Source organism: Acinetobacter sp. YH12128 (assembly GCF_013418655.1).
Lineage (GTDB): Bacteria > Pseudomonadota > Gammaproteobacteria > Pseudomonadales > Moraxellaceae > Acinetobacter > Acinetobacter amyesii.
Genome location: NZ_VPBO01000022.1, coordinates 1 through 57671, shown reverse-complemented (window position 1 = coordinate 57671; position 57671 = coordinate 1). Strand labels below are relative to the sequence as shown.

51 protein-coding genes and 1 pseudogene (1 of these 52 running past the window's edge) are annotated in these 57671 nt (G+C 38.8%); 34 read left to right on the top strand and 18 right to left on the bottom strand.

The window, feature by feature from the left end:
* The 7 genes from FTU64_RS12400 to FTU64_RS12370 all read left to right on the top strand — a co-directional run.
* On the top strand, window positions 1–194 hold the 3' portion of the coding sequence (locus FTU64_RS12400; RefSeq protein ID WP_168379492.1) for a hypothetical protein. 67 nt of this gene lie to the left of the window's left edge; 194 of the gene's 261 nt are visible here — the last part of the coding sequence; its start codon lies off the left edge, out of view; the stop codon is at window positions 192–194.
* A gap of 3 nt (window positions 195–197) precedes the next feature.
* Complete coding sequence (locus FTU64_RS12395) at window positions 198–953, top strand: zeta toxin (RefSeq protein WP_252725865.1); 756 nt, start codon at window positions 198–200, stop codon at window positions 951–953.
* A gap of 43 nt (window positions 954–996) precedes the next feature.
* Entirely contained in the window at window positions 997–1242 is a 246-nt protein-coding gene (locus FTU64_RS12390; protein WP_180050773.1) for a hypothetical protein, read from the top strand.
* 241 nt (window positions 1243–1483) lie between these two features.
* Window positions 1484–1897, top strand: a complete 414-nt coding sequence (locus FTU64_RS12385) for a YeeE/YedE family protein (protein ID WP_180005525.1) — start codon at window positions 1484–1486, stop codon at window positions 1895–1897.
* Between the two features lie 2 nt (window positions 1898–1899).
* Window positions 1900–2319, top strand: a complete 420-nt coding sequence (locus tag FTU64_RS12380; protein ID WP_180008166.1) for a DUF6691 family protein — start codon at window positions 1900–1902, stop codon at window positions 2317–2319.
* A complete protein-coding gene (locus FTU64_RS12375; RefSeq protein ID WP_180059885.1) occupies window positions 2319–3203 on the top strand; it encodes an MBL fold metallo-hydrolase in 885 nt (294 codons plus the stop codon). The genes FTU64_RS12380 and FTU64_RS12375 overlap by 1 nt, the downstream gene beginning before the upstream one ends.
* A 176-nt stretch (window positions 3204–3379) precedes the next feature.
* Window positions 3380–4141, top strand: coding sequence for an alpha/beta fold hydrolase (locus FTU64_RS12370; protein ID WP_180059883.1), 762 nt, complete (start codon window positions 3380–3382; stop codon window positions 4139–4141).
* A gap of 43 nt (window positions 4142–4184) precedes the next feature.
* On the opposite strand, the gene FTU64_RS12365 is transcribed toward FTU64_RS12370, so the two are convergent.
* Genes FTU64_RS12365 through tssH form a run of 6 tightly spaced genes read right to left on the bottom strand, consistent with a single transcriptional unit; the run spans window position 4185 to window position 11827 of the window.
* The gene (locus tag FTU64_RS12365) at window positions 4185–5141 is read right to left on the bottom strand and encodes a M15 family metallopeptidase (RefSeq protein WP_180059881.1); all 957 of its coding nucleotides are present in this window, start codon (window positions 5139–5141) and stop codon (window positions 4185–4187) included.
* Entirely contained in the window at window positions 5138–5809 is a 672-nt protein-coding gene (locus tag FTU64_RS12360; RefSeq protein ID WP_180059879.1) for a hypothetical protein, read from the bottom strand. Before FTU64_RS12360 ends, FTU64_RS12365 begins: the two co-directional genes overlap by 4 nt.
* Before the next feature lie 12 nt (window positions 5810–5821).
* Complete coding sequence (gene icmH / locus FTU64_RS12355) at window positions 5822–6625, bottom strand: type IVB secretion system protein IcmH/DotU (RefSeq protein WP_078190778.1); 804 nt, start codon at window positions 6623–6625, stop codon at window positions 5822–5824.
* Between the two features lie 9 nt (window positions 6626–6634).
* A complete protein-coding gene (gene tssK / locus FTU64_RS12350; RefSeq protein WP_180059877.1) occupies window positions 6635–7999 on the bottom strand; it encodes a type VI secretion system baseplate subunit TssK in 1365 nt (454 codons plus the stop codon).
* A 5-nt stretch (window positions 8000–8004) separates the two neighbouring features.
* Complete coding sequence (gene tssA, locus FTU64_RS12345; protein WP_180059875.1) at window positions 8005–9135, bottom strand: type VI secretion system protein TssA; 1131 nt, start codon at window positions 9133–9135, stop codon at window positions 8005–8007.
* Between the two features lie 19 nt (window positions 9136–9154).
* Window positions 9155–11827 carry a type VI secretion system ATPase TssH gene (gene tssH, locus FTU64_RS12340; RefSeq protein ID WP_180059873.1) on the bottom strand — a complete coding sequence of 891 codons (2673 nt, stop codon included), beginning with the start codon at window positions 11825–11827 and terminating at the stop codon, window positions 9155–9157.
* A gap of 373 nt (window positions 11828–12200) precedes the next feature.
* On the opposite strand from tssH, the gene FTU64_RS12335 reads away from it, so the two are divergent.
* The 14 genes from FTU64_RS12335 to FTU64_RS12270 all read left to right on the top strand — a co-directional run bounded on the left by FTU64_RS12335 (window position 12201) and on the right by FTU64_RS12270 (window position 30606).
* Window positions 12201–12896 carry a hypothetical protein gene (locus tag FTU64_RS12335; RefSeq protein WP_180054649.1) on the top strand — a complete coding sequence of 232 codons (696 nt, stop codon included), beginning with the start codon at window positions 12201–12203 and terminating at the stop codon, window positions 12894–12896.
* Window positions 12897–12911: 15 nt separating this feature from the next.
* Window positions 12912–13415, top strand: a complete 504-nt coding sequence (gene tssB, locus FTU64_RS12330; protein WP_078193364.1) for a type VI secretion system contractile sheath small subunit — start codon at window positions 12912–12914, stop codon at window positions 13413–13415.
* On the top strand, window positions 13408–14892 hold the full coding sequence (tssC, locus tag FTU64_RS12325; protein ID WP_168379480.1) for a type VI secretion system contractile sheath large subunit: 1485 nt from the start codon (window positions 13408–13410) through the stop codon (window positions 14890–14892). Before tssB ends, tssC begins: the two co-directional genes overlap by 8 nt.
* A gap of 48 nt (window positions 14893–14940) precedes the next feature.
* Window positions 14941–15444, top strand: a complete 504-nt coding sequence (locus FTU64_RS12320; RefSeq protein ID WP_078190771.1) for a type VI secretion system tube protein Hcp — start codon at window positions 14941–14943, stop codon at window positions 15442–15444.
* Between the two features lie 70 nt (window positions 15445–15514).
* On the top strand, window positions 15515–15991 hold the full coding sequence (gene tssE / locus FTU64_RS12315) for a type VI secretion system baseplate subunit TssE (RefSeq protein WP_078190770.1): 477 nt from the start codon (window positions 15515–15517) through the stop codon (window positions 15989–15991).
* Between the two features lie 15 nt (window positions 15992–16006).
* Window positions 16007–17815, top strand: a complete 1809-nt coding sequence (tssF, locus tag FTU64_RS12310; protein ID WP_180005371.1) for a type VI secretion system baseplate subunit TssF — start codon at window positions 16007–16009, stop codon at window positions 17813–17815.
* On the top strand, window positions 17779–18771 hold the full coding sequence (tssG, locus tag FTU64_RS12305) for a type VI secretion system baseplate subunit TssG (protein ID WP_180054651.1): 993 nt from the start codon (window positions 17779–17781) through the stop codon (window positions 18769–18771). The genes tssF and tssG overlap by 37 nt, the downstream gene beginning before the upstream one ends.
* 2 nt (window positions 18772–18773) lie before the next feature.
* Complete coding sequence (locus FTU64_RS12300; protein ID WP_180059871.1) at window positions 18774–20219, top strand: hypothetical protein; 1446 nt, start codon at window positions 18774–18776, stop codon at window positions 20217–20219.
* 28 nt (window positions 20220–20247) lie between these two features.
* Entirely contained in the window at window positions 20248–24081 is a 3834-nt protein-coding gene (tssM, locus tag FTU64_RS12295) for a type VI secretion system membrane subunit TssM (protein WP_180059869.1), read from the top strand.
* Between the two features lie 57 nt (window positions 24082–24138).
* Window positions 24139–25098, top strand: a complete 960-nt coding sequence (tagF, locus tag FTU64_RS12290; protein WP_078190765.1) for a type VI secretion system-associated protein TagF — start codon at window positions 24139–24141, stop codon at window positions 25096–25098.
* Window positions 25099–25118: 20 nt separating this feature from the next.
* Window positions 25119–25865, top strand: coding sequence for an OmpA family protein (locus tag FTU64_RS12285; RefSeq protein WP_257222253.1), 747 nt, complete (start codon window positions 25119–25121; stop codon window positions 25863–25865).
* 408 nt (window positions 25866–26273) lie between these two features.
* Window positions 26274–27902, top strand: coding sequence for a long-chain-fatty-acid--CoA ligase (locus tag FTU64_RS12280; RefSeq protein ID WP_180059865.1), 1629 nt, complete (start codon window positions 26274–26276; stop codon window positions 27900–27902).
* Between the two features lie 241 nt (window positions 27903–28143).
* Entirely contained in the window at window positions 28144–29031 is an 888-nt protein-coding gene (locus FTU64_RS12275) for a DMT family transporter (RefSeq protein WP_180022638.1), read from the top strand.
* Window positions 29032–29307: 276 nt separating this feature from the next.
* A complete protein-coding gene (locus tag FTU64_RS12270; protein WP_180004519.1) occupies window positions 29308–30606 on the top strand; it encodes an MgtC/SapB family protein in 1299 nt (432 codons plus the stop codon).
* 23 nt (window positions 30607–30629) lie between these two features.
* Here FTU64_RS12270 and yddG read toward each other — a convergent pair whose 3' ends face one another.
* Window positions 30630–31553 (bottom strand): aromatic amino acid DMT transporter YddG, encoded by a 924-nt coding sequence (gene yddG, locus FTU64_RS12265; protein WP_180059863.1) that lies wholly within the window; start codon window positions 31551–31553, stop codon window positions 30630–30632.
* Between the two features lie 265 nt (window positions 31554–31818).
* Between yddG and FTU64_RS12260 the strand changes: the two genes are divergently transcribed.
* The 6 genes from FTU64_RS12260 (at window position 31819) to FTU64_RS12235 (ending at window position 37172) form a co-directional block, all read left to right on the top strand.
* Complete coding sequence (locus FTU64_RS12260) at window positions 31819–32214, top strand: hypothetical protein (RefSeq protein ID WP_180059861.1); 396 nt, start codon at window positions 31819–31821, stop codon at window positions 32212–32214.
* A gap of 958 nt (window positions 32215–33172) precedes the next feature.
* A complete protein-coding gene (locus FTU64_RS12255) occupies window positions 33173–33739 on the top strand; it encodes a hypothetical protein (RefSeq protein ID WP_180054667.1) in 567 nt (188 codons plus the stop codon).
* Window positions 33740–33835: 96 nt separating this feature from the next.
* The gene (puuE, locus tag FTU64_RS12250; protein ID WP_180059860.1) at window positions 33836–34798 is read left to right on the top strand and encodes an allantoinase PuuE; all 963 of its coding nucleotides are present in this window, start codon (window positions 33836–33838) and stop codon (window positions 34796–34798) included.
* Window positions 34799–34941: 143 nt separating this feature from the next.
* The gene (gene uraD, locus FTU64_RS12245) at window positions 34942–35445 is read left to right on the top strand and encodes a 2-oxo-4-hydroxy-4-carboxy-5-ureidoimidazoline decarboxylase (RefSeq protein WP_180059858.1); all 504 of its coding nucleotides are present in this window, start codon (window positions 34942–34944) and stop codon (window positions 35443–35445) included.
* Entirely contained in the window at window positions 35442–35762 is a 321-nt protein-coding gene (gene uraH / locus FTU64_RS12240) for a hydroxyisourate hydrolase (RefSeq protein ID WP_180059856.1), read from the top strand. The genes uraD and uraH overlap by 4 nt, the downstream gene beginning before the upstream one ends.
* A 30-nt stretch (window positions 35763–35792) precedes the next feature.
* Entirely contained in the window at window positions 35793–37172 is a 1380-nt protein-coding gene (locus FTU64_RS12235) for a nucleobase:cation symporter-2 family protein (RefSeq protein ID WP_180059854.1), read from the top strand.
* Window positions 37173–37376: 204 nt separating this feature from the next.
* Here the strand turns inward: FTU64_RS12235 and FTU64_RS12230 are convergent, their stop codons facing one another.
* Complete coding sequence (locus tag FTU64_RS12230; protein WP_180059852.1) at window positions 37377–37877, bottom strand: ureidoglycolate lyase; 501 nt, start codon at window positions 37875–37877, stop codon at window positions 37377–37379.
* An 89-nt stretch (window positions 37878–37966) separates the two neighbouring features.
* The gene (gene alc, locus FTU64_RS12225) at window positions 37967–38974 is read right to left on the bottom strand and encodes an allantoicase (protein WP_180059850.1); all 1008 of its coding nucleotides are present in this window, start codon (window positions 38972–38974) and stop codon (window positions 37967–37969) included.
* Window positions 38975–39180: 206 nt separating this feature from the next.
* Between alc and hpxO the strand changes: the two genes are divergently transcribed.
* Window positions 39181–40338, top strand: a complete 1158-nt coding sequence (gene hpxO / locus FTU64_RS12220; RefSeq protein WP_180059848.1) for an FAD-dependent urate hydroxylase HpxO — start codon at window positions 39181–39183, stop codon at window positions 40336–40338.
* A gap of 104 nt (window positions 40339–40442) precedes the next feature.
* Here hpxO and FTU64_RS12215 read toward each other — a convergent pair whose 3' ends face one another.
* Window positions 40443–41372: a LysR family transcriptional regulator gene (locus FTU64_RS12215; RefSeq protein WP_180059846.1), complete on the bottom strand. Its 930-nt coding sequence runs from the start codon at window positions 41370–41372 to the stop codon at window positions 40443–40445.
* 248 nt (window positions 41373–41620) lie between these two features.
* Between FTU64_RS12215 and FTU64_RS12210 the strand changes: the two genes are divergently transcribed.
* On the top strand, window positions 41621–42676 hold the full coding sequence (locus tag FTU64_RS12210; RefSeq protein ID WP_180050827.1) for an aromatic ring-hydroxylating dioxygenase subunit alpha: 1056 nt from the start codon (window positions 41621–41623) through the stop codon (window positions 42674–42676).
* A gap of 85 nt (window positions 42677–42761) precedes the next feature.
* On the opposite strand, the gene FTU64_RS12205 is transcribed toward FTU64_RS12210, so the two are convergent.
* A complete protein-coding gene (locus FTU64_RS12205; RefSeq protein ID WP_168379617.1) occupies window positions 42762–43202 on the bottom strand; it encodes a DUF2147 domain-containing protein in 441 nt (146 codons plus the stop codon).
* Between the two features lie 524 nt (window positions 43203–43726).
* Between FTU64_RS12205 and FTU64_RS12200 the strand changes: the two genes are divergently transcribed.
* On the top strand, window positions 43727–44563 hold the full coding sequence (locus FTU64_RS12200) for an SDR family oxidoreductase (protein WP_180035226.1): 837 nt from the start codon (window positions 43727–43729) through the stop codon (window positions 44561–44563).
* Between the two features lie 179 nt (window positions 44564–44742).
* Here FTU64_RS12200 and benE read toward each other — a convergent pair whose 3' ends face one another.
* The 6 genes from benE to catA all read right to left on the bottom strand — a co-directional run bounded on the left by benE (window position 44743) and on the right by catA (window position 50850).
* On the bottom strand, window positions 44743–45966 hold the full coding sequence (benE, locus tag FTU64_RS12195; RefSeq protein WP_180059845.1) for a benzoate/H(+) symporter BenE: 1224 nt from the start codon (window positions 45964–45966) through the stop codon (window positions 44743–44745).
* Window positions 45967–46029: 63 nt separating this feature from the next.
* Window positions 46030–46815 carry a benzoate diol dehydrogenase BenD gene (gene benD, locus FTU64_RS12190; RefSeq protein WP_180027182.1) on the bottom strand — a complete coding sequence of 262 codons (786 nt, stop codon included), beginning with the start codon at window positions 46813–46815 and terminating at the stop codon, window positions 46030–46032.
* A 14-nt stretch (window positions 46816–46829) separates the two neighbouring features.
* A complete protein-coding gene (gene benC / locus FTU64_RS12185) occupies window positions 46830–47846 on the bottom strand; it encodes a benzoate 1,2-dioxygenase electron transfer component BenC (protein WP_078190731.1) in 1017 nt (338 codons plus the stop codon).
* A gap of 94 nt (window positions 47847–47940) precedes the next feature.
* On the bottom strand, window positions 47941–48450 hold the full coding sequence (gene benB / locus FTU64_RS12180) for a benzoate 1,2-dioxygenase small subunit (protein ID WP_168379612.1): 510 nt from the start codon (window positions 48448–48450) through the stop codon (window positions 47941–47943).
* Entirely contained in the window at window positions 48447–49844 is a 1398-nt protein-coding gene (benA, locus tag FTU64_RS12175) for a benzoate 1,2-dioxygenase large subunit (RefSeq protein WP_168379611.1), read from the bottom strand. Before benA ends, benB begins: the two co-directional genes overlap by 4 nt.
* Window positions 49845–49929: 85 nt before the next feature.
* Complete coding sequence (catA, locus tag FTU64_RS12170) at window positions 49930–50850, bottom strand: catechol 1,2-dioxygenase (protein ID WP_078193335.1); 921 nt, start codon at window positions 50848–50850, stop codon at window positions 49930–49932.
* 280 nt (window positions 50851–51130) lie between these two features.
* On the opposite strand from catA, the gene FTU64_RS12165 reads away from it, so the two are divergent.
* From FTU64_RS12165 to FTU64_RS12150, 4 genes are all read left to right on the top strand, one after another.
* Window positions 51131–52045, top strand: coding sequence for a LysR family transcriptional regulator (locus FTU64_RS12165; protein ID WP_180022865.1), 915 nt, complete (start codon window positions 51131–51133; stop codon window positions 52043–52045).
* 191 nt (window positions 52046–52236) lie between these two features.
* The gene (locus tag FTU64_RS12160; RefSeq protein WP_180004495.1) at window positions 52237–53610 is read left to right on the top strand and encodes an MFS transporter; all 1374 of its coding nucleotides are present in this window, start codon (window positions 52237–52239) and stop codon (window positions 53608–53610) included.
* A gap of 126 nt (window positions 53611–53736) precedes the next feature.
* The gene (locus FTU64_RS12155) at window positions 53737–55050 is read left to right on the top strand and encodes a DcaP family trimeric outer membrane transporter (protein WP_180059843.1); all 1314 of its coding nucleotides are present in this window, start codon (window positions 53737–53739) and stop codon (window positions 55048–55050) included.
* 368 nt (window positions 55051–55418) lie between these two features.
* Window positions 55419–57548 (top strand): TonB-dependent receptor domain-containing protein, encoded by a 2130-nt coding sequence (locus FTU64_RS12150; RefSeq protein ID WP_180054695.1) that lies wholly within the window; start codon window positions 55419–55421, stop codon window positions 57546–57548.
* 12 nt (window positions 57549–57560) lie between these two features.
* On the opposite strand, the pseudogene FTU64_RS12145 reads toward FTU64_RS12150, so the two are convergent.
* Window positions 57561–57671: pseudogene (locus tag FTU64_RS12145) on the bottom strand (IS982 family transposase); the annotation flags it as partial.

The following is a 57671-nucleotide window of genomic DNA, read 5'->3' as shown; positions in this document are numbered from 1 at the left end:
TCCATGCATTTCGCCATGCTTTTGAACAAGCAAGTGCGTCATCCACTGTGGTTTATGTAAAAGGTCTACAACTGGTTCAACGTCTGCAAAATGGTCAAGAAGTACAAATAAAAGATGTATCAGCCGACTTTGTACAAGTGGATGATCTACCAAAAATTTTAAAACGAAAAAAGAAAATAGAGGAAATTGTTTAATACATGCCTCCACAACCTCGCATTAGAATGTTCGCGGGTCCAAATGGTTCAGGTAAAAGCACAGTTAAAGAATATTTATTGCCCCATCATATTGGGGCATATTTAAATGCGGATGAACTCGAAGCTCAACTGAAACATTCACACCGGCTCAATTTGTTGGATTACCATCCCGCTTTAAAATCCGAAGCACTAATTGACTTTCTATATACGAAAAAGCGTCCCGCTGATGGAGAATTTATTCCGCTATTAGCACGAAAACCTCAGATATTAGATCCGTGGAAAATTGAATTTCATCCAGATCAGATTGATTCATATCTTTGTGCAAGAATTATCGATTACATCCGTTTGCAGTTTTTAGAACTAAAAATTAGTTTTACCTTTGAAACGGTGATGTCCCATATTTCCAAGGTGGAGTTTCTACGCGAAGCAAAAAGAAAAGGCTTTCGAACCTATCTATATTATGTTTCCACTATTGATCCTGTTATCAATATTTCACGTGTTCAGTACCGCGTGAAAACGGGTGGACATGGTGTGCCAGAACAAAAAATTCGCGAACGTTATTATCGAAGTATGGATCTGTTAATGCAGGCGGTAGAAGCAACGGATCGTAGTTATTTATTTGATAACTCTGCCGATGGACAGCATGCTTCTTTCATTGCGGAAATTGAACAAGCTGAAATTTTAAAGATGAATTCAGGTATTCAGCGTTTACCTTGGTGGTTTGTAGATAAGGTGCTCAAAGAGTTTGAGCCAAATTAATATCAACTGAACGTAATAAAAAACAAAATAACAGGATGAACCTATGCAAAATAACGACTATGAATTACAACAACATTCAAACTCATCTCCATTAGATCAAACTCATCTTGATCAAGCCATTGAGCAGCAAGCTGAACAAGAACAGCAAAAAAATAGTACATCATTTGATCCTTTATCTTCTCTAGATTTGACCGACTTAGCTGAAATTGGTTCGAATATTATAGAATTGGGTTCAGATGCTTTAACGTGGGTGAGCGATGCACTCAGCGATATCAGTATTGATCTATAAACTATCTATTATTTCAATTAACTTCATAATAAACAGCCTTTATTGAAAAATCTCCGAGGATATATTTCGTGATTTTTCAAGTTTATAAATTATTTCTAAATAAATTAATCAAACACTCTTGAAACGTTGAATTTTTCAATCAGGAAAAGGCAAGTCAGAACGAATATTTCGGTTGGAGGGCTTGCATCTTTTTTTAAATAACATATTATAAAAACATATATTGTTTTTGTGGCTGATGAATATGCATCCCTTTCTAACCGCTTTTCTCGGCGGGACCTTATTGGGCCTAGCCGCAGTTGGCTACCTATACGTACATGGTCGAATCGCCGGTATCAGTGGTTTAATTGCGCAAATGTTGAATCCTCAAACGATTTTAAAAACACCTGCGATATGGTTTTTAGCGGGACTTTTTATTGTGCCTTTTATCTACGGGAAAATGACCTCTGTGACAATTGAACTTGATGCAAGCCCATGGATGATGATCATTGCCGGGGTATTGGTTGGATTCGGAACGCGATTAGGTTCAGGTTGTACAAGCGGACATGGCATTTGCGGTATTAGTCGTCTTTCTAAGCGTTCATTCGTTGCAACTGCTAGTTTTATGTTGGCAGGGATTATCACAGTTTATGTAATGAGACATGTAATCGGAGCTTAATGATGAAAAATATATTGGCTTTTATTTTTGGTGGAATTTTCTCATTAGGTTTAATGATTTCTGGCATGTCTAATCCAGAAAAGGTCTTAAGTTTCCTTGATATAACAGGGCAGTGGGATGCGAGTTTAGCTTTTGTGATGATGGGAGCCATTGCAGTTGCATTTATTCCATTTCAAATGGCCGTTCGTCAATCAAAACCGACAACCTTTGATGGGACGGCGATTGAATTACCGAGTAATAATCAAATTGATGCAAAACTCATCATGGGGAGTGTTATCTTTGGAATAGGTTGGGGAATTGCAGGAATCTGTCCAGCGCCAGCCTTTACTTTGATTGGACTTGGCTACTATCAAGCAATTTATTTTGTTGTGGCGATGTTTGCAGGCGTCTATCTACATCGAAAATTTGCGGGAGCAAATTAATGTCAAAGCGTGCACAGGTACAACCTTTTTTTGATGAAAATACCAATACATTCAGTTATGTGGTATCTGATCTACAAACAAAACGATGTGCGATTATAGACAGTGTATTGGATTATGATGCTGCTTCTGCAACTACTCAAACGAAGCATGCAGATTTGATTGTTCGCTATATTCAAGAAAATAGCCTAAGCGTAGAATGGATTTTAGAAACGCATGTGCACGCAGATCACTTAACGGCATCACAATATTTAAAACAGGTTCTTGGTGGCAAAATTGCGATGAGCCATAACATCAAGATTGTGCAGGAAACATTCAGCGCCATTTATAATTTTGATGTGAAATATTTTAATTCACATCAGTCTTTTGATTATTTATTTGCAGATCATGAAGCATTTAAAATCGGCGAGTTAAATGCGTATAACATTCCAACGCCTGGACACACACCTGCTTGTCTGAGCTATGTGGTTGGTGATGATGCTGTGTTTGTCGGTGATACCTTATTTATGCCTGATTATGGCACAGCACGCTGTGATTTTCCCAAGGGCAGTGCAGCAGTATTATTCGATTCAGTACAAAAGATTTATCAGTTAGCACCTGAAATGCGCTTGTTTTTATGCCATGACTATTTACCAGAAAATCGGTCAGAATACTGCTGTGAAAGCAGTGTACATGCACAAAAGGAGCAGAATATTCATATTCACGTTGGTACGAAAAAAGAAGATTTTGTCACAATGCGAACTCAGCGTGACGCAAAATTGGCTATGCCAAAACTGATTTTACCTGCAATACAAATCAATATGGATGCAGGTAAATTTCCAAAACCAGAAGGGAATGGTATTCGCTATTTAAAAATTCCTTTTAATCACTTTAAATCTGCAAATTAAAGACAAAGATCTTTTAGGTTGATTGCGGTTGGCTATTTCATTTATGAAATAGCCTAAGCAAGTTAAATCATATACCACATACAAATAGCCTAAGTAAGACTAATAGTTTTTAACTGTCATTTGATTTCATTCCGTCAACTAGGCATCATAATATCAACATAGCAAAGTATTCAAAAATGATCCTAAATTACGAATATCATCAAAAATTAGAGGGCGAAACGCACCCGCTAGTCTTTATTCACGGTTTATTTGGCAGCCTCAGTAACTTAGGGATGCTTGCCAGAGCTTTTCAAAATTCACATTCTGTCATTCAGCTTGATTTACGAAATCATTGTAAATCACCTCAAAGTACAGAAATGGATTATCGTGAGATGGCAAACGATGTACTCGAAACATTAGATGCGATTGGCATCGATAAGTTTTCAGTGATTGGCCATTCCATGGGAGGCAAGGTCGCAATGCAATTGGCTTTAATCTCAGAGCGGGTAGAGCAACTTGTTGTATTGGATATCGCGCCCTTTGCATATCAAGAACGTCATCATGATGAAATTTTTAAAGCATTGATCGCCGTAAATAATGCGCAAATTCAATCTAGACAAGAAGCGGTTGAAATTATGCGTGAGTATATTCATTCGGATATGGTGATACAGTTTCTACTCAAGTCGTTTAGTAAAGGACAATGGTTGTTTAATGTAGATGCGTTGTATCAACAGTATGACCAAATTATTGGTTGGGAAAATGTCGGAAATATTTGGCAACTGCCTGTATTGTTCCTCAAAGGTGGAGAGTCACCTTATATTTCAAAAGCGGAACATACTAAGGCTATAGAACACCAATTTCCACAAGCGAAAATTGTTGAGGTAGAAGGCGCAGGCCATTGGTTACATGCTGAAAAAACAGCTAAAGTTGTAGAAGAAATACAAAATTATCTAGAATAATACAGTGTGCCTTCACTGATATTCTGAAGGCACAACATCGAAATTATTCAATCGAAATATTATTGGCTTGAAGTTGACCTTCAGACGTGAGTAATGCAGCCATCTCTGCTGTTTTTTTCAGCCCTGGCATTCGATATTCTGTATGACCATAATCTTGAATAGATTTCCAGCGTCCGCCCCATGTTAAACCAACAGACTCAGCGGCTTGACCATAAAGTTGATAACCACGCATAGCCCAAGGGTCTCGTTCAGTAATGACCACTTTGCCATTGCGTTTAAATGCAACATCAGCTGCTAAACCAAACTGATGATAACTTTGGAAGCCACGGGCACGAGTGGTATTTTTATTGGTGGCTAAATTATTTTGACGTTCTGGACTACGATAACCTTCGAGTAAAACCATTTCATAGCCATGTTGTTCACGCATAATTTTAAACACCATCAATAAACGCTGCTTATAACGTGGGTTCATTTTATGCCATTTACGATCTGCTGAAGGTATATCCGTAGAGTATGAATGCGTATGGATATCTTGAACTTCTGGATTGAAACTTAAGGCCATAACAGATGGCTGCTCAACCATTGCTGCTTCTTCTGCGATTGCCTCTTGAACAAGATATTCTTCAACTTCAGGAGGTGCATCTAAAACCTGTCCATCGAGCATAGCGTAAATTTGTGGATCGACTTTACGTAAATAATCAGCTTCTACTTTACTTGCAGTAATCGGGCGAGTAAAAGCAAATAATAAAATACTGGCAAACAGTAAAAAGCCTGCAAATAATATCCACCATTGTTGTAAATGCCAGTGTGATTGAATCTGTTGTGGTGCTGCTGCATAGTTCAGTTCATAAGCAAAATTTTTGGCGTGCTGAATTCTTTTTTTACTTTGTGGAATGATTTGAAAGAAAAAATCCTGAACTTTAATTCTGAGTTCATAAGAAAAACAAAGCACTGTCACCAGTGCTAAGACAAAGAAACAACTAACCAAAAAGATGATCATGGGGAAACTGTAGCGCTCACAGTCGCATTCGCCGTGTTTGTTGCAGCAACCACTTTCGGACGTTTTGTTTCAGAAATTTGCGTTCCGCCCATCGGCTCTTCAAAGTGCTCATCTTCTTTTGCTGCTTTTGTAGATGGCTCTGTAGGCTTGGTCACCTTGGCTGTTGTTGGTGCAGCTTTTGGTTTTGCTAATGTAGCTGGAATATGTTGTTTAACTGTTGTTGTAGCAGCTACAACGGGACGCTGTGGTTGGGTAATTTCAAAAGGTGAACGGTTATTCGCTACAGCTTGAACAGGCTGAGTTACCTTAGTCGTATTGCCATGATTGAAAGCAGTAGCTAAATCATTCGAATATAAACCACTATCCTGATCTTTTTCTTCAGTTGCATGAACGGTTTGCGGTGCTTTTTCAGCTGAAGCTTGCTCATTTTCGTTTTGACGGGGTACAGCGGATGCCTCAGTTTCAGCTTTATCTTCAGTTGGGGCAGAAGTTGTCATTTCTGCATTTGCAGGCTGATCGTCAGAACTTAGATAAAAATATCCCAGGCCAACAACAATAATCACCGCTGCACCAACAAGAAAGCCGATAGCAGCATGAGCTAAAGGCGGTAAATTATTTTTTTGAGTCGACTGTAAAATTCTAACGTTATTCGATTTTTCGTTTGCCATGGTGTCTAAGTCTTATGGTAAATGAATGGTGATATAAGCCTGTTCCGATGGGGCAGTTATGACGTTTTGATATTGTGATAACGCCTGATTATTTTGGCTAGATAACATATATTTCAGTCCACCAAATGCTAATACAGCAAACAATGCCCAAAAGATAATGATCCAAAAAAATGGTAATTCACGGTGAATAATATTTTTAATTTGATCCGGCAGTGCCGCGAAAGGCGAAAACGCCTTTTTACCTTTCATATAATCAATTTCATCGCCGACACGTGCAACGAGTGAATTGAGCATTTCAATCGATTCAAGTCGGTATTTACCATGAAAACCAAGGAGCATGCAGTAATGATAAACTTCAAGTGCTGCTAAACGATCTTTATTCTTAGAACGAATTTGCTCTAAATTTTCAAAAAAACGATAACCTGCTAGCTGTGAACCAAAAAGACTTAATTGCAGTGGATTCATCATCCAATTGTTTTGTAAATCAAAAAAACGTGCATCTTGTTGGGTGACAATGGTTTCATCTAATAAAGCGCAATAGGCATATTTTGCGTCCGTGATATCTTCATTGCTGAATTGAAGCTTACGGGCTTGGCTTTCAAATCGGTTTAATAGATCCATAATTTTTGTCCTGAAACTTTCAGGGCTGGATGGAACATATTGATTTTTGAGTAAAAATACGATGTAAAAACCATCATGCAGTAGATCAACTAAATTGGTTGAACTGTTGATTTTCGGTTCAGCACTTGGTTTTGAAGAGCCTAATCCAATTTGACCATCGTCAAAAAGTGAAGGGGCATTATTTGAAATATTCATGATTGCTCCTTAACCATTCATCACTGCAATAAGTTCAATCGAGATATCTTGGAAGCCAGCTGGTATGTAAACGCAAATCGATTCAGAATCAAGCATACGTTGATACAAATCATTATTTGGCTCAACTTCAAAATAACTCACACCTGAACGTACTGGAATTGCTGTTGGCACTTGCATCATATGTTGCAATGGAACAGCAGGTAAGGCCGCCATGACACGCTGTTCAACATCAACGGTATTACCGACTTTAAAGCGCAGCGGTACATAAGAAATAATGTCATGTGTCGGCATCACGCTACTTGAAACAGCTAAATACAGGCGAGAATCACGAGTAATTTTGTCACTTTCAAGACTGCCCACCCAGTAGGATTGACGGGTTTCTTTCAAGTTAATACTGATATATCGATTTGAAATAATCGTATCGAGCAACTCACGTAAAATCACATCTAATTGAGCAAAACTTTCTTGCAAATTATGATGTTGATACTGCGGAAGCTGATCTACTTCGTAAGCTGTCGAGAAGGTGAGCAAGGAACCTGTCAGACGCAATAATTCAAAATACAAACGTTCAGGATGAATCAGTGGATATTGCAATAAATGGTTTAATGTTGCATGCGCAGTATTTAGCGCATTAACCAACCAAAACGACACAATATCGCCTGAACGGAATTCAATTAACTTTTGTTCGTTTTCACGATTATTCGATTGAATGGTTTTAATTTTAGCTTTAATAATATTGAGCGTTCGTTTAAGCCCGGTAATCAGTGAATCACACGAACTAATATGTAATATTGGTGGGATAAATTGATAATCTAAAACAAAATTACCTGAACTTTGGCGCTTAATTCGGCCTATAGGCATGTAAAGAAAACCATCAAGATTGTGCTGTGGTTCTTGGCCTAATTCAAAGATTTTAAACTCTGCACGGCGGCGTAATAAAGTAATTTCCGCAGCCGTTGCATCTGTAAACAAATCATGAGTTTGAGTCAAATGTGAATGATAGCGACTCGATTGGGTATTTTCTTCAAAATTGACGTTCCGTTTATTCGGTTGAACGATCGGTAATGCCAAATAAATTTGCATTTCACCACGTAAATTTAATGAATCAAGCAGTACAGGCTCAGGTAATAAGTCTTGTGCAGGTGCTTGATAAATCTCGCCATCTTGCCAAATCATTTCAACTTTATTCAAAGCCAAAGTATTGGTACTGAGTTGTGATTCATCAAAATTTAAACTTTGAATACCATAAGCGAACGGTATCGTTGCGCGAACCGTATGGTTTAAACGCTGTTCATGATAAGCATCTTGTAATTGAAAGTGTTGTGGGCGTAAAAATAATCCTTCACCCCATAAAATTTTTTCTGCTTTAAACATTGTTTTTACCAGTCGCTATTCGATTCATTGCTTTGTTGCTGAACACCTAACATTTCTTGTACAGCTTCAAGAGGGTTTTCATCCTTAATCACATGAGTTAACCATTCATGCAGAGGCATTTGTGACCATTTAATGGTTTTTTGCAGCATATAGCTGACAGGACTATGCGGCTCATTTACTTGGAAATAGTCCGCAATATCTTGCAAGACTTTCATGGCTTGCTCACGGTTTTCAAGATGATTTTGCACTTGAGGTTTAAATTGCTGTGTATGCTGTTGTTGTATTATTTGCATATCATTCTGCACGGAAGTTACAGTGGAAAGTGTATGGCTTTCAATTGGAGAATTTGATTGAACAGGTTCAGCACTTGATGAATTGATAAAAGCATCTGCTTTATAGATTTTTTTCAAGCTCAAGTGAATCATTTCGATTTGAGAGTCAATACCAGCAAAGCTTGGCGCATCTAACCCCATCAAACCATCAAGAGTCGTTTTTAAGTTTTCCCAATGATTTAAAATATCTAAAAACTGTTGGTAATACTGGTATTGAATTGATTTTGACGTATTGAACAAGGCATGTTCAAACTGTTCCATACCATTAAACGACTCTTCTTGATCATCATCTTCATGGTTAGATTTACGTCTTTGGTTTTGAACATGCAGCAGTCGATCATAGTCGGACAGGGAATACGCTGCCGTACCATGAACGATTGAAACTGATTTAATTAATGTTGGGATTTGATTAATTATCCCTTGTAATAGACCTAGACGTTGATCAAGGTCATCATCCTCAATTTCAGGATGAAGTTGTAGCCAAAAGTCTTGCAAACTTTTTTGTGTAAGTTCAATCCCTTTGGCAATCCCTTCGAAACCATGAATGTGAGTCCACGCTTCAAGCAACCAACCATATAGGCGAATATCTTTTGTATGTTCGCGAAGTAGATCTGACGATTTTTGGTGCACAAAGCCCCAATCTGCCTGTTTTGGTTCTGCGATCCAGTCGCCTTGATCCAAGAGCGGGTCATCTTGTGTTTTAGCTTTTTTAATTGCATGAAAATCATTTGAAAATGAAAAATCACTACCGCAAGGTAAATCATCCGTAATCGGTTGCAATAAAGCGTTGAGCTCTAAACTCATATTCTACATCGTTCCTAACTTATGCTTCTAAGGTTTTGGTCTTTTTGCTGCTGCGTTTTTTCGCAGGTTTACTTTTAGGATCTAAAACATAAATAATTTCATCGTCTTTGACATCGATTTCAATGACTGATGGAATCTTTTGTTCACTCATTGCCATGAGTAATTCAGTGGCTAAAGCAGGTAAGACCGTCGCATTTAAAATGTTATCGACATTACGCGCACCACTATCGACCTCAGTACAGCGACTTAATAATAATTCGACTAAATCGTCGGTATAACGTGTTTGCGTACCATATTGTTTTTCAATACGCGCGGTGATTTTACCTAATTTATGCTGAATAATGCGTACGAGCAGATCATCGTGCAATGGGAAATACGGTACGATACGCATACGACCTAAAAATGCCGGCTTAAATTGTTTATATAAAGCTGGTTTTAATACATCTAAAAGTTCTTCTGCTGACGGCCATTCTTCTACTGGCTGATTTAAACAGGCCTGCATAATGGCACTTGAGCCTGCATTTGAAGTCAATAAGATCGTAGTATTTTTAAAGTCAATGACACGACCTTCGCCATCTTCCAAAGTACCTTTATCGAATACTTGGTAGAATAGCTCTTGAACATCGCTGTGTGCTTTTTCAATCTCATCGAGCAAAACCACACTATATGGATTTCGGCGAACTGCTTCGGTTAATACGCCGCCTTGGCCATAACCGACATAGCCCGGAGGAGCGCCTTTTAAAGACGAGACGGTATGTGCTTCTTGATACTCAGACATGTTAATGGTGATTAAATGTGACTCACCACCATATAACTCGTTTGCTAACGCGAGTGCAGTTTCGGTTTTACCCACACCACTTGGGCCAACCAGCATGAAAACGCCTTGAGGTTTATTTGGATCTTCCAATTTTGCCTTAGAGGTTTTAATGCCTTGTACCAGTTGATGCAGTGCATAATCTTGACCCATCACACGTTGTTCTAACTGTGCTTCAAGCTTCAAAATTTGCTGAATTTCATCATTCACCATTTTACCAACTGGGATACCGGTCCAGTCTGAAATGATTTCATTAATAATTTGGGCATTTACACGTTCAAAAACCAGCGGCGTTTGACCTTGTAAAGTTGCCAGTTGGTTACGAATATTGCTTAAAGTTTCAATATTTTCTGGTTTTTGCTCGGACTCTTGTTCAAGCGTTTTAATTTGTTGAACAAACTCGAGTTCTTTTTTCCACTGCGTTTCAGTCGACTGAATATCTTGTTCCAGCGTAGATATTTGTGTTTTTACATTTTCAATGCGTTCGTGGTGAATCGGAATATTCTTATGTTCATTTTCAAGAATTGCTAATTCAAGCTTCAAATTATGTAATTGAGCTTGAAGTTGATCCAATTTTACAGGTTGTGCATTTTGAGTTAACGCAACACGCGCAGAAGCCGTATCTAAGACACTAATCGCTTTATCAGGCAATTGACGGCCAGTGATATAACGGTGTGATGCATGAACTGCTGTAACAATAGCTTCATCGTCAATTTGTAAATTGAAATGTTTTGCCATTACGGGAATCATGGCACGCAACATGTCAATTGCAACTTCCTCAGTCGGTTCATCGACCTGAATTACTTGGAAGCGTCGGCTCAATGCGGCATCTTTTTCAAAATACTGCTTATATTCAGCCCAAGTCGTTGCGGCAATGGTTCTTAACTCACCACGTGCAAGCGCCGGTTTTAATAGGTTTGCTGCATCATTTTGACCTGCTTGACCACCCGCACCAATCAACGTGTGTGCTTCATCGATAAATAAAATGATTGGATGTGCAGAGGCTTGAACTTCATGAATGACTTGTTTTAAGCGATTTTCAAATTCACCTTTAACACTGGCACCCGCTTGTAGTAAGCCCATATCTAAAGTATGAATGCTGACATTTTTTAAAGCATTTGGAACTTGGTTGGTTGCAATTTTTAATGCCAGACCTTCAACAACGGCCGTTTTACCGACACCAGGCTCACCCGTTAAAATCGGATTGTTTTGACGACGACGCATCAAAATATCTAGCATTAAGCGGATTTCAAACTCACGACCAATCACAGGATCTATGCCGCCATTTTTAGCTTTTTCAGTTAGATTAATGGTGTATTGGTCTAGAGCAGGTGTTTTAACTGGCGTTGTTGCATTCGTTTGTGCTGCTGATTTTTCATCTGGTGATACCGTTGCTAAATCTTCATTTTCAATGCTCTTTAGGCAAAGATCTAAAAATTTATGTTTAATCGTATCGATAGGTAATAAATCGAACAGGGAAGAGGCTCTTGCTGCAATTTGGTATAAGTCTGGCGCGGTAAGCAGTGCAACAAGTAAATGACCACTACGAATTTGTGGATTTTGTTCAGCAGATGCTAATAACCAAGCTTGTTCAAGTAAGCGCACAATGGATTGGGCAAAAATCGGGGTGCGCGTATTTCCTTTTGGAAGTTGAGCGATACTTTCTTTGAGGTCATCTGCCAAACCGTCTGCAGAAACTTTGTATTTTTCTAAGAGTATTTGAAGGTCATTTTTATTGTTATAGGTTAATAATTCGAGTAAAAAATGTTCAATTTCGATTTCATAATTTTGCTGTGAAATACATGTATTGGCTGACTTTTCGAGTGAAATGCGGGCGTGAGGTGAAAGTTTAGTAATTAAAACTTTTAAATTATTCATAAATAACTCATCAAATTTAGAATCCACAGTACGAAATTTTACAAGTTTGACTGTGATCTCTTTTTTCTTGCTATAAAAATAAAAACTTTAAAATCAACACCTTATATATTATTAGTGTCTTGCTTTAGGCGATATAATACAGACTAAATAAAAAAAGGAAAAAGATTTTTTTATAAAATGAAACAAAAAAAAACAAATCGTCGACAAACTTTGGAGTATTTGGCACATTTTTGTATTGACTCTATGTGCTTATTTTTTGTTAAATCTGCAGCATATTTTTAATTTTGATAAATGAAGAGAAAACCCACGGGAAAATAAGTGGTGATTTCTCCACATAAATTAAGTTTTAGCACGTAGAAATACAGAGGCAATTTTGAATAAATTTAGTGTTTTATTACCTATAATTTTAGCAGTCAGTTTAACACAAACCGTTTTTGCAAAAGATAAAGCGGCATCTGTGAAAAAATCCTGTTTAAAGGATTATCCACTGGCAGTAGGTGATACAGATCCAGAGATTATTGGTTTTTATAATCAGTTATGTGACAAAAAAAATAAGAAAAATGAGAACTTAAAAAATGAAATCTTTGTAGATATTGCCAAAAAATATCAAGCCAATGGTTACAATTTAAAAGCATTGCAAGCGGTCAATCTGCTGCGAGAAAAGAACTATCAGTCGCCTGAACTTACTGATGTCACTTTTTTAGCAGGTATCGCTATTTCTTATAATGCGCTGAATCATATGCGGAGTAATGAAAATCGTACTCTAGATGAACAGACCTATTCTCCTGCCAAAGTGTTGTCGGATAATATTCGTTATATTCAGCCGACGATTGATAAATCTACGTCTGTTGCAGCAGATGTTCGTGAAAAAAGTACAGAATCTTCGAGCAATGTGAAATCTAAACAGACAACACCAGCTAAAAAACGAACCAATACAGCGTCTACCAAGCCTAAACAAACGACTACAGCTGCAAGCAAAAAGAAAACCACCACGACAGCAAAACCGCAGACTACAGCGAAAAAACCTGCTACTGGTGGTTCACCTTTCGATACATTGAAGAATAAATAACAAGGAAAAGCACTCATGGCAAAACGTGAAAGTGTACAGAAAAAACTTCAACGAATTCGTCCTCCTCGTGTTCAATTGACTTACGATGTTGAAGTTGGCGACGGTAAAGAAATTAAAGAGTTACCATTCGTTGTTGGGGTGTTAGGTGATTTCTCTGCGGCATCTGAAGTAGAGAAAACTAAATTAAAAGACAAGAAATTCATTAATGTTGATTTAGATAATATTGATGAGGTAATGGAGTCTTTAGCGCCACGTGCTAATTTTCAAGTTGAGAATACCTTGACTGAAGACGGTGGAAAAATGTCGGTAGATCTTACATTTAAGAGCATGGCCGATTTCACTCCAGAGCAAGTTGTACAACAGGTTGATCCATTACAAAAGTTAGTTGCCGCGCGTGAGCGTCTGTCTGACTTGCGTAATAAAATTTCAAATAATGAACGCTTAGAAGATTTACTGGATGAAGTGTTACATAACACTGATCAAATTCGTAAGTTGAGTGTGGAGGCAGAAAATGAGTAATTTTAATACTGCAACTGCTGCAAACCTTGAAGCAACTGAAGAATATTCGCTTTTAGATTCAATTGTTGAACAAAGTCGTATTGCGCGTACAGATCAAGAACATGATCGTGCAAAAAGTCTGATCGGTGAACTTGCCAAAGAAGTCATGGCAGGTACCATCACCGTTTCGGACAATATGACTTTATCAATTGATAAGCGTATTGCTGAAATTGATGCGTTGATTTCATCTCAGTTAAGTAAAATCATGCACCATGCTGAATTTCAAAAAATTGAATCGACATGGCGTGGTTTGTATTATTTCTGCCAAGAAACACCTTCAAACTCTTTAACAAAAATTCGTATGTTAAATACGACGAAAAAAGAGCTGATTAAAGATTTCCAAGGTGCGACAGATTTTGACCAAAGCACGTTGTTCAAAAAAATCTATGAAGAAGAATATGGATCGTTCGGTGGTGCGCCTTATGCAACATTGATTGGTGATTTTGAGTTTGACCGTACACCTTCTGACATGTACTTGCTTGAGCAAATTTCACATGTCGCGGCGGCTGCACATGCACCGTTTATTTCGGCAGCAAGCCCGAATATGTTGGGTCTAGAATCTTTCACTGATATTGATCGTCCACGCGATGTGTCTAAAATCTTTGAAACTGCTGAATATGTACAATGGCGTTCATTCCGTGAAAGTGATGATGCACGTTATGTTGCATTGACAATGCCACGTGTATTGGGTCGTTTGCCATATGATCCAAAAGAAGGTATTGCCACTGAAGGATTTAACTTCGTTGAAGAAGTTTCAGGCGAAAACCATAATGAATATTTATGGATGAACGCGGCTTATGCCTTTGGTACACGTTTAACCAATGCTTTTGATATGCATGGTTGGTGTGCTGCGATTCGTGGTGTAGAAGGTGGTGGTTTAGTTGAAGGTTTGCCTGTCCATACGTTCAAAACCAATGATGGTGAAGTGGTCTTTAAATGCCCAACTGAAATTGCCATTACAGACCGTCGTGAAAAAGAACTGAGTGATCTTGGTTTTATTCCGTTGGTACACTGCAAAAATACGGATTATGCAGCATTTTTCGGTGCGCAATCGACGCAAAAACCTAAAAAATATGATAGCGATACAGCAAATGCCAACTCTGCATTGTCTAGCCAGATCCAATACATCATGGCAGTTTCACGTATTGCACATTATTTAAAAGCAATGATGCGTGACAAAGTGGGTAGTTTTGCATCAGCGGGTAATGTTGAGACCTTCTTAAATGAATGGTTGTCGCAATATGTATTACTCGATGATGGTGCATCTCAAGAAGCTAAAGCTCAGTATCCATTGCGTGAAGCTTCTGTAAAAGTTGTAGAAAATCCAGCTTTGCCTGGTCACTACAAATCTGTGGTTTTCTTAAGACCACATTTCCAGTTGGATGAGTTGTCTGTTTCATTACGACTTGTGACCGAGTTACCTCAGTCCTCAAATTAATTTTGGGTCAACACTATAATAACTTTAAATAAATAGGTATTCAGAACAATGAAAGATATATACATTCAATTTCGTGGTAAGTACAAAGTAGACGGCGAATCTCGTGATGCAGAGCACAAGAGTTGGTTAGAAGTAAACTCTTGGACGCATAACATCCGTCAACCTAAATCTGCGACTTCTTCAAGTGTGGGTGGTCACACTGCAGAACGTGTAGAACATTCTGATATGGTTTTTGTTAAAGATTTAGACGCGACAAGCCCTAAACTTTGGGAAGCATGTTCAGCAGGTTATACATTTGATGAAGTTCAAATTGATTTCTACCGTGCGAATGGCGATAAACGTATTAAATATCTTCAAATCAAACTGAAACATGTGTTGGTTTCTAGTGTGACTCCAACTGTAAATGATGAAGGTGTTCCGCACGAATCATTTGGTTTGAAATATGCTGCAGTAGAGTGGACATATAACCAACAAGATATTAACGGTACTGCGAAAGGTGCTGTTACTAAGAAGTGGTCATTATCTAACAACACTGCTTCATACGCGGCGTAATAGATGGATTCAGATAGAGGCTAACTTGGGTAGCCTCTATTTTCATTTTTTTAAATATTTATAAGAAGATATGAATCTCGATCAGCTTTATCCTTATGGTTTTAGAACGACATTATTTGACCGCTTATTACCAGCAGATGCTCAGCAGACTCAAGGTCTGTCTTTGCAAGAACTTCGTGAATCTGTTGCCTCCGATTTAGAGGATCTCCTCAATAGTCGGGTGGCAAAGTTAGATGAACTGATTGATGACTTTCCATTAGCAAAAAAATCTATTTTGCAATTTGGCATTATCGATTTTGTTGGCTTATCGACTGCAAATCCATCGGATCGCGACAAAATTTGTCAGTCAATTGAACAATCGATTGCTGCACATGAACCGCGTTTAAAGCAGATTCGAGTCGAAATGCTCATGGATGGTCATAATATGGGGGCACTATGTTTAAGTATTCAGGCATATTTAAATATTCATCCTTTATATGAACCGGTTATTTTTGATGCCTTATTAAAACCAACAACACAACAATATGTTATTTCTCCAAGAGCTTAATGAAGTGGGTTATCTGTGATTGAAGAGCTGTTACCGTATTACGAAAAACAACTACAGGAATTTGGACAACAGTCCCGTGAATTTGCCAGTAAATACCCCAAAATCGCCCAGCGTTTGTCTTTAAACCAAGAACAAATAGATGACCCGCATATTGAGCGTTTAATTCAAGCATTTTCTCTAATTTCTGCACGGATTGATAAAAAACTTGCAGATAGTTATGACGTTTTTACCCGTTCAATTTTTGAGGTGATGTTTCCTCAATATTTAAAACCATTTCCTGCATGTTCTGTGGTGAGCTTCGAAGATATAAATAAAATTAAGCAATTAACAGATCGACACGTTATTCCAAAGGCGACCAGTCTAAAAGCCAAAAGTACGCGTGGTGTTCAATGTGAATATCAGACGGTACAAGAAGTCACTTTATTACCGATTCAATTAAAACAGCTCAATTTCAAAACTCATCCATCGGCACATATGCATTTAAATCAAAATGCTACATTGAGCTTAGGATTTGAAATTTTTTCGAATAAGCACGCTTTACTCAAAAATGAAACTTTGCCGATATTTTTAGACGCTATTTCTAATTTTCCTTTACAGGTTTTAGATAGTATTTTTAAATCGACTACGAGTTTTTCGATTCGTGTGGGGCAGCACATTTTTGATATTGCCAATCCATTTGAAATTATGGGCTTTGATGAAGTTCAAAGTGTTCTACCTATCGATCAGCATACGCATCATGCATATCGTTTATTGATGGAATATTTTTGTGTTCCTGAAAAATTCAATTTTTTAAATCTAAATTTAGATTTCATTAAGTTTTTAAGTTTAGAACACAGTGAATTTGATGTTCAAATGCACTTTAAGCTTAATTTAAACGATCAAGCGGCAATTCGAAATTATTCTGAATTAAATGCTGCAAATTTTAAATTGTTTGCTACACCAATCGTTAATCTCTTCAATAAACAAGCAGAGCCGCAAAAGATTAATCATAAGCGAATGGAATATCCATTGGTGACAGATGCGCACCATCCTGAATATTTTCAGGCCTATAGCATTTTAAAAATGAATATGGTGCGTGAAAAAAGTAACCAAGATGAAGTGTATTATCCGGTACTGCCTTTTTTTGCAATGAGTCATTATCATCAAGATAAAGTCCAGTTTTTTTATAGTTTAAATCCGCAGCAGATGAAGAATAAACATCAGGAATTAAACTATTCAATCATATCTCGTGCTTTAGACCCGCATAGTACTCAGTCCGATTTTATTAGTACTGAACTTTTGTGTAGTAATCGTGAGTTACCTTACGAAAGTTATAATAAAGATCAGAATGCATTAACACTGAATGATAGTAATTTGGCACGTCGTGCTCTGATGCTCAAACGACCGTCGTTACCGTATTATTTTGAGCAAAATAAACAAGAACAGTGGCGGGTCATTTCACATTTATCTTTGAATAATATGTCTTTAATGAAAGGCGATGCGGTCTCTCATATTAAAGAACTTTTGGAATTGTATAATTTACCTAAATCAAAAGAAAACCAAATTATTATCGACTCCATAAAAAAGATTCAGTTTTCTACTACGCAGAAACTTGTGGATAGTAAACCATTTCCATTATTTGTCAGAGGTTTAAAAGTACAGCTCGATATCGATGCGGATATATTTAGAGGACATAGCCTATATATATTTAGTCAATTGCTGGCCCATATCTTTAATTTAAAAGTCAATATGAACAGCTTTGTCGATGTCTCGGTTTTTGATGCAAATAGTCAACAGGAGTTATACCAATGCGTGCAGAACGTTGGTGGCAAGAAAGCTCTGTAATTGACGGACTTTTCCAAGAACCGAAAGCCTACGAGTTTGTTCAAGCCACTCGTTTGTTAAGACATGCACCTTATGGAGCGGCTCAAGTTCACTGGGCAAATGACTTTGAGTTTAATAGTTCACTTAATCTGAACTTCCCGAACACTGAAATTGAAAGTTTAGAGTTCAACGATGAGAAAGTTGAACTGACAAATTTAATGGTAGGTTTAACGGGTATTCAAGGTGCATTACCTTATAGTTATACCAATAAGATTAAGCTCAGCGGGCGACATCAGCGACACGAAACTCAAAAGTTTTTAGGGCTGTTTAATCATAAATTAACAGCACATTATGTTGATGCCAGTTTAAATTATCATTTACCTATTCGTTATGAAATCGAGCAGGATAATCACTATCTTGATATTTTACATGCATTAAATGGTTATATCCGTAGCCAGCATGATCAGCCTGATTTAGATGATTATTTTGCAGAGTTTTCAGGTTTAATGCAGGGACAAAACAATACAGCGTATGCATTAAAAACCATGCTGAACTGTATCTTTAAGCAGAATTTTGATATTCGAGAATTTATCCCTGAAACTTTTGTATTTGAAGAAGATCAGAGAACATGTTTAGGTGGATCTCAGCCGAGCTTATTGGGGCTGAATACTTTTTGTGGTGAGAAGATTCAACAGATTGACGAAAAAATTGAAATCGTGATTGGACCTTTAAATCATGAAGATTATTTAACATTTTTACCGAATCAGGCACGCAGCCTAAAATTAAAACAAATGATTCAAACTTGGTGCAGTCCAACATTAATGGTGGATGTGCGCTTAATTTTACAAAAAGAAGAAATAAAACCGGTGTGTTTAAATTCTTTGAGCGGAATTGGTTTAGCTCAGGGAGCATTTTTACAGCCGAATAAACAGGTCGATAATACAGAAACCTGTTATGCCTTAATGGGGAATTTATAATAATGCTGAAATTAATAATTGGTACCTTTAGTACGCTTTTTGTTTTGTGTACTGCTTTCGTGATTTTTTACTGGCGAGATACAGGCTATGACCCGACAGCTTTTGACCTGGTCACCTATTTTCTAATTCTTCCTGTCGCTTTATGTGCAATTATTTTGTCGCCTTATTTGATTTATAAGGGCATTCAACATCAAAAAGAAAAAAAATTTGAAGCTGAAAAACGTGCAGAAGAACAAGCTGAGCAACAACAACTTGAGGCCATTGAACAAGCAAAACCGAAGCCTGTCGATGTACAGCAATTTCGTTTAAATGTTTATTCTTCAGCGGCTTGGCATAGTTTTGGTGAAAATGAACAAATTATCCAAGATATTCAACAATTCAAAAGTCCTGAACTCGATGATAAATTATTCAATGCATACGGTTTACCTGTTCTTTCATTTCGAATCAAAGATTTAGATGATCTCACCAATGAAGAAGCGGATGATGAATATAGTGCCATCACCATGCGTGAAAAACGAATCCAGTCACTTATTCAGCAACAACTAGAGCAACACGTTGAAAGTCTATTTTTAATTGCTGAGCATCTGAAGCAATCAGCACTCTTTTATGATAGTGAATTGGCATATCAGTACCGTATGCATCCGGGTTGGGTGGATCCAGATTATACGCAAGATGAACATCCAGAACATTTGGCGAACAATGCACAGCAAGTTTCACGTTTAAATCGTTTAAATGTCCATATTTTGCTTGCTGATAATTTGATTCATCAATGGAATGATGATTATGCTCAAATTATTCAGCAGTATCTATCTGACGGATTTTCGATCATTCCCGAACAAATTCATATCGAGCCACATTTTATCGGCACTCAAGTCGCTTATTCAGAATGGTTAAGCATTTTAGAGATGATTTCAAAACAAAAGTTTGAAGTCAGTTTGATTCTCAATGCTGACTCTGAAATCGACCAAGAATGGATTGATGAAAAGATGTGGTTACAAGAAAAATACATTGCTGCAGAGTTTGCATCGAGTTGGTGTTTGGCTGCTTCAGACGTTCAAGTTCGAGGTTTAACTCCAAATAAAGTGCTACAAGTGGTGGCACATGAGCCTGAGTTGAAACGTAATTTAGAGCTTAAAGCACTGAATAATTTAGATCAGTATGATCAAGAACAACCCTTTTTATTGATGTTAGATGATGCAACGGATATGAAAGCGGTGAAAAAATTACAGTATAAATTTAATGAAACCGCGATTGAAACCTATCATTTTTTATATACAAAACAGAATCTTGGAAATACCCAGCAATTGGCAAAAATTTTTGGATTCATGTTGGGTATGCACTTGCCAGAAGAGTTAACTGCCATGATTTATAGCACAGACCAAGAATCGACATTTGCTTTTATTCAAGCATTTTCAGTAGAAGATGAACTTGAACAAGAAACTGTTTAATTAGAATTAAGACGAAATTGAGAACATTGTGAACACACTATTTTATACGATCCTCGGTTATGTTTGGCAGTACGTCACCAATCCTAAAGCGATGGTGGCTTTGTCATTTTTTGTGGCCATTGTTGCCATGCATAATTCGATTCCGCAAAAGACTTTTTACATTGTGGTTGCTGTTTATATTCTCGGATTAATTCTGTGGGGTATTTATGAATTAGTGCAGCATTATCGTCATAAACAGCAAGGCGAAGAGCTTGCTGAGGCGATTGCCAAAGATAATGAAGCTGAATACGGCAAACAAAAGAATAAAGAAGAACTTGCGCTGATCAATCAGCAAATGAAAGACTCGATTCAACTTATCCGTAAATCAAAACTTGGTGATAAAAAGGGTAATGCAGCGCTATATGAATTGCCTTGGTACATGGTGATTGGTAACCCAGCAGCGGGTAAGAGTTCGGCGATTTATAATTCTGGCCTTAGATTTCCATTTGAAGAAACTCATCAGAAAATGGTGTCTGCAGGTTTAAGTGGGACACGTAACTGCGATTGGTTTTTCTCTACAGATGGTGTATTACTCGATACCGCAGGTCGATATTCTGTTTATGCCGAAGACCATTCAGAATGGTTAGGCTTTTTAAATATTCTAAAGAAAAACCGTTCTAAAGCACCAATTAACGGTTTAATCGTGATTGTTTCTGTGGCGGAGCTTGTTAGTCAAAGTCCTGAAAAATCAATCAAATTAGCCAAAAACTTACGCGCACGTATACAGGATTTGACTGAACGTTTAGAAATTTTTGCGCCAGTGTATATCGTTTTTTCAAAAATGGATTTGATTGCCGGCTTTACTGAATTTTTTGATTGTTATGATAAGGATGAATTTGATCAAGTTTGGGGTGCAACACTGCCTTATGATCCAGACTCATCTGAGCATGCCGTTGAGATGTTCGAAAAGCATTATTCAATTTTATACGATGGCTTGAAGAGCGTCAGTACTACGCACTTGAGTCGTCGTCATTCGCAAAATATTTCTCCAAGTGTAATGACATTTCCACTTGAGTTTAAAAGTTTAAAGCCAGTGTTAAAAACTTTTATTGGTACGTTGTTTCAAGACAACCCTTATCAGTTTAAACCGGTATTCCGTGGGTTCTATTTCACCAGTGCGTTACAAGAAGGTGTGATTGAAAGTCCGATGACCGAACAAATTGCTGAAGATTTTCATTTGGTGAAAAGTACGGATAGTGAGTTTGGCATTCCGACAAATTCTGTTTCGCAAGATCATGGTTATTTCTTAAAAGGACTCTTTTCAACCGTCATTTTAAAAGATAAAAATCTGGTTAAACAACATATCAATCCTGCACGTAAGCGTCAGCGTTTTATGGCATTTATTGCTGCATTATTATTGGTTGCTGTGGTGCTTGGATTATGGGTTTGGTCGTATCGTAATAACCAACAACTCGTGGCTGAAGTTCAGGCAGACCTAGACAAAGTTGTACAAATGGAAAGCCGTAGCGGAAGTGAGCTTTCGACTCAATTGGATGCATTGCTGATATTACAAGGGCATTTACAGCAGCTCGATCATTTTGATGAAGATCGTCCTTTGAAATATAGCTTTGGTTTATACCAAGGGAATAAAATTCGTGAAAAACTCAAAGTTGAGTATTTACGAGGTATTCAACAAATTGTATTGGCACCATCTCAGCAAAATATGGCGCAGTACTTACAGCGCGTTAAAGCCAATGAAGCGACGTTGAAAGAAAATCACGTCAATGTGCAAATCACTCAAGCTGTGAAATCAAATCAGCCCTATTTAGAACCATCGGATACTAATCCTCAGGATGCCTACAATGCACTGAAGGCGTATTTGATGATGAGCAATCATAAATATATGGAATCGAGCCATTTGAGTGACCAAGTTACTCGTTTCTGGCGTTCATGGTTAGATTCAAATCGTGGTCAAATGCCACGCGGGGAAATGATTCAAAAAGCCGAACAAGTTTTATCTTATGCGATGACTTTAGCTGCTGATCCTGCGTTCCCGCAAATGGAATCTGATCCTTTATTGGTTGATCAAACACGTCAATTATTAACAGCTGTTACTATGGGTATTCCCGCACGTGACCGCGTTTATAATGAAATTAAAATGCGTGGTTCGGTACGTTTCCCTGCAGTAACTGTGAAGCAAATTTTAGGTGAAACAGGCCAAAACAGCATGTTAGGTAGTTATGCCTTGCCGGGTATTTTTACTTACCAAGCATGGAATGATTATGTAAAAGATGCGATTAACCAAGCAGCGAATAATCCGACGGATACTCAAGATTGGGTACTCAATACCAATCGTTCTGATGACCTGACATTTAGTGGCAGTCCAGATCAGATCAGTAAACAGTTAACCGAACTTTATAAGCAGGAATATATCGCTGAATGGCGTAAATTCTTAAATGCCGTACATTATGGCAAAGGCGCAGATGTCGCTCAGCAGTCACGTTTTATCGATATTTTAGGTGAACCTGAAAACTCACCAATTCGTAAAGTGGTCGACCGTATAGCGAAAGAAACCAGTTGGGATAATCCAATTGTTCAAGCAGAACTTGCTGCACCTCAGAAAGGCTTTATTGCGTGGTTTAAACGTAAAGTCCTTAGCCGTGATGATGCGCAGCAGGCACAGCAAGTGGCTTCTAAAGCCGGTCAAGGTGTTATTGCAAAAGAATTTGATGTGTTCTATCAATTGGTTCGTAAGCGTGATGATCAGCAAAACAAATCTATTTTAGATGAATACATGCTGTCTTTGAGTCAAGTGCGTAGTAAGTTCAATGACTTGAAGAGTGGTGGTGATATGGGACCTGCAAGCATGACATTGGTGAAACAAACCATCAATGATCAAAGCTCTGTCTTTAATAGCACGCAAAAATTTGTGGATGAAAAAATGTCTGTGGGTCTGAATGAATTAGATCAACAGTTGATTCAAAAACTCTTTATGCAGCCGGTGACTCAGTCATTTGAAGTTCTTTTGATTCCAGCTCAAAACGAAATTAATAAGTTGTGGGCAATGCAGGCGTATCAACCATTTACAACCAATCTTGCACCTAAATATCCATTTAATAGCAATGCTACTTTACAAGCGACCAGTAATGAAATTAGCCAAATTTTTGGTGAAAACGGAAGTATCGCTCGCTTTGTAAAAGAATATTTAGATCCATTGGTGATTCGTCGTGGCTATACCTTAACCACGAAAACATGGAAAGATTTGGGCATTGGTTTAAATCCACAATTCGTAGCGAATTTCCAACGCTATGTTGCGCCAAGTAATGGCGTTGCTACAGGGGAATTGAGTCAAGCAGCACCTGCGGCAACCAATCAATCGAACTTCCAGTTCTTCCCATTAGAAAACACACAGTTGCTTTCATATACCATTGATATTGATGGTCAGCGTATGGTGTATGAAAACGGTGTTCAGCAATGGGTGAACTTCGTTTGGCCAAATAAAGGGGCAATTCCGGGTGCACGTATTACTGCAATTGACTTGGAAGGTCAAACGCATACGATTTTTGATGAGCCGGGTGAATATGGTATTAACCGATTGGTTGAAGGCGCTCAGCGTACACAAAATGGTAATTCATTTGAAATGGTGTGGCGTAGCAAACAAAATCCAAAAGTGTTTGTAAAAGTGAACTTCCGTTTAATTAGTGGTAACGCATCTGGCCCAACTACAGGTTCAGGCTATTCAGGTATGACTCTTGTTGATCAAGTGGTGACGAATAAAGGTGTTCGTGTCGTCGCAGCGCAAACGATGCCTGCAGGACAAGCGCCTGTAGCGCCACCAGCGACTTCACCGATGAGTGTTGTACAAGGAACAGCAACACCATGATGATGAATTTAAAAATGAGAGCGGTGGCATTCGTGCAAAAGAACAAGGAGTGTGACGATGTATGAAGTGAGAACGACACCGCTGTATTATGGAAAATGTCCAGCTCGTGGTGACTTCTTAAAGAGCCGTGAACAATATTCACTGATTCAGTTAATCGATCAGTGGATCACGGAGGCGCTTGAGTTCGCTATGCGTTCAGACAATTTTAATGCAGCGTATAACTCACTGCCTTCATTAGATTTCTTTATTGCCAGTCCAAAAGATAAGCGTTTTTTGGTTGCCAATTTGATTAGTAGTGAAGACAGTTCAAAGCGTCAATTTCCAATGGTGTTGGCTCATCTGCTAGAAATCGATGATCCTTTCGATAATATTTTGTATGCACCATATCGTTATAAACAAACCTTAATTGACTTATATCAGCGTAACCGAGTGATGCGTTCTATTCGCGATCCCGATATTTTGCTCGATAAATTAGGCAAACTGAATAACGAAATTCAAGTGTTCGGGACAGAAGAAACCTCTTCTTTTTATGAGCATCATACGTTGCATTCATTTGCACGTTTATTGAATTTTACGCCTTATCAGTTGGCGCAAAGCATGATTGGTCTCGGTTTGCTGCTACAACCGATTATTCATCAGGGCACGTCTCGGTTGAATAAAGTGTTGATTTTACCGATCAATAATATTAGTTACTGTTATGAAATTGCGGCTTTTTGGGTCAATTTAATTAGTCGCTTTGTCGAAAACCAAGATGCTGAATTACTCATTGGCATCCTACACAGTGATTCGCCAGTTTTACTGTTTGGTTTTCAAGGCGCTGATATTACAGCGCTGAGTGATGTATTTACCCAAAACATGCAAAGTGATCATTGGGTTTCCTTGATTGATGCTAGTTGGATTGATCCTTATCTTGAACAAAATGCAGGCTTAGCCGTTTTGGAACAGTCTTTGAGTGAGCGTCAGATCAGCCTTATTCATGGCATTAAACTTTTTAGACAGACTTTTATAGAAGAATAATGATGCAAAGAATCTTACCAATGTTGCCCAAATTTCTTGCGAGTGTGTACATTTTAGGTTGTTCGACTTTGCTTTGGGCAGAGCCTATTGTGATTGAAGGTGCTGTACCGAATGAAGCAACCAAGCAAGAAATATTAAATAAAGCCTATTTGACCTATGGTCAGGCAAATGTGGTTGATAAAATTCAGGTTCGAGCGGTTACAGCACCCAATGGTTGGGGCAATAGCGTAAGCCAAATGATTAATGATGACTTAAAAAAAGTAAAACAGGGGAAACTCTCTGTACGCGGAACGCAAGTCGATTTAAGTGGCAAGATGTCAAATCAAAATGATATCCAACCAACGACCACCAAGTTTCAGTCTTTGGTCACAGCACCTTTTCGTTTCAATGCACAGCTTTCTGTCAATCAGGCTGAACAGGCTATTATTGATGCGGCTTTACGTAATCGTATTATTGAATTTGAATCTGGAAGCGCAATTTTAGCGCCATCTGGGGTACAGATCTTAGATGAAATGGTTGTCGCACTGAATCGCGTAGGTGGGAAAAAAGTGCGTATTATTGGTCATACAGACAGCTCGGGAAATCCTGAGAAAAACTTAAGTTTAAGCCAAGAACGTGCTAATGCGGTTAAAAACTACCTGATTTCAAAAAATATTGCGACGGCGAACTTAAGTACTGAAGGGATGGGCTCAAATAAGCCTGTAGCAGACAATGCTACGCCTGAAGGTCGTAAGAAAAACCGTCGTATTGAGTTTGAAGTACTGTAACTATTGTAACTTAACTACAACGGCTAATGCGATGAATGAACCCAGTATATGTAGACTGGGTTTTTTTATGCCAATCTGATTCAGTCAATTATTTAATATTTGAACAAAAAAATTTCTTTAAAGCAGTGGTGTGCGCGCACATTAAGAATATATTTTGAATTGGGCTGAAGCTATTAATTTTTGCATTCTATACCACTAAAGCATTCATATTTTGAGCAATAAAACAGTGGATTCTAAAATCAATTAAGGTTAAAACATAAGAATCAGTTTTGGATATGCGTTTCATATCTACTGCTTTCAACCTTGTCGTTAAAGAATAATCACTTTTGACATGGCGTAAAGTTTTAAAAAATCTGCAGGACAGTGCGGAAAACAACAACTCAATATGGATGAATGTGGGAGCAAAGAATGCTTGGTAATATGATGTTTAAACCGCTTTTGATTAGTAGCATGATTGAACATGCGGGTCGCTATCATGCGGATAGTTTAGTAATTTCAAAAAATACAGACACGACGATTACGAAAACTACTTGGGGTGATGTTCATAAAAATTCAAAACGTTTTGCGAATGTTCTCGCATCACTCGGTTTAAATTTAGGGGATCGTGTTGCGACGATCGCTTGGAATAACCATCGCCACTTAGAGTCTTGGTACGCTATTTCTGGTAGTGGCTATGTTTGTCACACCATCAATCCTCGACTATTTCCTGAACAATTAGTTTTTATCATCAATGATGCATCTGATCGTGTCATGTTATTTGATAAAACTTTTTTGCCTTTAATCAAAGCAGTAAAACCTTTATTAAAATCTGTTGAGCACTTTATTTGCTTAGATGCACCAGATGCAGCGATTGTCGAAGCTGTGCCAGATGTTAAATTTTATGACGAACTTATCGCGGGGCAATCTGCAGACTATACATGGCCAGAATTAGATGAATTATCGGCTAGTTCTTTATGTTATACCTCTGGTACCACAGGCAATCCGAAAGGTGTGTTGTATAGCCATCGTTCAACAGTCTTACACAGTTATGCGATTTGTATGCCGGATTCATTAAATATCTCAGCGCGGGATATTATGATGCCTGTTGTGCCGATGTTCCATGTCAATGCATGGGGTACGCCATATGCTGCGGCAATGGTGGGATGTACTTTAGTGCTGCCAGGCCCAGGTTTAGATGGAGCAAGCCTGACGCAAATGATTGATGACTATAAAGTATCCGTTGCATTGGGTGTTCCAACGATTTGGCAGGGTTTAATTAATGCTGCGCAACAAGCGGGTAGTCAGCTCCAAAGTTTAGTGCGTAATGTGGTGGGTGGATCTGCTTGTCCTCCTGCGATGTTAAAAGTGTTTAAAGAACAATTTAACTGTGAAACGATTCATGCTTGGGGAATGACCGAAACCAGTCCATTAGGTTCTTCAAACCAGTTTAAAGCCAAACATTTGTTATTATCTGAAGAAGAACAATTACAAGTACGATTATCACAAGGTCGTCCACCATTTGGGGTCGATTTACGTATTACCGATGAAGAAAACGGTACACACGAAGTTGCACGTGATGGCGAAACGACGGGTAATTTACAGATCCAAGGGCATTGGATTATTGGCAATTACTTTGGCAAAACAGAGTCTCCATTAACCTCAGATGGTTGGTTTGATACAGGGGATATTGCAACCCTGAATGAGGATGGTTTCTTAAAAATTAGTGACCGTTCAAAAGATTTGATCAAATCTGGCGGTGAATGGATTTCTTCTGTTGAGTTAGAAAATTTAGCTATGGGACATCCTAAAATTGCAATGGCGGCAGTGATTGCAGCAACCCATCCAAAATGGGATGAGCGTCCTGTATTGATTGCAATTAAAAAGCCAGATGTCGATTTATCTGATACAGAAATTTTGGATTATTATGCAGATAAAGTCGCTAAATGGCAGGTGCCAGATAAAGTAATTTTCGTGGATGCTATTCCTTTGAGCGGAACAGGTAAAATGCTGAAAAAAGATCTACGTGAGCAATTTGGTGCTGTACTACTTGAAAGCTAACTTACTGTAAGTTACCAACTAAATATTGGTAAAGAGCAAAACGCAAAGGTAACATGCCTTTGCATTTTTTTATAAAAACTTAAATTTTGATAAATACCATATTCTTAATATCAGGTTTTTAAATAAATTTTTTTCAACGAATCTATAACCAAGTTCAATGAATAATCTAGCCCTGTTGGGTCGCATTCAATTCAATAAAAGCGTAAATTGATGAGGCATCCACCGTTAAACCACCTTTCTTATGTTTCCAGTTTGGATCTTGTTCACTTTAATGGCTGCTTTTATGCAGTCATGGCGCAATGCATTTCAAAAGCAACTCAGTACCACTGTTGATGTGTATGGTGTCACCCTTGCACGGTTTATTTTTGGGCTCCCATTTGCCTGTATTTATTTGTTCGTGTTGTACCAGCAACAGCCTGTGACTCAGGTGACCACATTTACACCTATGTTTTGGATCTATGTGGTGATTGCAGGACTAAGTCAAATTTTAGCGACGATTTTAATGGTCTTGCTTTTTAAGCAAAAGAATTATGCCATCGGCGTCGGTTTAGCGAAAAGTGAAGCCATCTTTGCGGCCATAGTGGGGGTGATTTTCTTAAGTGAACATTTAAGTTTATTTGGTTGGATTGGTGTTTTGGTTGGTGGCATAGCCGTTTTTCTTTTAAGCAAAGGTTCTCAACGACAAAAGTTATCTTTGCCAACTTTATGCATCGGTGTAGGGAGTGGATTAAGTTTTGCTATTACCTCTTTATTGGTTCGTGAAGCCAGTTTAGAGCTAAGTGATTTACCGACTTTGCATCGTGCGGCGTGGGTATTGTTGAGTGTAATTGGCTTTCAATGTGTGATTATGCTGCTGTACCTCAGTCTATTTAGCCGCAAAACGCTCATTGCCATGTGGGATAGAGTCGGTCTGACCTTTCGCGTTAGTGTCTGTAGCTTTCTAGCATCCTTGGGCTGGTTTACTGCTATGAGTATGCAAACGGTTGCGATTGTCAAAACCCTAGGTCAAATCGAAATATTATTTAGCCTCTTAATCTCTGCCTATTTCTTTAAGGAAAAACTCGCAAGAACCGATCATTGGGGATTAGCCCTTGTGGTGATTGCGGCCATTATGGTGATTTGGGCTTAATGTGTGCTTTAAACAGTCATGAAGGCAAATAAAGGCCGAATTTAAGTCAGTTTTTCGAATATATTTTTAATTAAAATATGGGAAAAATTAATGTTTACTAAGATATTGATCATGGATTTGTTTATGATTTAAAGGATGACTAAACTTTGAACATGATTGAAAATGCTCAAGTTGTTCAATCTATATATTTATTTTTCAAATTTTAGCGTTAAATTTTTTTATTATTTTTTATTTATATTGCCAAAATAAACAATGTATTGATGGGAGGGCTTAAATTTGGAAATACTCATACAAACTTTATCCTTCCCCGCATTGTTAACGATTTTAGCTTCGGCTTTAGGCTGTGGATTGCTCATCGGTTTGGAGCGTCAACGTAACAACAATTTGGACAGTGAACAGAGTTTTGCCGGTTTACGCTCATTTACCATTTGTGCGTTGTTTGGAGCATTGTGTTTTTTAATCCATTTAGCTGTTGGTGTGATCGGTGCAATTGTCGTCAGTATGTTTAGCTATTATGGATTAAGTCAACAAAAACAAGATATTGGAACAACCACAGAACTTGCTTTTGTCATGACTTATTTGATCGGTGCCGCTTGTGTTTTTAATATTCCACTTGCTGCGTGTTTGGCTGTCGTGCTGACCCTCATATTAGTTGGAAAAAAAGGCTTACATCATTTTGCAGCACATTGGATCAAAGACTATGAGTTAAGAGATGGTGTATTTTTACTGGCATTGATCCTAATTGCCTTACCTTTAACTCCGAATCAAGCCTATTGGGGTTCAGTATTAAATCCCTATGTGATTTTAAAATTACTGATATTGATCTTGGTGGTGCAGTCATTAGCGCACATCGCCAAGCGGCTATTATCCTCTGATAAAGCCATTATTTTATCGGCCTTGGCATCAGGTTTTGTGTCGAGCACAGCAACAATCGCAAGCTTAGGCATGGAAGTACGAGCAGGAAAAGCCAGTGCCAAAAGTAATGCAGGGGCAGGACTTTTTTCATGTGTTGCGACATTGGTTCAACTTTTGATCATTGTCCTTGGGGTGAGTTTTGCTTGGTTTAAAATATTAGTTATACCAAGTATCGTCGGCATCTTGATATTGGTCCTTACTGCGTTATATCTGATTTATGGCTCATCTCAAGTTCAGCATAATAAAGAGTCAGAACCTGAAATGCTTCGTGTAGAGGCGAATGAAACAGTGCCGTTAGAAAATACTGATAGTCGAATGTTTAGCTTAAAACAGGCGGCAATCATTGCCATCACGCTTACTTTGATCCAAGCACTTGTTTATGGATTAAATCTCGCTTTAGGTGATAAAGGCTTAATTTTAGGGACATTATTAGCATCACTCTTTGAAGTCCATGCAGCTATGGCAACCGTGGTGATGCAAGGTAATATCGACAATTTAACATTGGTTTATGCTGTGGTGATTGGATTATCAGCCCATGCGATTTCAAAATGTGTGAATGCATTTCTCACAGGTGGCTGGAAATATTTTCTATATTTTGCACCAACACAGTTACTTCATATGCTGTGCCTAATCGCGGTTTTGCTATTCAGTTTAAGATAAATGAGCCAAGTGACTGCTTCTTATTATTCATGGCGCAATTGCATTAATCTGGCTTTAATTTGTGGCCAACTGGTTGAAATCCAACATACCAGCGAACCTAATGTCACCAAAATGGCACCATGCCAAAAAATTAAACTCAGTGGTGTCTGTAATATAAACATTGAAATAACTGAAGAAAAAATCGGACTAAAATACGATAAAGTCACCAATATCGTAATATTGCCTTTAATAATACCTACATTCCACGCTGCATAACCCAAAGCGGTTACAATGGACACGGTCAACATATACATACCGGTATGTAAGTCTACGGCAGGCATTCGCGGAATACCGTGAAATATCAACATTTTTAGCCATAGCACAATGGTGATCACGACGAAAAAGAATGAAATAGGGTTATGTCCAAGACTGTATTTACGTGTAATCACACAGTAGAGTGACCATAAACTCGCTCCCATAAAAGCAAGAAAATAGCTTAATGGATTAGACTGAATGTTCGTAAAGACTGTAGACCAGTTAAAACTTCCATTACCCGTTTGGATCAAAATGATGCCACCCAAACAAATGGCTAAACCAATGATTACGAAAAAGTTAAATTTTAATTCTTTAAATAATATTAACGCGGCAATTGTCAGACTCGGCCATAAATAATTGACCAAACTGATTTCAATCGCTTGTTGAGCTGTTTGAGCCAAAGCAATGGCATACGAAAAACACAACTCATAAATCACAAATAAAAGGGTGGCATATATCAAAAATTGGCGCGGAACCAGTTTAAGGTTTGGAATTTTAAATAAGAGCAATAGAATAATTGCGCTCAAGGTATACATAAAGAGCACAGCAAGATCAGGGCCAATACTGAAACTAATTTTCTTAAGTAAACCAACAATAGAAGACCATTGTAAGATTGCACTGAATCCAATCAGCGTTGCAAGATTTTTGGACATGATTGCTCGAAGATTTCGCAAATAGCGAATGAATTTTTAATTTTTATTATAGTCTTTATTCAGTCGTTTAGTATAAGCGTGAAATTATCAAACTCTATTTAATTAAAAAGATTTAGAGCTCGTCGTACGTCAAGAGCAGCATGGCGATGAACTAGGTTTAGGTTCTGGCTTATTAACGCACGATTTAAAACTTGGACAATGTATTCATGCCTATATTCGCGCGAATCCAAATTTTCACTTAGCAGAGGGCGTTAAGTCGGCAATTATGATTGGCAATGGCTCAGGAATGGCGGGTTTGCTTTCACATCTTAAGCAACGTGTCGCAACAGAGCACTATCAAAACTGGTTAATTTATGGTGAGCATCAACAAGATTTCGATGCAATTTTTGCTGATGAACTGCATAAATTACAAAACCAAGGTAAAATTGCAGAAATCGATCGGGTATTTTCTCGTGATGGATTTGCTGAAAAGTATGTGCAAGATATCCTAGTTGTAAAAAAAGCTGAATTGATTGATTGGCTAGAGCAAGGGGCTTGTCTCTATATCTGCGGCAGTTTGAATATGGCCAAAGCGGTAGATGCCACTTTGCAAGAGATACTGGGCATTGAACAACTGCATACACTGCGTAAAGCAGGTCGTTACCGCCGTGATGTGTATTAAATAATTGATGTCTACTGAAGAAGTAAATAATGATGCAGTTCGTAATGAGATGGATCGATAGTTTAAAAAGGAACAATAATGGATAAATTTGTAATTAGAGTTTATCACGATTATAAAAGGCTAATTATAGCTATTTTTTTTATTATTGAGTTTTTGATTTTTTTAATAAAGTATTACTTTTTTGGGATAGGTTTCTGGAGTTTTATTGGTGCAGTAGTTTTTTTTATTATCTTTGTTGATCTAATTTATAATGGGAGTTATTTGTTGATCGGGAAGATAAAAAAAGAAAGTGAAGTTTATGAATATTATATTAGGTTTATCTATATTTTTGTAATTTATTTATTTTCAATATATTGCATTGTTGAGTGAAGAGTAAAATTTAAAAATTATGAGTAAATATTTTTTTTAATATTTTGTAGAGTTTTGCTCGTTTATGGCTCTATTGCATAAAGATTCTTAAGGCAGACCACCATAAGTCACTAAAAATTAAGTAACTTACTTGGATATGAGGTGGGCCTAATCAAAATCTTTTGTTTTCTCCAAAGCATGGATTAATCAATTGCTAGCCAATCTTATTGTTTGAATCTTTTATTTGGAACTGAGTAAAAGTGACTTATGAATATAAATTAATTTTCAGAGTTAGGTGTGTTGATTTTACAAAGAATATTTGATCATGACGCTTTAAATTTATCAATAATTAAGTATAGTTATACCATTAAAAAATTACTAGATTAAACAAACAATGAGAATGCATATTTTTTTAAATTCCTTACTTACGATGTATTGTTCAATTTCAATATTTATGGTCATTTTTATATATTTTTTATCTAATTGGCAAATATGGGAAAAACATTTTACATTCATTAGTTTAATATCATTCTTAATACTGGCAATTTGTTTTTACTTTAAATATAACGAAAAATTGAATGATGGTAATATTTTATTCAAGCAGTTGCCAATGAAAGTACAACTACCAATAAGAACTTCAACTATATTATTTTTAAACCTAAATTTGGGTTTTATCTTATTTATATTGGCAGTGCTTACGATAGTAATTACAGCTAATATATGGTTTTTTACACTTTGTATTTTTATTATTTGGAATGCAATAATTTGTCATCCTCATATTTGGTTTGTAGATTCAATTGATTTAAAACAAGATATAAAGAATAAAACAATTGAATTTGAGAGTCTAAGACAGGATAAAGGTGATTTTGAATATTTTAATGATGGTTTCACATATACTATAATTGGGCCTGAAATAAGCACAAAAACTATATTATGGAAAGATATTCAAAGTATAGATGTCGTACGCCAAAATATTGGAACCATTGATGAGATTCAACTCTATATATTGTGTTCAAATACAATCATTTATATTACGGAAAATACACAGGGTTATTACTATTTCATTGATCAACTGCATCAGAATTTTCCAGAAATAGATGAAATTTGGCAAATTTCAATCATTGCAGATGATTCAGGGCAACCATTCAATATTTTAAAAAAAGGCAATGGTCATTGATATGAAAAGTTATTTAGCCGTCTACGATATTGGCGTATAATTTGCTTGCTTCTACCTAATTTTTTACTGTTTGATATAACAAATTAGGAAGTTGAAGTGACTACAGGCTACTTACGCGGGCAAGACTTAATTGACCAGATCCAACAACAGGATTATTCCAGAGACCTAATTGGATATCATGGCGATGTACCTCAAGTCGTATGGCCTAATCAGGCACGTATCGCAGTGCAGTTTGTGTTGAACTATGAAGAGGGTGGAGAAAACCATATCGAACATGGGGATGCAGGATCAGAACAATTCTTATCCGATATTATTGGAGCGGCCAGTTTTCCTGCCAAACATATGTCGATGGACTCGATGTATGAATATGGCTCCAGAGCCGGTTTTTGGCGGATTCATGAAGAATTTAAAAAACGTGATTTACCCATGACGATCTTTGGCGTTGGTATGGCTTTAGCGCGCAATCCTTATATCGTCGATGCGATCAGACAATCCAACTATGATGTCGTTTCACATGGTCAACGCTGGTTACATTATCAGGATATGCCGATAGAGCTAGAACGTCAGCACATGGATCAGGCAATTAGTGTGCTTGAAGCTTTATTTGGAAGGACGCCTATTGGCTGGTACACAGGGCGTGACAGTCCCAACACACGTCAGCTATTGGCTGAATTTCCGCAAATTAAATATGACTGCGATCACTATGGTGATGATTTACCTTTTTGGAGTCGTTTGACAAATGAAAATGGTCGAACCCGTCCACATTTAATTATTCCTTATACACTCGAAAGCAATGATATGAAGTTTTGTTCACCGGGTGGTTTCAACAGTGGTGAACAATTTTATCAATACCTTAAAGACGCTTTTGGTGTGCTATATGCAGAAGGTGAAAGCGCGCCAAAAATGTTATCGATAGGGATGCATTGTCGTATTATAGGGCGACCAGGCCGTTTTAAAGCACTACAACGATTCTTAGATTATGTGCAATCACATGAAAAAGTCTGGATCTGTCGCCGTGGTGATATCGCGGAACATTGGTATACACATCATGCAGTCTAGTAAAAAAATATTTGGATAAAGAGGAGCTTAGCTCCTCTTTTTTTAGGCCTGTACTTAGGTAACTGACATCATAGACCTAGGTTGGCACTGATATTGCAAAACTAAATTTGAACAATCATTCAATAATTTTAGGCGAATTTATAGTGCAACTTGTTGAATTTAATAAAGCATCCGAAGCAGATGTAAAAACTTTTTTAAAGCACTGTGTGCAAATTGAAGGCTGGGCAGAACACATTGTAGCGCAGCGTCCTTATACCTCTATCACCCAAATCACAGAGCAAGCAGTAAAAGCTGCAAATGCTTGGACTTGGGATGAAATCAAAAATGCTCTAGATAACCATCCACGGATTGGTGAAAAAAAGGCACAGGCAGAATTAAGTAGTTTGGAACAACAATTTTCTAATCGAGAACAGTCTGAAATTTCAGCAGATGAAGAAACTCAATTTGCATTGCTCAAAGGCAATATCGCGTATGAGAAAAAGTACGGTTATCTCTTTTTAATCAAAGCTTCAGGCCTCAGTAGTGAAGATGTACTGCAGGCGCTGCAATATCGATTATTGAATGATCCTGAAACCGAAAAACGAATTGTTCATCATCAATTGGCTGAAATTGCCTTATTAAGATTAAAACAGGAGCTTAGCATATGATTAGCTCACATATTTTAGATACCAATCTGGGTAAACCTGCAGTGAACGTCAGCATTCAATTATTTAATGCACACGGAGAGTTGCTAGGTTCAGCCCAAACCAATGCTGATGGTCGCGTTAATGATTTTGCGCTGAAGGACTTTACAGCAGGGGCTTATAGCCTTGAATTTGCGACAGCTGAATATTTTCAAACTTTAAATACAGAAACCTTTTTTCCAAAAGCTGTGATTCATTTTTATGTAAAAGATTCCTCACAGCATTTTCATATTCCATTACTCATCAGCCCATTTGCATATTCAACGTATCGTGGCAGCTAAGAGCAAAGTTAAAAAATAAGGGATATAAAAATGGCAGAACAAGATAAAACAGTTTCACCAGAACATGAATATTTAGGCGCAGGGAAAAGCCTTGCCTATGGTCTACAGCATGTATTAACCATGTATGGAGGTATTATCGCTCCGCCATTGATTATTGGTACAGCCGCGGGACTTGAACCTGCGCAAATCGGTTTATTGATTGCGGCAGCGCTTTTTGTGGGTGGCTTGGCGACCATACTACAAACCGTAGGTGTAAAATATATCGGTGCAAAATTACCCTTAGTTCAAGGGGTTTCATTTGCAGGTGTGGCGACGATGATTGCCATAGTAACCGCAGGCGGTGGCCTTTCTGCTGTTTATGGCGCGGTGATTGTTGCATCCCTAATAGGATTTTTCCTAGCACCTTATTTTTCAAAAATTATTCGTTTTTTCCCACCGATTGTGACTGGCTGTGTGATCACTGTGATTGGTCTTTCATTGCTGCCTGTAGCGGTACGCTGGATGATGGGGGGGAACAATAAAGCACCAGACTGGGGAAGTGCTGAGAACATCAGCTTGGCATTTTTGACTTTGGGTATTGTGATTGCGCTGAACTTAACCCGTAATGCAACCATCCGACGTTTATCTATTTTGTTAGCCATCGTTTTCGGTACAGTGCTCGCTTATGCCTTTGGCTTTGGAGATTTTTCTAAAGTTGCAAATGGTAACTGGATTCAATTTCCAAGCTTCTTTGCTTTCGGTATGCCAACTTTTGAGTTAAGTGCCATTATTGCCATGCTGATCGTAACTTTAGTGATTATGACTGAAACGACGGCAGACATTATTGCTGTCGGGGAAATTGTAGGTACTAAAGTGGATGCTGAGCGTATTACCAATGGCTTACGTGCAGATATGCTATCTAGTGCAGCAGCGCCAATTTTCGGTTCATTCATGCAAAGTGCTTTTGCACAAAATGTCGGTTTAGTAGCGATTACAGGCGTGAAAAGTCGCTTTGTTGTCGCAGCGGGTGGGATGATTTTAGTCGTATTAGGCGTTCTGCCAATTATGGGCCGACTGATTGCAGCAATTCCAGTCCCTGTCTTAGGTGGTGCTGGTTTAGTTTTGTTTGGAACGGTCGCAGCAAGTGGTATTCGTACCTTGGCGAAAATTGACTATAACGAGCAAAAGAACCTCATCATTGTTGCGACGGCAATTGCAGCAGGGATGATTCCAATTATCGATCATTCTTTCTATGCAAACTTCCCGAAATGGGTGCAAACACTCTTTCATTCAGGTATCAGTTCAACTTGTTTGATGGCGATTATTTTAAATATTGTATTCAATCATTTAAATTTATTTAAAAATAAAGAAGTGACTATGAGCAAAGATCAGGTTAAAAAAACAAGCATGGCGATAGATGTGCAACATTAATCATGGCAGATCTTGGGTCTTGAACCATACGATGATTCATAGAATATAGTTTGTATAGAATAAATTAAGCCCTCGAAGTAGAGGGCTTTTTTAATGCGTTATGTTTAAATTAAATAATATCAAGAGATGAAATTAATTATGTATTAACAATTGGTTAAGTGATTTTTAGTCTATTTAACTGTAAGGGTTTAAGCTAAAAATACATTAATTTGAAATGTGAATAGGCGTTGGGAACTGGAACACATCACAATTATGTCCAGTGCCAATCCGATCGATGACGGCAAAGCTACTTGGTGCTTCGAGTGTCAGGAGAGGATGATGCCATGTTCCTGCACGATAGTTGACTCCTTGGCTACCATCAGTAATGAAAGCACATAGCTGTGTAAGATCAGGGCTGTGATCATCCAACGCAGGTGCAACTACCACTAAAAAAGCTTGCGCTTGCATTGGAATAAACGCTTGTGAGCCGTTGGGATGCCGCTCTAACATCGAAATCGTAAAAGGCAACTCAGTCGTTTTGATATTTCTGAAGATGCTAATTCCAGCAACCGCATCACCTGAAATTTCTGTTTCTACGAGGGCATGATATCGCTCTGTATGTGCGTCATTGATGTGGAAAAAATCATGTCCAGTCGTACAAATGACCTCACCAAAAGGCGCAAAGCCTTCAATACTTAGAGCTTGTATTTTTATGCTGTGAGTCATGTTTAGATATCTTATAGGGTATTTAATTAAAAAAATTGAAACAATACAAATAGGAAGCCCGAAGGCTTCCTATTTTATAAACACTGTAATTAAGGATGTATTTTTCCCCATAACCGTACGCGACTAATCCCCCCGTCAGGAATCATATTGATGCGGATATGCGATATTTTTTCATGCTTTAAAATGTCACTGACAAAGCTATGAATATGATCCATCTGCATGTCTTGTGCATCGAGTAAAAACGGCCAGAACATACTTTGCGGAATCAGTTGAGGGTCAGTGGCATCTTCTACATAGATCGCTTGTATGGAAACCTGCGCAGGGAAGTTGCCTTTAAAATGGGCAGTATCAATATCAATTTTCTCTATTGCACCAGATTGGCCCAAAGCCAAAATGCACCAGTCAAAACCTGGTGCACGGCGACGTTTAGTTTCCCAACCATCTCCCATATTGATGCCGCGACCAGGGTTAATTAAGTTTCGTGGATGTCCAAAATGAGCATCACTATAAGCAATAACACGTCCACCATTTTCTAGCGCAACGAGGTCTAATGTGTTCGTACTGTCTTGAATCTGAACCTGAACTTCACCATAGACTTTAAATCGCGCAATACCGCCGTCTGGATATATATTTAAACGCACATGGGTAAAAACCTGATCAGTTGAGACGTCCAATATATGGTGTTGGCTCGGGCCCAATACAGTATTGTCTAAGATATTGACCCATGCTGCCTGTGCTAGCTCACCACTTGGTGCAAAACAGGCTTCAACTGATGCGGAAGCTGGATAATTCCCTGTAAAGAATGTTGTATCAATATCTAAGGCTTGAATTCGACCAGCAACACCGAGTTGGATGATTGCCCAATCATAACCTGTATGGCGTTTACGACGTGTTTCCCAACCATCCATCCATTTGCCATGCTCATCAAATTTATCTTCGACGAAGATAGGTGCATTAAATTGAAGCATGCGTTTTGATTCTGCAAAAAAATCATCTGAACAATCAAGTATTTTTGCACCAATACGGTCATCAGCTAAATTTGTAAGTGCCTGTAATTGTGCAGGAATATCAAAACTTGGTGCGAGTAAAGTCGCCATATATAAAATCCATTCACTATTTTCATTTAAAACATATGCATTTTGTTTTCAGTGTTAAAAATTTAACATTTGATAAAAACAAGCATTTACACGTGTTTAGAAGCACAGCGTGTGCCAACTTTAGATTTTTTATTGCTTGTTTAAAAAAATGGCATGCTTTTCGCTTTTTAGGAGAAAGATATTTAAAAAACACAGGGGAGTTATAGATGGACATTACAATTATTGGTGCAGGTATGGCGGGCCTAACGACTGGGATCGCTTTGAAAAAATTTGGACACCAAGTAACCATCTATGAACAGGCAGAACAAATTTTACCTGTTGGAGCCGCTATTTCTTTATGGTCTAACGGTGTCAAATGTTTGAACTATTTGGGGCTAACCAAACAAGTCGAAAAGCTCGGTGGCAAGATGGATCACTTAGCCTATATCGATGGCTTAACTGGTGATGTTATGACGCAGTTTAGTCTGTTTCCTTTAATCGAAGAAGTTGGACAACGACCTTATCCCGTTTCACGTGCAGACTTACAAAATATGCTCATGGATGAATTTGGTCGTGAGAAGATTCATCTAGGCAAAAAAATGGTGAGCTTCTCAGAACAAGATGATCAAGTGAACACATGTTTTGCCGATGGAAGTGAGGTTCAGGCTGATTTATTGGTTGGAGCCGATGGTACACATTCACTGACACGGGCATATGTATTGGGTGAACAAGTTGAGCGCCGCTATGCAGGTTATGTCAATTGGAACGGTTTAGTCGAGATTTCAGAAGAATTTGCTGCGGCAGATCAATGGACGACATTTGTAGGAGAAGGTAAACGTGTTTCGCTGATGCCCGTTGCCGACAACCGATTCTATTTCTTCTTTGATGTCCCTTTAGCAGCAGGCTTAGAAAATGACCGCACACAATATAAGGCCTTATTTAAAGAATACTTTAAAGGTTGGTGTGAACCGGTGCAAAAGCTGATTGATGCTGTAGATGCCCAAAAAACCAATCGGGTAGAAATTCATGATATTGAACCTTTTGCAGATTTCTACAAAGGTTGTGTGGTGATAGTGGGTGATGCAGCACACAGTACAACGCCGGATATTGGACAAGGCGGCTGCCAAGCAATGGAAGACGCAATTTATTTAGCCCGTTCTTTGCAAATCAATACTTTAGGGTTGCAAGATTCATTGCGTCGTTATCAAAATAAACGTAATGAACGTGCCAATGAATTGGTTCTGCGAGCGCGTAAGCGTTGTGATGTGACCCATATGAAAGATGAAAGTGTGACGCGTGAATGGTATGCAGAACTGCGTAAGGAACAAGGCAATCATATTATGAAAGGCATCATTAGTAATATTGTAGGCAATCCATTGGATTAAAAAAATAAACTAATAAAACTTTAGCTTTCAGCAGCCAGTACGGGTTATTCGCACTGGCTTTTTTTTAAATAATTATTTGCTATTACAACGCCAAAATATTGGTTTTAGGGGGTCATGGATTTTAAATTGATTTTAATTTCTTCCATTTTTTCCACCAAATGATTAATCATGATCTGAGAAATTCGAGAAGTTTGGCGCTTCGATGCGACACATAAAGCAATGGTCAAACTGTGCAAACCTTTTTCACGGATCGGTTTAAAAATAATCTTATTATTCTCAAGCAATGGCAAAGCATCCATATATGACATCAAACTGATGCCTAATTGTTGTTGAATCAATGACAGTATCATTCTAATGTCATTACATTCGATCTTTTGAATCGGACTAAACTTATGATGTTTATATAAAGTCTGTACATATTCACTAATAATGAGTGGATCACTCGGTAAAATATGCCGTTCATTTAACGTATCTGAAAGATAGATTTTATCCATCCCACCCAAGGTATGATGCGGCGACATCACAAAGCCCAACGGAATTTCTATAAAGGATAAAATCTCTAATTGGCTATGGCTTTTGGGATTTAAAATAATGCCAAAATCTAATTCTGCATCGACGATTTTTCTAGAAATGTCTTCACTGCTATTCATGCTGATGTTGAGGTTGATCCACGGATAGGTTTCAGCCATCTTTTGAATGCAGTCGACGACAAAACTGTCATTCAAAGCCGCAATAAAGCCCATTTCAATGTTTCCACGGTTCAAACCTTGGATTTCATCAAATCGAGTTCGCGTCAGTTGATACTCTTTTTGCCATTTTAATAAATCGGCATACAGTAATTCACCTGCAAGCGTCAGTTTTAAGCCCTGAGGTAGTCGTTCAAATAGGGCAACCCCCAGTTCTTCCTCTGCCAAAACGATTTGCCGATGTACTGCTGAGACTGAAATAAAAAGTTGTTCAGCAGCTTTGCGCAGACTTCCAGTCCGTGCAACCGCCATAAAATATTCAGAAAATCTAGAAAAAGTAATCGACATACAGGCTTCAATCTCTATCGCGTAAATAGCGAATCATAATGTTATGCATTTTAAGCGATATTCATGCCAGCTTTATCAAATCGTGCAGAGTTCAATGCTTAATGTTCTAAAAAACAGAACAATCCATGCAAATCATTCTAATAGACAGAAATGTGTTTAGATTTTAATTTCGACTTAGAAAATAAGGATTTAGCAAAATTTAAATAGCGCTAAATGCTAAAGAAATATTGCAATTGTCGAGATGAACTATGAATGCCATTCCAGTACTCAATTTATTTACCCAACCTCAGTGCAGTACATTTGATGCCAACGACTGGAATATTTTGGCGCAGCACTGGTATCCCGTTGCACGTGTAGAAGATGTTTCGACTGAACCGCAACAAGTGCAATTACTCGATGTAAAAATGGCGTTATATCAAACTGAAAGTGGAAAAATTCATTTGGTTCGTGACATTTGTCCACATCGAGGGGTGCCATTAACTAAAGGCTGGGTCAAGGGTGAAGACATTATTTGTCCATATCATGGTTTACATTATAACGGCGCAGGAAGGTGTGTAAAAATTCCCGCACAGCCAGAGCTGACTCAAATTTCAGAGCGTTTTTCATTAACTAAATTTCCAGTTGTATTGAAATATGGATTGGTGTGGACCAGTTTATTTAACCGAGACGAATCTACGGCCAATTTTCCAGATTTAGACACGTGGGATAACGAGCAGCACCAATCTATATTGCCACCTTATGTAGATATTGGTGGTTCAAGTGGACGTCAGCTCGAAGGCTTTATTGATGTTGCACATTTCGCATGGGTGCATCATGAGAGCTTTGCAGACCGTGAAAACCCCAAAGTGAAAAAATATTCGACAGTGCGTACAGACTATGGACTACATACAGAATATCTCAGTGATGTGAGTAATTATCCGCATGGCTTACAACATTTAGCGCCAGAAGATTTTTTATGGAAAAGAACGTTTGATGTCTATCCGCCATTTTCTGCAATTTTAACCATCGATTTTCCTGAAAATGGGGTGTTAAAAATCTTAAATGCTTGTTGTCCTGTATCGCATAATAAAACCCGTTTATTTGTGCCTTTAACTCGTAATTTTGATACCACTGGCGATTTACAAGCGGTCTATGATTTTAATGCACAAATTTTTGCTGAAGATCAGGACATGGTGGAAAGTCAAAAACCTGAGGAATTGCCACTGGATATCAGTATGGAGGCGCATTTCGAAGCAGATCGCTCATCGACAACCTATCGTCGAATATTAGCCGAATGGGGGCTAAGCAAACGTTATACCGTTTAATTTTTATTTTCGAATAATTTCATTCTTGGTTTTCATACAAAAAAAGCGACTCAATCGAGCCGCTTTTGACTTTGTACATAAAGGATTAGTTTACACGTATCCATGTTTGGCTGCGTCCAAGCGCAGATACACCAATATAGCCACGACCATTCAAGGTCTTGCCGTCATTCGACATTTTGGCATTGAAACTATAGGTTTTACCATTTTTCGGGTCAGTAATTTTACCGCCGTCATAGGTATTTTTACCGGTATTTTTCAAACCATTCACGATTTGCACACCGAGTAGTGGTTTATTGTGGAATTTACCTACACATTTTTGGCAGTTTTCTGCTTCACCCGGGGTGAGTACATCAACGATTTTTGCAGATAAAACGCCCTTTGATGTTTCATTAAATTGAACTACAGATAAAGGTTTTTTGGTTTGGTCATCGATGGTTTTCCATTTAGTACCATGCAATGGATCAGCAGCCAAAGCTAAGCTAGACACCAGTGACAAACCGATTAGGCTAAGAGTTGTTTTTATCATTTTAGAACCTCTATTGAACATAGTAAGAGATGTGCATCCCTGATCTTCCAAAGGGTGGATACACAAGACTTGGAAAATTACAAAGCATCAGCCTTGTTGTCTTCAAGGGCTATATTCACAAAAAAATAAGTATATATTGTGGATTTTATATACTGATTTTGAATATGTAGAATCTGGATCGTGTAGAAAAATAGAATAAATGTTGAGCTTTGTTTATAACATTTGGGATTTGTATCACTTTTATAAATATCAAACGCTGTTTGAGCTGAAAAATTTAGAGCTACAATCCCAAAAAAAGCCGGAGCTAAAAGGCTCATTTAAGTTTTCAATTTTTGCTCTAATCATGTTGAATTACATTAATTTGATTTGAAGCAATAACGCTAAAGAGCTATGTATAGCATTCATATTTTACAATTAAATAAAATCATTTCATTCATAGATCAGTTCTCGTTAAGCTTGTGTTATGAATAATATGAAAATGCAGCTTGTTCACTGAACGAGATTAAGTGTGTATAGGAATAACGATGAAAAATTTTAACAACAAAGTCGCAGCCATTACTGGAGCAGGTTCAGGTATTGGGCAGCAGTTAGCCATTCAACTGGCTCAATCAGGTGCGCATCTAGCATTAAGTGATCGCAACCTTGACGGTCTTGCACAAACGGCTGAAATGATTAAGCACACCGGTGTGAAAATAATTCAGACCCAATTAGATGTGTCTGATCGTGCCGCTGTAGAGCAATGGGCGGCTGCAACCCAAGCTGAATTTGGCCAGGTCAATTTGATCTTTAATAATGCAGGTGTCGCGTTAGCCAGTACTGTAGAAGGTATGCATTATGATGAAATTGAGTGGATTATGAATATTAATTTCTGGGGCGTGGTATATGGGACAAAAGCATTTTTACCGTATTTAAAACAAAGTGGCGATGGACATATAGTTAATATTTCCAGCTTATTTGGTTTGACGGCTCAACCGACTCAAAGTGCCTATAATGCAACGAAGTTTGCGGTACGAGGTTTTACTGAATCTTTACGCCAAGAATTAGACTTGGAAAATGCTGGAGTCAGCGCAACTTGCGTGCATCCGGGTGGGATTCGAACCAATATTGCAAATAGCGCGCGTATGAGTGACAGTATTCGTGCGTTAGGGATGAACCCAGATAGAGCCACGAAAGCATTTAATAAAGTGCTAAAAACACCGCCTGAAGTCGCAGCAAAAGTCATTTTAGATGCGGTAAAGCAGAATAAACGTCGAGTTTTAATTGGTAATGATGCCAAAATTATTGATTTAATTCAGCGAATTGCACCTACACGTTATGCCCAAGCCATAGATCTACTTAGTGGTAAGAAAAAACGTAAATAATTCAAAGATAAGTAAAAAAGGGATGATGCAACATGATCCCTTTTTTATCCTATAGAGCTCTTAATTTCGAATATTGAATTTTTAAGTTTAAATGACAAGAAAATCAAAAAATTGAGTTTTCGATTAAACAAAGAAGATGTAGTGTTCCATCTTCTTTGTATTGGCAATGCGTTTGGACATTATGAACTTTTAGAATCTTGAGTCGTTGTCATCGGTGCTTGTGTGGCTACTCGTTTGGTCAAAATGACATGTGCAGCGACACCGATACAAATCCCCCAAAATACTGAGCTTAGCCCTAAAAAATGCATACCTGAGGCTGTCGCTAAAAAAGTGATTAGCGCCGCATCACGGTTGGCCTCATTTTTCATCGCAACGGACATGTTTGTTCCAATCGCACCTAATAACGCTAAACCTGCAAGTGCGGCGACTAACTCTTTAGGTAATAGGCTAAATAACATGACAATACTGCCTGCAAATAAGCCGCCTAAAATATAAAAAATACCATTGGCAATACCGGCTATATAACGTTTTTCTTTTAGTTCATGTGCATCTTTGCCCATACACATGGCTGCGGTAATTGACGCTAAAACAATGGTAATGCCGCCGACACATGCGACAGCGAGCGAGGCAATACTGGTCGCTGTGATAATCGGCTTGGCTGGCGTGTCATATCCACTGAGTTTCATGATCGCCATCCCCGGAAGGAATTGACCACTCAGACTGACTAAGATTAAGGGAATCGCCAAATTTAAAGTTGAGTTCCAAGTCCAAATTGGGGCAATAAACTGCGGTATAGCGAGTTGAAAATTCACATCAACAGGATTAATTTTTCCTAATGAAAAACTCAAAACGACTCCAGTCAGTAAGACCCAAATCATCGCGTAGCGTGGCGATAGTCTTTTCGAAAAAAGAAAGACCAATAACATGCCAAAGACAATGATCGGCATACTATCTGTAGCAGTGAACAGTCCAAGCCCAAACTGAAATAAAATACCTGCCATCATTCCCGCAGCGACATCTTGAGGAATCCATTTTAAGAGTTTGTCAAAATAGCCGGTGATGCCAATCAAAAATATAACGATAGCGGATGTGATATAAGCCGCTATGGCTTCATTCAGTGAAATATTCGGAAATAGGGTGACTAAAAGAGCCGTACCGGGCGCTGACCACGCGGTAATCACCGGGGTTTTATATTTAATAGAGAGATAAATACCCGCCAGCGCAGCACCAATAGAAATCCCCCAAATCCATGAAATCATCATGGCTGGGGAAACTTGAGCTTTTTGTGCGGCTTGGAAAAAAATAATCAGTGGGCCTGAATATGAAATCAGCACGGCTAAAAATCCTGCAACCGTCGCTGAGATCGACCAATCTTCTTTTAATGTTTTTAACAGGGGTGCCATCGCTTTTGCCTCCATGCGACTATGTCAATGAGCCTGTTGAATTAAACCAATGACGGTATAGCTTTAACCTTGATCTCCACCACCAACAGGGACGACTGTTCCTGTCATATAAGATGAATCATCGGATGCCAAAAATAAGATGGCATTGACTTGTTCCTGAATTGTGCCATAGCGTCCCAAGAATGTACGGTCAATGGTTTGATCGACCACGTCTTGCATCCATTGTTTTTCATGATCTGACAATGGATTGGTATTTCTTGGTACTTTTCGTGGTGGGGCTTCTGTGCCACCTGTGGCTACGGCATTGACTCGAATACCATCTTTGGCATGTTCAAAAGCGAGAGCAGCGGTTAAGCCATTAACCCCACCTTTTGACGCTGAATATGGCACACGGTTAATACCACGGGTTGCAATAGAAGATACATTTACAATTGTCCCTTGCTGATTTTGAATCATTTCAGGTAACACGGCTCGGCAGCACCAGAGGGTTGGAAATAATGAACGATTAACTTCCTTAATGATTTCTTCTTCTGAAAATTCTTGGAAGGGCTTCATCCAAATCGCACCGCCAACGTTATTGATTAAAATATCAATTCGGCCATATTTTTCAATGGCTTGAGCAGCAACTGATTGAGCGCCTGCAAATGTTTCAAGATTGGCTTTAACAATAATGGCATCGCCATTGTGGGCTTGAATATCGTTAAGCGTCTCTTCAACAAAATCTGAGAGATCTGCCAATACCACTTGAGCGCCTTCTCGAGCCACTTGTAGTGCTACTCCACGACCGATACCTTGAGCGGCACCGGTAACGATGACAACTTTATTGTTAAATCTGGCTTGTTCTGACATTAAACTATTCTCCCTTAATTCGCTGAGAATTTTTCAAACAAGAAGTTTGCAGGTTTAACGCCTTCGGTATCTAACCAGCCACGTACCGCTTCGACCATCGGTACAGGACCACAGAGGTAAATATCCACATCGCCATTGTTTAACCAATCTTTTTCAACATGACTGGTCACATAGCCTTTACGTTCATGCTGTGACTCAGGGTGAGCGACCACAGTACGGTATTCGAACCACGGGAGTTTGCTTTGTAATTCATCGAGCTTGTCTTTTGCTACGATGTCAAAGTCATTGGTTACGCCAAATACAAGACGAACAGGTTGTTCAGAACCTTTTTCTTCAAGCACTTGTAACATGGACATAAACGGCGCAATACCTGTACCACCTGCAAGCATGACCACAGGGCGGACAACATTACGCAGATAAAAACTACCAAAAGGTCCTTTGAAGGTCATTTTGTCGCCGGCTTTCGCATCGGCACTCAGGAAAGTACTCATTTTGCCTTCAGGGACATTACGAACCACGAAGCCTGTTAAACGATTGCCCGGCTTTGAACTAAACGAATACGAACGAGTTTCTTCAGTCCCCGGAATGCCGACATTGACGTATTGACCTGCCAAGAAGTTAATGTCAGGTTGACCTTCATCCAGTTGAATATCAAAGGTAATCGTAGAATCCGACATATTTTCAACACGAGACAATGTGCCTTGAAACTCATGAATTTCAGTTTTACACACGTCAGATGATGCACTGATTTGGAAAACCGCATCTGAACTAGGACGACATTGGCAAGCTAAAATATAACCTTGCTCTGCTTCTTCGGGGGTTAAAGCGTCTTCGATATAAGATTCTTCAGGCATGTCGTAAGTACCCGACTCACAAAATGCACGGCATGTCCCGCATGCGCCATCACGGCAATCTAGAGGGATATTGATTTTTTGACGATAGGCTGCGTCGGATAGGGTTTCACCTTGAGCAACACTAATAAAACGAGTAACGCCATCTTCAAATTGAAGTGCAACATTATGGTTTGACATGGCTGAATATCCTTTTGAAAATCTGGTATAACGTGTCCTTTCAGCCAAATATCCTTCTGGCTGAAAGTTAAACCTTGCTTAGTGAAATAAGCTTTTATAGGTGATAAATATCAATAACTTGGTTGATATAATCGTTTTTAAGAACAACATATTTACTGAGGATTTTTGGCTGCTCGCCTGAAAAATCAATTTCATAACGTGACATGCCAAAGTAGCTATAGTTGGTTTTGTAGCGGAAACTTAAGGTGTTCCAGTTAAAACGCACCGTGACTTTGTCGCCATCACGTTCAACAATCTCTACGTTATTAATGTTGTGGCTAGTTCGTGTATCCGGCATCGTGGCAGATGAACGCTCAGTTTTAATGCGGAAGACACGGTCTTCTAAACCTTGACGGTCTGGATAATAAATCAAAGAAATCTCAGACTGTGGATCTTCCGTTAGGCGGTCGTCGTCATCCCAAGCTGGCATCCAAAATGATGCAGTTGGGGCATAGCACGCTAGCCATTCATCCCACTGTTCATCATCTAAAAAACGCGCTTCACGGTAGAGGAACTGAGATACAGCTTCAATGCTTACGCTGTCTAAATGTGCAGTTGCATTCATGCGACATCTCCTTGTTCATTTGCGACTTGTTCTGCCAATTCTTTTTCTTCAGCAATGGCATGTTTCATGGTTTTTAACCAATATTGATGCTGAGCAAGGTAAAGACCTTCATCTTCGGTTTTGATGCCACTTAATAGCGGTTTTAATCCAATTTCATTGGCTGCATCATCCGGTCCATGAATCCAGTGTTTTGAACCACGGCACATGTCGTTCCATTCCAGTTCAATCCCTGCATAACCTGCTTGGCAGGCACGGAATTCTTCTAAATCGTCAGGTGTTGCCATGCCTGAAGCATTAAAGAAGTCTTCATATTGACGAATACGACGTGTACGTGCTTCTGGCTCTTCACCGACAGGGGCAATACAGTAAATGGTGACTTCAGTTTTATTGACAGAAATCGGGCGTAAAACTCGAATTTGTGAACCGAATTGATCCATCAAATAGACGTTTGGATAAAGACATAGGTTACGTGAACGCTCGATCATCCATTTCGACATCGGTGCGCCGAATTTTTCGGTATATTCATCGGCTTTGCTAAAGTTTGGCCGGTCTTCTGGGTTAGCCCATTGTGTCCACAACAACATGTGACCACTGTCAAAACCATAAGAACCACCGCCTTGCTTGCCCCAAGAACCCGCACTCATGGCACGAATATTATCTGCCGCTTGTGCTTCTTTACGGTGCTGAGTGGTCGCTGCATAGTTCCAATGCACGGCTGAAACGTGATAGCCATCTGCGCCATTTTCAGCTGTCAGTTTCCAGTTACCTTCATAGGTATAGGTAGATGAACCACGTAAAACTTCTAAACCATTTTCCGACTGACCTTCGATCATGTCGATAATTTTGGTGGTTTCACCTAAGAATTCTACTAGACTTGGCACATCAGGATTTAAGCTGCCAAATAAAAAGCCTTTATAACTTTCAAAGCGTGCGACTTTTTTCAAGTCATGTGAACCATCTTGGTTAAAGCAATCTGAATAACCCGCTTCGGCAGGGTCTTTAACTTTGAGCAATTTACCTGAGTTATTAAAGGTCCAACCATGGAATGGACATGTATACGTCGCTTTGTTGCCTTTTTTATAACGACATAACTGTGCGCCACGATGTGAGCAGGCATTGATCATGGCATTCAGTTCACCATTACGGTTACGTGCAATGATGATCGGCTGGCGACCAATATGAGTTGTGTAATAATCATTGTTATTTGGAATTTGGCTTTCATGTGCCAAATACACCCAGTTACCTTCAAAAATGTATTTCATTTCAAGATCAAATAACGCTTGATCGGTAAATACTGAGCGGTGCAGTTTAAATTCACCAGTGTCAAAATTATCGACAAGAAGTTCATCAATACGATCTAGATGGCTGGTGTTAATTACAGGAATACGTGGCATGTCCATTCTCCGACTGTCCAATGAGGGGATAGTCACCGAGTTGTCAAACTTGGATGAGACAGCTCGGCTTCCTTAGATTGAGTAATTAAGCGCTAGCGCGTCGACGATCAACTTCAGTATTTGGTGCTGCAGCTTGTTCTTTAACTAACTCAACATTAAAGCTAATGTGTTTAAACGGCTGGTTTAGACCACGACGTGCAATTTCAGCTTCGTCTGTGATATCAACAGCAGTTGCCACCAGACCATCACGAGTTGCAAAGGCAAAGTCGTCCCAAAGGTATTTATCACCTTCGATGTTGAATTGAGTGGTTAACTTGCGGTAACCCGGTGCAGAGATAAAATAATGTACATGTGATGGACGGTTACCATGACGGCCTAATTTGTCTAAAACAAATTGGGTTGTGCCTTCTGGAGGACAGCCATAACCAACGGGCATCGTAGTTTGTGCAACATATTTACCATCTTGGTCAGAAAGAATGGTACGGCGAAGGTTGAAGTCAGATTGAGACTTATCAAAGAAAGAATAGTTACCTAGGCTGTTGGCATGCCAAATTTCAACTTTAGCGCCTTCAATGATGTTGCCTTCGGTATCTGTTACTGTACCTTCAATAAACAGAGTTGGAATTTTATCGGTTTCCGTACCATCATCCATACGAGCAAAGCCCACTGATTCAGGTGCGCCAGCCACATATAAAGGGCCTTCAATGGTACGTGGTGTACCACCTGTAATACCTGCTTTCGCATCAGCTTCATCGGCACGTAAATCTAGATAGTGCTCTAAACCTAAACCAGCGGCTAAAAGACCTAATTCGTTCGCTTGACCCGCATCTGTAAAATACTCTAGACCTTTCCATAGTTCAGTTTGAGTAATATCTAGATCTTCAATCGCTTGGAATAAATCACCCAATAAACGTACCACAACTTGTTGTACACGTTGGTCAACAGGCCCTGTTGCTGTATCTACGTTCATTTGTTTAACCAGAACATCAATCTCTTGACGGTTCATACTATATCTCCTTAAGTATGCATTTAAGTATGGGTGGCTATCACTCGATAAAAGAGGTCTTTGGCTGCCACGTTCCTTGTTTGGTTGTCTAACAATACTTTTTAAGTTATTTCGTGTAGCAGCTGAAGTTTCTTTCAGGTATGGGCTGCACGATGTTTTTGATCTGTTGGATGGGATTAAATTTGCTTAATCCTGTCTATGTGATATACCTTAAAAGAATAAAATCTTCACGTCGAAGATCAAATTTGCATTTTATTATACTTAATAGGTATCGATAACCATGGAACTAAGACACTTAAGATACTTTGTCGCAGTGGTTGAAGAGCAGAGTTTTACCAAAGCGGCAGAAAAACTATATATAGCTCAACCACCTTTGAGTCGGCAGATTCAAAATTTGGAACATGAGCTTGGAATTCAGTTATTTGAACGCGGTAGCCGACCGCTTAAGACCACAGAAGCAGGCCAATTTTTTTATCATCATGCTTTAAAACTTTTGTCTAATGCAGAAGAAATTAAATCGATGACGAAACGAATCGGTTTGACCGAAAGAACAGTGACAATCGGTTTTGTGAGCTCTTTATTGTTTGGTTTACTCTCGAATATTTTGTATTTATTCAAACAACAACATCCACATTTAAAAATAGAAATGGAGGAAATGGCCACCACTGAACAAATCAAAGCATTAAAAGAAGGCCGTATAGATGTCGGCTTTGGGCGTTTACGTATTTCAGACCCTGCAATTAAACGGGTTTTACTGCGTGAAGAACGCTTAGTAGTTGCCTTACACGCTAGTCATCCTTTGGCACAAAAAAAGGAAGGAGTCTATCTTGCAGATCTGATCGATCAACAATTGATTTTTTACCCAAATCACAACAAACCAAACTTTTCGACCCAAGTGCGTGGCATATTTTCAGAGTATGGTTTGGAACCTAAAAAAGTACGCGAAGTACGTGAATTACAACTGGCTCTAGGCTTTGTTGCAGCTAATGAAGGGGTTTGTATCACTCCAATGAGTGCCCAAAGTGTGCAATTAACACATTTAACCTTTGTTCCTATCTTAGATGAAGCCGCGATTAGCCCAGTATTTATGGCTGTACGTAATATGGATGAAAGCGAAGATATTCGTGGTTTATTTGATAGTGTTTATCAAGTATATGATTTAGAAGCGATTCCTTATGATCGTGCTGTGTTTTGAGTATGCTGTCGCTAGACGTTCAGATGAACTGCACATATGAAATGATCTATTTAAATAAAGCGGAATCAAGGGATTAATTTGTATTCAACTTTTTAGGTATACAAACATGCCTAATCGGTTTTGGACATTAAGCACCGACTTATTCATTGTGAAAAGCGAATTTTACAAGCTTCACAATTAGGAGGTGGGCTATGCAAAACCAGAAAATTAATATTAATACCTTGGTTGATGAAGCCAAATTTACGCCATTTCATTGGGGTGTTTTAATTTGGTGTCTTTTGATTATTATTTTTGACGGTTATGACTTGGTGATCTATGGTGTTGCCTTACCGTTGTTGATGCAAGAATGGTCATTATCTGCGGTACAAGCCGGCTTACTGGCAAGTACGGCTTTATTTGGCATGATGTTCGGTGCCATGTGTTTTGGCACACTGTCCGATAAAATTGGTCGTAAAAAAACCATTATGATCTGTGTCGGTATTTTTAGTGGTTTTACCTTCTGTGGCGCTTTTGCAAGTACTCCAGTTGAGTTTGGTATTTTACGTTTTCTTGCCGGTCTAGGCATCGGTGGCGTTATGCCGAACGTGGTCGCATTAATGACAGAATACGCGCCAAAACGTATACGAAGCACCTTGGTTGCACTAATGTTTAGTGGTTATGCCATTGGTGGTATGGCTTCAGCATTATTGGGTGCTTGGTTAGTGCCTGTATATGGCTGGAAAATCATGTTTTATATTGCAATTATTCCATGTCTTGCACTGCCTTTAATTTGGAAATTCCTCCCTGAATCATTGATGTATTTAACCTCAAAGCATCAAACAGATACGACTCGAACAATTGTCTCTAAAATTGCTCCTGAACAAGTCCTCACAACGGATACTCAATTTGTACTCAATGAAGTTTCTGAAGAAGACAAAGCACCGTTAAAAGCATTATTTCAACAAGGCCGTAGTTTCAGTACGTTCATGTTCTGGATTGCATTTTTCATGTGCTTATTGATGGTATATGCACTTGGAAGTTGGTTACCAAAATTGATGATTCAAGCTGGCTATTCGCTTGGTGCAAGTATGATTTTCCTCTTTGCGCTGAATATTGGTGGAATGGTAGGTGCTATTGGTGGTGGTGCTTTGGCAGACCGATTCCATATCAAAAAAGTACTGAGCATCATGTTCATGTGTGGCGCGTTGGCTTTAATCTTACTGGGCTTTAACAGTCCGCAAATGGTTCTGTATACATTAATTGCTGTAGCAGGCGCAGCTACCATCGGTTCACAAATCTTACTTTATACCTTTGTCGCACAATACTACCCAACCACGGTACGTTCTACAGGTATGGGCTGGGCATCGGGTATTGGACGAATTGGTGCAATCGTTGGACCTGTGCTTACAGGGGCACTGTTAACCATGAATTTGCCGCATCAAATGAACTTCTTGGTGATAGCCATTCCCGGTGTTATTGCTGCATTGGCGATCTTTATGGTGAATTTGCAAGCGTCTGTAGAGGCATCTACTCAAGGTCAATCGCCAAAACTCAATACGCAAGCTATCAAAAATCCAGCGAATTAAGCCGATATTTAAAGATTTAACATTACCCCAAAATTTTAAGTTTCCAGGCCCTGATGCACAGCATGAGGGCTAGTGGGAAATTGTGACAAAAAATAAGGAAAGGGCATTGCCCAAATCGAGGTCAGGATGAAAACTCAAAAGCTAAATTTAGTCAAAAAAACCTTTAAAATTAAACCGATGATACTAGCTTGTGCAGTCGCGTTCCCCATGTGGACACATGCGGCAGTCAGCGAAGCTGAAGTTGAACAGTTGCGTGATGAAGTCAAAGCATTAAAAGCCATGATGCAGCAATATGTTCAGCAGCAAAACACTTTGTCGAGTGAAATCAAAGACGTAAAACAAGGATCTGTAGTTGCTGCGCAGAATCAAAAACCGACTCAAACACCGAGCCTGAGTTTAAATACCAAATCGGGCGCTGAGTTTAGCTTGTATGGCAATGTGCGAGCAGATGCATCTTATCAGACAGAAGGCGGCAGCTTATCTCGCCTGTATAACCAAATGAATAGTGTTCCGCTAGAAGGGAATGCTGAAAGTTCAGATCGTTTAAAAGCAACAATTGCTGCCACACGTTTAGGACTAGACTTTAAAACGCCGACTCAAGTGGGACATGTAGGTGGTAAAATTGAAGTCGACTTTTTGGGTGCAAATGATGGACTACGTATTCGTCATGCCTATTTAACCTATGGTGATTGGTTGGTGGGGCAAACATGGTCTAACTTTGCTATACCTGATTATATGCCTGAAACTATTGATGCATTGGGCTATGTTGGTGGTGCTGTTAAACGTACACCTCAAGTTCGCTATAGTCACAAATTTAGTCCTGAGACAAATCTTGTGCTTGCAGTAGAAGATTCTAAGGATGACAGTTCAAATATGCGTTTGCCTGCATTAACAGCGCGGTTAAACCATAAAATGACAGATACACTCATGTTGAGCGCACGTGCGATGGGTGCTGAAAAGAAAACGGATACGGATACAGAAACCGCATGGGGACTTGGTCTGGGCGCAAAGCTAGATTTGACGGATAAAACAGTGCTCAAAGCGGATTATTACCATGTCAAAGGCGACAGCAGTTTTGTGTCATGGACCAACCAAGGTTTTGTGACCAATGCGGATAAAGACATCATCGCCACCAATGAATTTGACTCGATTACAGTAGGTTTAACTCAACAAATTTCAGCACAATGGCGCGGAACATTGGGCTATGGTTATATGAAAGCAGATAACAATGCAGATTATGTCAACTCATTAGTCGACAAAACCAAGGCCAATAAAAACTTGTGGCAAGCATGGGCAAATGTATTTTACAGCCCTGTTAAGCCGATTAGTTTAGGTCTGGAATATGTCTATGGTGAACGTGAAGCTTTTGGCGCCGCACCAAATGGCAGTACTAAGGGGGAAGATAACCGAATTAATGCGGTCGCGATGTACAACTTCTAATGCCGTTACAGAGAATTGTTTAATTTAAATTGCCTTAGAAATTTCAATATCAATTTAACGAGAGCGGGATTGGAAGTATGTTCAGGTTTTGACATCTAACTTTCCGACAATCTTTCAATGCGTACTCTTAATCAATACACGCCCTTGATCTTTATCTATTGAGGGCTTTTATCTTATTTAGAAACTTTTATTTTTGACTAAAAAATATAATTATCTGTTTTATTTCATTTGACAAATCATTTGAATATAAAAATACGAAGAAGGATATTGATAAAAATCATGAATTTTGAAATATTTTGATACATACATGACGATAAAACACACTACAATCCTTGCCGTCAATTTCGTTTCACTTAGAAGACGCAATCATGGATGTCCCTCAATTTTCCAAATATAACAACACGTCACTTAAGCTTTTAAGCCTGATGATGCTTACTGCAATGGCACAGTATAGTGTTGCAGATAGCAATGTATTACCTGAAATCACCATCAACGTTAAACAAAGTTCAATGGATGAAAAAATAAAAAAAGCACTGACCAAAGTAAATGGTGCAACCAATGCAATCGTTGTAGCAGACATTCAAGATATACCCAAGCGAACAAATGCTGATTTATTTAAAAATCAACCGGGGATTTACGCAGCATCTTCAGGAAATGAAGGGGTAAAACTGTCGATACGTGGCTCGGGGATCAATCGTGCACCGGGGGCGCATGCTTCAGGGTTGTATGTGACCTTAGATGATTTGCCATTTACAGGGCCAGGAGGAACACCTTATGAACTGCTTGAGCCGCTGTGGGTAGACCATATAGAGGTTTTACGGGGGGCTAATGGTTTAACACGTGGTGCATTAAGCTTGGGTGGTCTAATTAACTATGCTAGCCCAACTGGAAAAAATGCAGCTAAATTGTCAGTGCACCATGAAATGGGTAGCCACGGTTATCAAAAAAGTGAAATCAATTCAGGACAACAAATTGGCGACTTAGACTATTATCTTTCCTTAACGCAAAGTGATGATGACGGTTTTCAAGATCATGCTTCAAGCCAGAGCAAAGGTTTATCGGCCAATGTGGGATATCAAATAAATCCAAACCTAGATACACGTTTTTATCTGCGTTACCGAGAGACTGAACACCAAACGCCGGGACGTCTAACCCAACAACAGATTGAACAAAATCCAAAACAAGCAGTAGCCCAAAATATCTCGCTGAATAATAATCGTCCGCAGCCGGGAAGTCTTTGGTTGGCGAATAAAACCAATATGACTTTGGACTCAGGCGATCACTTACAGTTGGGTCTAGCTTATCATCATTATCCGATGGATTTGCAAGAAGGTTTGTATAGTACCGATGTTGACTATGACGATATCATTACCTTATTTAACTACCAATTTGACCGAACGCTATGGGGGCATGAAAGCCAAAATACTTTAGGTTTTCGTAGTACCACGCATTTGCCAGATGGTCAGGTCGTTGAACGCTTGCGTGTAGCGCAAGGTGCCTATGCTGCGGATACAGAAACGCGGCATTATACCTACCAAGGTGGTGACTATGTTTTACATTATGCCAATGCCTTGGCACTACACCCACAGTTTTGGCTCGATAGTCGAGTTGCATTGGCGTACACCCATCGTGAAAGTGAAGTGACATGGCCTGTGCAAAGTCATAAAGAAAATATTCGTGAATGGAATGTCCTGCCATCGCTAGGTTTTCGATATCAAATCCAACCTGAAACACAGCTCTTTGCCAATGTCAGTCGAAGCTTAGAAGCACCACATCCTTGGGCTTTAATTTGGGGTTCGGATCAAAAGTTCCCCGACGAAAGTGGCGCAGCGACGGGACGCCAAAATGCTCCGATTCATTTGAATAGTCAGACAGCGAATACTCTTGAACTAGGTGGGCGTGGTCAACATGCACTGGGTGAGTGGAATATTGCATATTACTATTCACAGGTTAAAAATGAACTATTGGCCGTTGAAATCCAATCAGAGCCTAAAAAGATTATTGCTGAATCAAATGCTTCAGACACCATCCATCAAGGGATTGAAGTCGGTTTAAACAGTTCACTTTGGCAAAATGATACATATGGACAAGTTCAACTAAAACAAGCCTATACCTTGAATGATTTTCACTATAAAAATGATGCGGTATTTGGAAAAAATGAGCTTGCAGGAATACCTAAACATATCTATCAGGCTGAACTTAAATACGAACATCCTTTAGGCTTTTATGCTGCGGTCAATACACTTTATGCCGCAAAGGTCGCAACTGACTATGCCAATAGTGTCTATACAAAAGATTGGCAAATTTGGGGAGCATCGTTCGGTTATATACAACCGCAAAAACAGTATATGGCGTGGTTGGATTTCAGAAATATAGCTAATAAAAAATATGCATCTACCGTCACACCGGGTTATAACGATGCCGGCAAAGATCCTGCTCGTTTAACACCGGGTGAAGGTCGGGCGGTATATGCAGGACTGACGTATCATTTTAATTAACCCGAATCCCGCTTAAGCCAATGATTCCATAATTTGAATTGTTGGTTTATTTTGATGATTAAGTTGATATGCACATAACGATGCGTAAATCCCACTCAGAAATCCATGAATACTACGAGCTTT

Coding starts and splice junctions, on each gene's coding strand:
- FTU64_RS12395 (WP_252725865.1), top strand. CDS start 198: ATGCCTCCACAACCTCGCATTAGAATGTTCGCGGGTCCAAATGGTTCA.
- FTU64_RS12390 (WP_180050773.1), top strand. CDS start 997: ATGCAAAATAACGACTATGAATTACAACAACATTCAAACTCATCTCCA.
- FTU64_RS12385 (WP_180005525.1), top strand. CDS start 1,484: ATGCATCCCTTTCTAACCGCTTTTCTCGGCGGGACCTTATTGGGCCTA.
- FTU64_RS12380 (WP_180008166.1), top strand. CDS start 1,900: ATGAAAAATATATTGGCTTTTATTTTTGGTGGAATTTTCTCATTAGGT.
- FTU64_RS12375 (WP_180059885.1), top strand. CDS start 2,319: ATGTCAAAGCGTGCACAGGTACAACCTTTTTTTGATGAAAATACCAAT.
- FTU64_RS12370 (WP_180059883.1), top strand. CDS start 3,380: ATGATCCTAAATTACGAATATCATCAAAAATTAGAGGGCGAAACGCAC.
- FTU64_RS12365 (WP_180059881.1), bottom strand. CDS start 5,141: ATGATCATCTTTTTGGTTAGTTGTTTCTTTGTCTTAGCACTGGTGACA.
- FTU64_RS12360 (WP_180059879.1), bottom strand. CDS start 5,809: ATGGCAAACGAAAAATCGAATAACGTTAGAATTTTACAGTCGACTCAA.
- icmH (WP_078190778.1), bottom strand. CDS start 6,625: ATGAATATTTCAAATAATGCCCCTTCACTTTTTGACGATGGTCAAATT.
- tssK (WP_180059877.1), bottom strand. CDS start 7,999: ATGTTTAAAGCAGAAAAAATTTTATGGGGTGAAGGATTATTTTTACGC.
- tssA (WP_180059875.1), bottom strand. CDS start 9,135: ATGAGTTTAGAGCTCAACGCTTTATTGCAACCGATTACGGATGATTTA.
- tssH (WP_180059873.1), bottom strand. CDS start 11,827: ATGAATAATTTAAAAGTTTTAATTACTAAACTTTCACCTCACGCCCGC.
- tssB (WP_078193364.1), top strand. CDS start 12,912: ATGGCAAAACGTGAAAGTGTACAGAAAAAACTTCAACGAATTCGTCCT.
- tssC (WP_168379480.1), top strand. CDS start 13,408: ATGAGTAATTTTAATACTGCAACTGCTGCAAACCTTGAAGCAACTGAA.
- FTU64_RS12320 (WP_078190771.1), top strand. CDS start 14,941: ATGAAAGATATATACATTCAATTTCGTGGTAAGTACAAAGTAGACGGC.
- tssE (WP_078190770.1), top strand. CDS start 15,515: ATGAATCTCGATCAGCTTTATCCTTATGGTTTTAGAACGACATTATTT.
- tssG (WP_180054651.1), top strand. CDS start 17,779: ATGCGTGCAGAACGTTGGTGGCAAGAAAGCTCTGTAATTGACGGACTT.
- FTU64_RS12300 (WP_180059871.1), top strand. CDS start 18,774: ATGCTGAAATTAATAATTGGTACCTTTAGTACGCTTTTTGTTTTGTGT.
- tagF (WP_078190765.1), top strand. CDS start 24,139: ATGTATGAAGTGAGAACGACACCGCTGTATTATGGAAAATGTCCAGCT.
- FTU64_RS12285 (WP_257222253.1), top strand. CDS start 25,119: ATGTTGCCCAAATTTCTTGCGAGTGTGTACATTTTAGGTTGTTCGACT.
- FTU64_RS12280 (WP_180059865.1), top strand. CDS start 26,274: ATGCTTGGTAATATGATGTTTAAACCGCTTTTGATTAGTAGCATGATT.
- FTU64_RS12275 (WP_180022638.1), top strand. CDS start 28,144: ATGTTTCCAGTTTGGATCTTGTTCACTTTAATGGCTGCTTTTATGCAG.
- yddG (WP_180059863.1), bottom strand. CDS start 31,553: ATGTCCAAAAATCTTGCAACGCTGATTGGATTCAGTGCAATCTTACAA.
- FTU64_RS12260 (WP_180059861.1), top strand. CDS start 31,819: ATGATTGGCAATGGCTCAGGAATGGCGGGTTTGCTTTCACATCTTAAG.
- FTU64_RS12255 (WP_180054667.1), top strand. CDS start 33,173: ATGAAAGTACAACTACCAATAAGAACTTCAACTATATTATTTTTAAAC.
- uraH (WP_180059856.1), top strand. CDS start 35,442: ATGATTAGCTCACATATTTTAGATACCAATCTGGGTAAACCTGCAGTG.
- FTU64_RS12235 (WP_180059854.1), top strand. CDS start 35,793: ATGGCAGAACAAGATAAAACAGTTTCACCAGAACATGAATATTTAGGC.
- FTU64_RS12230 (WP_180059852.1), bottom strand. CDS start 37,877: ATGACTCACAGCATAAAAATACAAGCTCTAAGTATTGAAGGCTTTGCG.
- alc (WP_180059850.1), bottom strand. CDS start 38,974: ATGGCGACTTTACTCGCACCAAGTTTTGATATTCCTGCACAATTACAG.
- hpxO (WP_180059848.1), top strand. CDS start 39,181: ATGGACATTACAATTATTGGTGCAGGTATGGCGGGCCTAACGACTGGG.
- FTU64_RS12215 (WP_180059846.1), bottom strand. CDS start 41,372: ATGTCGATTACTTTTTCTAGATTTTCTGAATATTTTATGGCGGTTGCA.
- FTU64_RS12210 (WP_180050827.1), top strand. CDS start 41,621: ATGAATGCCATTCCAGTACTCAATTTATTTACCCAACCTCAGTGCAGT.
- FTU64_RS12205 (WP_168379617.1), bottom strand. CDS start 43,202: ATGATAAAAACAACTCTTAGCCTAATCGGTTTGTCACTGGTGTCTAGC.
- FTU64_RS12200 (WP_180035226.1), top strand. CDS start 43,727: ATGAAAAATTTTAACAACAAAGTCGCAGCCATTACTGGAGCAGGTTCA.
- benE (WP_180059845.1), bottom strand. CDS start 45,966: ATGGCACCCCTGTTAAAAACATTAAAAGAAGATTGGTCGATCTCAGCG.
- benD (WP_180027182.1), bottom strand. CDS start 46,815: ATGTCAGAACAAGCCAGATTTAACAATAAAGTTGTCATCGTTACCGGT.
- benC (WP_078190731.1), bottom strand. CDS start 47,846: ATGTCAAACCATAATGTTGCACTTCAATTTGAAGATGGCGTTACTCGT.
- benB (WP_168379612.1), bottom strand. CDS start 48,450: ATGAATGCAACTGCACATTTAGACAGCGTAAGCATTGAAGCTGTATCT.
- benA (WP_168379611.1), bottom strand. CDS start 49,844: ATGCCACGTATTCCTGTAATTAACACCAGCCATCTAGATCGTATTGAT.
- catA (WP_078193335.1), bottom strand. CDS start 50,850: ATGAACCGTCAAGAGATTGATGTTCTGGTTAAACAAATGAACGTAGAT.
- FTU64_RS12165 (WP_180022865.1), top strand. CDS start 51,131: ATGGAACTAAGACACTTAAGATACTTTGTCGCAGTGGTTGAAGAGCAG.
- FTU64_RS12160 (WP_180004495.1), top strand. CDS start 52,237: ATGCAAAACCAGAAAATTAATATTAATACCTTGGTTGATGAAGCCAAA.
- FTU64_RS12155 (WP_180059843.1), top strand. CDS start 53,737: ATGAAAACTCAAAAGCTAAATTTAGTCAAAAAAACCTTTAAAATTAAA.
- FTU64_RS12150 (WP_180054695.1), top strand. CDS start 55,419: ATGGATGTCCCTCAATTTTCCAAATATAACAACACGTCACTTAAGCTT.